Origin of the sequence: Tateyamaria sp. (assembly GCF_039940735.1) — a bacterium.
Taxonomy (GTDB): domain Bacteria; phylum Pseudomonadota; class Alphaproteobacteria; order Rhodobacterales; family Rhodobacteraceae; genus Tateyamaria.
This window is the reverse complement of sequence record NZ_JBDVGB010000093.1, coordinates 1-54,744: the sequence shown is the minus strand read 5'-3', so window position 1 is coordinate 54,744 and position 54,744 is coordinate 1. Positions and strand designations below refer to the sequence as shown.

At 56.2% G+C, this 54,744-nt stretch carries 58 protein-coding genes and 1 pseudogene; 21 read left to right on the top strand and 38 right to left on the bottom strand.

The window, feature by feature from the left end:
- Positions 1-34: 34 nt before the first annotated feature.
- The 4 genes and pseudogenes from ABJF76_RS19840 to mmsB all read left to right on the top strand — a co-directional run bounded on the left by ABJF76_RS19840 (position 35) and on the right by mmsB (position 3,479).
- Complete coding sequence (locus ABJF76_RS19840; protein ID WP_413820662.1) at positions 35-1,177, top strand: acyl-CoA dehydrogenase family protein; 1,143 nt, start codon at positions 35-37, stop codon at positions 1,175-1,177.
- Complete coding sequence (locus tag ABJF76_RS19835) at positions 1,174-1,572, top strand: hypothetical protein (RefSeq protein ID WP_413820663.1); 399 nt, start codon at positions 1,174-1,176, stop codon at positions 1,570-1,572. The genes ABJF76_RS19840 and ABJF76_RS19835 overlap by 4 nt, the downstream gene beginning before the upstream one ends.
- Positions 1,569-2,522: pseudogene (locus ABJF76_RS19830) on the top strand (enoyl-CoA hydratase/isomerase family protein); the annotation flags it as partial. The gene ABJF76_RS19835 and the pseudogene ABJF76_RS19830, both read left to right, overlap by 4 nt.
- An 84-nt stretch (positions 2,523-2,606) precedes the next feature.
- Complete coding sequence (mmsB, locus tag ABJF76_RS19825; protein ID WP_413820759.1) at positions 2,607-3,479, top strand: 3-hydroxyisobutyrate dehydrogenase; 873 nt, start codon at positions 2,607-2,609, stop codon at positions 3,477-3,479.
- A 3-nt stretch (positions 3,480-3,482) separates the two neighbouring features.
- Here the strand turns inward: mmsB and uvrA are convergent, their stop codons facing one another.
- From uvrA to ABJF76_RS19790, 7 genes are all read right to left on the bottom strand, one after another.
- A complete protein-coding gene (gene uvrA / locus ABJF76_RS19820) occupies positions 3,483-6,371 on the bottom strand; it encodes an excinuclease ABC subunit UvrA (protein ID WP_413820664.1) in 2,889 nt (962 codons plus the stop codon).
- Between the two features lie 104 nt (positions 6,372-6,475).
- A complete protein-coding gene (locus tag ABJF76_RS19815) occupies positions 6,476-7,630 on the bottom strand; it encodes an MFS transporter (RefSeq protein WP_413820665.1) in 1,155 nt (384 codons plus the stop codon).
- A gap of 39 nt (positions 7,631-7,669) precedes the next feature.
- The gene (lpdA, locus tag ABJF76_RS19810; RefSeq protein ID WP_413820666.1) at positions 7,670-9,064 is read right to left on the bottom strand and encodes a dihydrolipoyl dehydrogenase; all 1,395 of its coding nucleotides are present in this window, start codon (positions 9,062-9,064) and stop codon (positions 7,670-7,672) included.
- A gap of 114 nt (positions 9,065-9,178) precedes the next feature.
- Positions 9,179-9,754, bottom strand: coding sequence for a DUF924 family protein (locus tag ABJF76_RS19805; RefSeq protein ID WP_413820667.1), 576 nt, complete (start codon positions 9,752-9,754; stop codon positions 9,179-9,181).
- Between the two features lie 91 nt (positions 9,755-9,845).
- The gene (locus ABJF76_RS19800) at positions 9,846-11,102 is read right to left on the bottom strand and encodes an MFS transporter (RefSeq protein WP_413820668.1); all 1,257 of its coding nucleotides are present in this window, start codon (positions 11,100-11,102) and stop codon (positions 9,846-9,848) included.
- A 101-nt stretch (positions 11,103-11,203) separates the two neighbouring features.
- The gene (queA, locus tag ABJF76_RS19795) at positions 11,204-12,250 is read right to left on the bottom strand and encodes a tRNA preQ1(34) S-adenosylmethionine ribosyltransferase-isomerase QueA (protein WP_413820669.1); all 1,047 of its coding nucleotides are present in this window, start codon (positions 12,248-12,250) and stop codon (positions 11,204-11,206) included.
- 21 nt (positions 12,251-12,271) lie between these two features.
- Positions 12,272-15,691, bottom strand: a complete 3,420-nt coding sequence (locus ABJF76_RS19790) for a DUF3971 domain-containing protein (RefSeq protein ID WP_413820670.1) — start codon at positions 15,689-15,691, stop codon at positions 12,272-12,274.
- Between the two features lie 75 nt (positions 15,692-15,766).
- Here ABJF76_RS19790 and ABJF76_RS19785 point away from each other — a divergent pair, with 75 nt between their 5' ends.
- From ABJF76_RS19785 to ABJF76_RS19770, 4 genes are all read left to right on the top strand, one after another.
- Positions 15,767-16,228 (top strand): peroxiredoxin, encoded by a 462-nt coding sequence (locus tag ABJF76_RS19785; protein ID WP_413820671.1) that lies wholly within the window; start codon positions 15,767-15,769, stop codon positions 16,226-16,228.
- A complete protein-coding gene (locus tag ABJF76_RS19780) occupies positions 16,228-17,037 on the top strand; it encodes a ferritin-like domain-containing protein (protein WP_413820672.1) in 810 nt (269 codons plus the stop codon). Before ABJF76_RS19785 ends, ABJF76_RS19780 begins: the two co-directional genes overlap by 1 nt.
- Positions 17,038-17,212: 175 nt before the next feature.
- Entirely contained in the window at positions 17,213-18,544 is a 1,332-nt protein-coding gene (locus ABJF76_RS19775) for a DUF5930 domain-containing protein (RefSeq protein ID WP_413820673.1), read from the top strand.
- Positions 18,534-19,046, top strand: coding sequence for a bactofilin family protein (locus ABJF76_RS19770; RefSeq protein WP_413820674.1), 513 nt, complete (start codon positions 18,534-18,536; stop codon positions 19,044-19,046). Before ABJF76_RS19775 ends, ABJF76_RS19770 begins: the two co-directional genes overlap by 11 nt.
- 85 nt (positions 19,047-19,131) lie before the next feature.
- Here the strand turns inward: ABJF76_RS19770 and ABJF76_RS19765 are convergent, their stop codons facing one another.
- Both ABJF76_RS19765 and ABJF76_RS19760 read right to left on the bottom strand, forming a co-directional pair.
- Positions 19,132-19,686: a peptidylprolyl isomerase gene (locus ABJF76_RS19765; protein WP_413820675.1), complete on the bottom strand. Its 555-nt coding sequence runs from the start codon at positions 19,684-19,686 to the stop codon at positions 19,132-19,134.
- Positions 19,679-20,185 carry a peptidylprolyl isomerase gene (locus ABJF76_RS19760; protein WP_413820760.1) on the bottom strand — a complete coding sequence of 169 codons (507 nt, stop codon included), beginning with the start codon at positions 20,183-20,185 and terminating at the stop codon, positions 19,679-19,681. Before ABJF76_RS19760 ends, ABJF76_RS19765 begins: the two co-directional genes overlap by 8 nt.
- Before the next feature lie 132 nt (positions 20,186-20,317).
- Between ABJF76_RS19760 and ABJF76_RS19755 the strand changes: the two genes are divergently transcribed.
- The 7 genes from ABJF76_RS19755 to ABJF76_RS19725 all read left to right on the top strand — a co-directional run bounded on the left by ABJF76_RS19755 (position 20,318) and on the right by ABJF76_RS19725 (position 26,979).
- Positions 20,318-21,505 (top strand): phosphoglycerate kinase, encoded by a 1,188-nt coding sequence (locus ABJF76_RS19755; RefSeq protein WP_413820676.1) that lies wholly within the window; start codon positions 20,318-20,320, stop codon positions 21,503-21,505.
- A gap of 89 nt (positions 21,506-21,594) precedes the next feature.
- Positions 21,595-22,371, top strand: a complete 777-nt coding sequence (locus ABJF76_RS19750) for an SDR family NAD(P)-dependent oxidoreductase (protein ID WP_413820677.1) — start codon at positions 21,595-21,597, stop codon at positions 22,369-22,371.
- A 91-nt stretch (positions 22,372-22,462) separates the two neighbouring features.
- Positions 22,463-22,762: an FtsB family cell division protein gene (locus ABJF76_RS19745; RefSeq protein ID WP_413820678.1), complete on the top strand. Its 300-nt coding sequence runs from the start codon at positions 22,463-22,465 to the stop codon at positions 22,760-22,762.
- 123 nt (positions 22,763-22,885) lie between these two features.
- Positions 22,886-23,899: a pyruvate dehydrogenase (acetyl-transferring) E1 component subunit alpha gene (pdhA, locus tag ABJF76_RS19740; protein WP_413820679.1), complete on the top strand. Its 1,014-nt coding sequence runs from the start codon at positions 22,886-22,888 to the stop codon at positions 23,897-23,899.
- 13 nt (positions 23,900-23,912) lie between these two features.
- Positions 23,913-25,277: a pyruvate dehydrogenase complex E1 component subunit beta gene (locus ABJF76_RS19735; RefSeq protein WP_413820680.1), complete on the top strand. Its 1,365-nt coding sequence runs from the start codon at positions 23,913-23,915 to the stop codon at positions 25,275-25,277.
- 10 nt (positions 25,278-25,287) lie between these two features.
- Positions 25,288-26,574 carry a pyruvate dehydrogenase complex dihydrolipoamide acetyltransferase gene (locus ABJF76_RS19730; protein WP_413820681.1) on the top strand — a complete coding sequence of 429 codons (1,287 nt, stop codon included), beginning with the start codon at positions 25,288-25,290 and terminating at the stop codon, positions 26,572-26,574.
- A 168-nt stretch (positions 26,575-26,742) separates the two neighbouring features.
- Complete coding sequence (locus ABJF76_RS19725; RefSeq protein ID WP_413820682.1) at positions 26,743-26,979, top strand: hypothetical protein; 237 nt, start codon at positions 26,743-26,745, stop codon at positions 26,977-26,979.
- A gap of 23 nt (positions 26,980-27,002) precedes the next feature.
- On the opposite strand, the gene cysE is transcribed toward ABJF76_RS19725, so the two are convergent.
- From cysE to fabD, 26 genes are all read right to left on the bottom strand, one after another.
- Entirely contained in the window at positions 27,003-27,812 is an 810-nt protein-coding gene (cysE, locus tag ABJF76_RS19720; protein WP_413820683.1) for a serine O-acetyltransferase, read from the bottom strand.
- 189 nt (positions 27,813-28,001) lie between these two features.
- Entirely contained in the window at positions 28,002-31,928 is a 3,927-nt protein-coding gene (locus ABJF76_RS19715; RefSeq protein ID WP_413820684.1) for a baseplate multidomain protein megatron, read from the bottom strand.
- The gene (locus tag ABJF76_RS19710; protein ID WP_413820761.1) at positions 31,928-32,368 is read right to left on the bottom strand and encodes an NlpC/P60 family protein; all 441 of its coding nucleotides are present in this window, start codon (positions 32,366-32,368) and stop codon (positions 31,928-31,930) included. The genes ABJF76_RS19715 and ABJF76_RS19710 overlap by 1 nt, the downstream gene beginning before the upstream one ends.
- A 5-nt stretch (positions 32,369-32,373) precedes the next feature.
- Positions 32,374-33,261, bottom strand: coding sequence for a DUF2163 domain-containing protein (locus ABJF76_RS19705; protein WP_413820685.1), 888 nt, complete (start codon positions 33,259-33,261; stop codon positions 32,374-32,376).
- Positions 33,261-33,893: a TIGR02217 family protein gene (locus tag ABJF76_RS19700; RefSeq protein ID WP_413820686.1), complete on the bottom strand. Its 633-nt coding sequence runs from the start codon at positions 33,891-33,893 to the stop codon at positions 33,261-33,263. Before ABJF76_RS19700 ends, ABJF76_RS19705 begins: the two co-directional genes overlap by 1 nt.
- A 21-nt stretch (positions 33,894-33,914) precedes the next feature.
- Positions 33,915-34,577: a phage tail tape measure protein gene (locus ABJF76_RS19695; protein ID WP_413820687.1), complete on the bottom strand. Its 663-nt coding sequence runs from the start codon at positions 34,575-34,577 to the stop codon at positions 33,915-33,917.
- A 13-nt stretch (positions 34,578-34,590) separates the two neighbouring features.
- A complete protein-coding gene (locus ABJF76_RS19690) occupies positions 34,591-34,794 on the bottom strand; it encodes a rcc01693 family protein (RefSeq protein ID WP_413820688.1) in 204 nt (67 codons plus the stop codon).
- The gene (locus tag ABJF76_RS19685; protein ID WP_413820689.1) at positions 34,791-35,108 is read right to left on the bottom strand and encodes a gene transfer agent family protein; all 318 of its coding nucleotides are present in this window, start codon (positions 35,106-35,108) and stop codon (positions 34,791-34,793) included. Before ABJF76_RS19685 ends, ABJF76_RS19690 begins: the two co-directional genes overlap by 4 nt.
- Positions 35,105-35,530: a phage major tail protein, TP901-1 family gene (locus tag ABJF76_RS19680; protein ID WP_413820690.1), complete on the bottom strand. Its 426-nt coding sequence runs from the start codon at positions 35,528-35,530 to the stop codon at positions 35,105-35,107. The genes ABJF76_RS19685 and ABJF76_RS19680 overlap by 4 nt, the downstream gene beginning before the upstream one ends.
- A gap of 27 nt (positions 35,531-35,557) precedes the next feature.
- Positions 35,558-35,968, bottom strand: a complete 411-nt coding sequence (locus ABJF76_RS19675; protein ID WP_413820691.1) for a DUF3168 domain-containing protein — start codon at positions 35,966-35,968, stop codon at positions 35,558-35,560.
- Entirely contained in the window at positions 35,965-36,303 is a 339-nt protein-coding gene (locus ABJF76_RS19670) for a head-tail adaptor protein (RefSeq protein WP_413820692.1), read from the bottom strand. The genes ABJF76_RS19675 and ABJF76_RS19670 overlap by 4 nt, the downstream gene beginning before the upstream one ends.
- Positions 36,300-36,899: a head-tail connector protein gene (locus ABJF76_RS19665; RefSeq protein ID WP_413820693.1), complete on the bottom strand. Its 600-nt coding sequence runs from the start codon at positions 36,897-36,899 to the stop codon at positions 36,300-36,302. Before ABJF76_RS19665 ends, ABJF76_RS19670 begins: the two co-directional genes overlap by 4 nt.
- A 167-nt stretch (positions 36,900-37,066) precedes the next feature.
- On the bottom strand, positions 37,067-38,245 hold the full coding sequence (locus ABJF76_RS19660; protein WP_413820694.1) for a phage major capsid protein: 1,179 nt from the start codon (positions 38,243-38,245) through the stop codon (positions 37,067-37,069).
- A 40-nt stretch (positions 38,246-38,285) separates the two neighbouring features.
- Positions 38,286-38,849, bottom strand: coding sequence for an HK97 family phage prohead protease (locus tag ABJF76_RS19655; RefSeq protein WP_413820695.1), 564 nt, complete (start codon positions 38,847-38,849; stop codon positions 38,286-38,288).
- Between the two features lie 40 nt (positions 38,850-38,889).
- Positions 38,890-39,114, bottom strand: a complete 225-nt coding sequence (locus ABJF76_RS19650) for a GTA head formation protein, RCAP_rcc01685 family (protein ID WP_413820696.1) — start codon at positions 39,112-39,114, stop codon at positions 38,890-38,892.
- Positions 39,107-40,294 (bottom strand): phage portal protein, encoded by a 1,188-nt coding sequence (locus ABJF76_RS19645; RefSeq protein ID WP_413820697.1) that lies wholly within the window; start codon positions 40,292-40,294, stop codon positions 39,107-39,109. Before ABJF76_RS19645 ends, ABJF76_RS19650 begins: the two co-directional genes overlap by 8 nt.
- A 161-nt stretch (positions 40,295-40,455) precedes the next feature.
- Positions 40,456-41,682, bottom strand: a complete 1,227-nt coding sequence (locus ABJF76_RS19640) for a DNA-packaging protein (RefSeq protein WP_413820698.1) — start codon at positions 41,680-41,682, stop codon at positions 40,456-40,458.
- Positions 41,683-41,734: 52 nt separating this feature from the next.
- The gene (locus tag ABJF76_RS19635; protein ID WP_413820699.1) at positions 41,735-42,079 is read right to left on the bottom strand and encodes a hypothetical protein; all 345 of its coding nucleotides are present in this window, start codon (positions 42,077-42,079) and stop codon (positions 41,735-41,737) included.
- A gap of 340 nt (positions 42,080-42,419) precedes the next feature.
- Positions 42,420-43,586, bottom strand: coding sequence for an endolytic transglycosylase MltG (mltG, locus tag ABJF76_RS19630; RefSeq protein WP_413820700.1), 1,167 nt, complete (start codon positions 43,584-43,586; stop codon positions 42,420-42,422).
- Entirely contained in the window at positions 43,586-44,845 is a 1,260-nt protein-coding gene (gene fabF / locus ABJF76_RS19625) for a beta-ketoacyl-ACP synthase II (RefSeq protein ID WP_413820701.1), read from the bottom strand. The genes mltG and fabF overlap by 1 nt, the downstream gene beginning before the upstream one ends.
- Positions 44,846-45,007: 162 nt before the next feature.
- Complete coding sequence (locus ABJF76_RS19620; RefSeq protein WP_413820702.1) at positions 45,008-45,544, bottom strand: GNAT family N-acetyltransferase; 537 nt, start codon at positions 45,542-45,544, stop codon at positions 45,008-45,010.
- A 159-nt stretch (positions 45,545-45,703) separates the two neighbouring features.
- On the bottom strand, positions 45,704-45,937 hold the full coding sequence (locus tag ABJF76_RS19615; protein WP_108835828.1) for an acyl carrier protein: 234 nt from the start codon (positions 45,935-45,937) through the stop codon (positions 45,704-45,706).
- Positions 45,938-46,135: 198 nt separating this feature from the next.
- The gene (fabG, locus tag ABJF76_RS19610) at positions 46,136-46,873 is read right to left on the bottom strand and encodes a 3-oxoacyl-ACP reductase FabG (RefSeq protein ID WP_413820703.1); all 738 of its coding nucleotides are present in this window, start codon (positions 46,871-46,873) and stop codon (positions 46,136-46,138) included.
- Between the two features lie 65 nt (positions 46,874-46,938).
- Complete coding sequence (locus tag ABJF76_RS19605) at positions 46,939-47,343, bottom strand: hypothetical protein (protein ID WP_413820704.1); 405 nt, start codon at positions 47,341-47,343, stop codon at positions 46,939-46,941.
- A gap of 22 nt (positions 47,344-47,365) precedes the next feature.
- A complete protein-coding gene (locus tag ABJF76_RS19600; protein WP_413820705.1) occupies positions 47,366-47,809 on the bottom strand; it encodes a hypothetical protein in 444 nt (147 codons plus the stop codon).
- Entirely contained in the window at positions 47,802-48,734 is a 933-nt protein-coding gene (gene fabD / locus ABJF76_RS19595; protein WP_413820706.1) for an ACP S-malonyltransferase, read from the bottom strand. Before fabD ends, ABJF76_RS19600 begins: the two co-directional genes overlap by 8 nt.
- A gap of 173 nt (positions 48,735-48,907) precedes the next feature.
- On the opposite strand from fabD, the gene ABJF76_RS19590 reads away from it, so the two are divergent.
- Positions 48,908-50,113: a cytochrome b/b6 domain-containing protein gene (locus tag ABJF76_RS19590; RefSeq protein ID WP_413820707.1), complete on the top strand. Its 1,206-nt coding sequence runs from the start codon at positions 48,908-48,910 to the stop codon at positions 50,111-50,113.
- Positions 50,114-50,295: 182 nt separating this feature from the next.
- Here ABJF76_RS19590 and ABJF76_RS19585 read toward each other — a convergent pair whose 3' ends face one another.
- Both ABJF76_RS19585 and ABJF76_RS19580 read right to left on the bottom strand, forming a co-directional pair.
- Positions 50,296-50,865, bottom strand: coding sequence for a YceI family protein (locus ABJF76_RS19585; RefSeq protein WP_413820708.1), 570 nt, complete (start codon positions 50,863-50,865; stop codon positions 50,296-50,298).
- Positions 50,866-50,999: 134 nt separating this feature from the next.
- Positions 51,000-51,488, bottom strand: a complete 489-nt coding sequence (locus tag ABJF76_RS19580; protein ID WP_413820709.1) for a hypothetical protein — start codon at positions 51,486-51,488, stop codon at positions 51,000-51,002.
- A 280-nt stretch (positions 51,489-51,768) separates the two neighbouring features.
- Between ABJF76_RS19580 and rpsF the strand changes: the two genes are divergently transcribed.
- The 5 genes from rpsF to ABJF76_RS19555 all read left to right on the top strand — a co-directional run bounded on the left by rpsF (position 51,769) and on the right by ABJF76_RS19555 (position 54,483).
- Positions 51,769-52,131 (top strand): 30S ribosomal protein S6, encoded by a 363-nt coding sequence (rpsF, locus tag ABJF76_RS19575; RefSeq protein WP_413820710.1) that lies wholly within the window; start codon positions 51,769-51,771, stop codon positions 52,129-52,131.
- An 18-nt stretch (positions 52,132-52,149) separates the two neighbouring features.
- A complete protein-coding gene (rpsR, locus tag ABJF76_RS19570; RefSeq protein ID WP_025061827.1) occupies positions 52,150-52,377 on the top strand; it encodes a 30S ribosomal protein S18 in 228 nt (75 codons plus the stop codon).
- Positions 52,378-52,387: 10 nt separating this feature from the next.
- Positions 52,388-53,029, top strand: a complete 642-nt coding sequence (rplI, locus tag ABJF76_RS19565) for a 50S ribosomal protein L9 (RefSeq protein WP_413820711.1) — start codon at positions 52,388-52,390, stop codon at positions 53,027-53,029.
- Positions 53,030-53,153: 124 nt separating this feature from the next.
- Positions 53,154-53,705 (top strand): DUF4329 domain-containing protein, encoded by a 552-nt coding sequence (locus ABJF76_RS19560; RefSeq protein ID WP_413820712.1) that lies wholly within the window; start codon positions 53,154-53,156, stop codon positions 53,703-53,705.
- Between the two features lie 166 nt (positions 53,706-53,871).
- Positions 53,872-54,483, top strand: coding sequence for a hypothetical protein (locus ABJF76_RS19555; protein ID WP_413820713.1), 612 nt, complete (start codon positions 53,872-53,874; stop codon positions 54,481-54,483).
- 54 nt (positions 54,484-54,537) lie between these two features.
- Here ABJF76_RS19555 and ABJF76_RS19550 read toward each other — a convergent pair.
- The coding region (locus ABJF76_RS19550; RefSeq protein WP_413822643.1) for a hypothetical protein at positions 54,538-54,744 on the bottom strand (207 nt) is incomplete at its 5' end.

The following is a 54,744-nucleotide window of genomic DNA, read 5'->3' as shown; positions in this document are numbered from 1 at the left end:
CCTCCGGATTGAGCCGAACCAGAACGGAGGCATCATGGACTTTGCCCTAAGCGAAGAACAGACAGCAATTTTCGACATGGCCTATGCCTTTGGTCAGGATCAAATCGCCCCCTATGCCCGCGCATGGGAAGCCGCAGGCACCATCCCCAAAGATCTGTGGCCCAAGGTCGGCGCGCTTGGTTTTGCATCGCTTTATGTATCTGAGGACGCTGGCGGCGCGGGCCTGGGCCGACTGGATGCGACGCTGGTGTTTGAGGCCCTATCGATGGCCTGCCCTTCTGTTGCGGCGTTCCTTTCGATCCACAACATGTGCGCCAAGATGCTGGACAGTTTTGGCGATGACGCGCTGAAGGCCCGCGTAATGCCCGGCGTGCTGAGCATGGGAACCGTGCTGAGCTATTGTCTCACTGAACCCGGCTCCGGATCTGACGCCGCTGCCCTGCGCACCCGCGCCGAACGCACAAACGAAGGTTATGTGCTAAACGGCACCAAGGCGTTTATCTCGGGCGGGGGATATTCCGATGCATACGTGTGCATGGTGCGCACCGGCGATGACGGGCCCAAGGGCGTGTCCACTGTCTATGTAGAAGACGGCGCCGAGGGGCTGAGTTTTGGCGCTCTTGAGGACAAAATGGGCTGGCGCAGCCAACCGACAGCGCAAGTACAGTTTGACAATTGCAACATTTTATCAGGAAATTTGGTTGGAGAAGAAGGCAAAGGTTTCACATATGCGATGAAAGGGCTGGATGGCGGCCGTTTGAACATTGCGGCCTGTTCTTTGGGTGCCGCGCAATCTGCACTGGACGCCACCCTCGCATATATGGGCGAGCGAAAGGCCTTTGGCCAACCCATCGATCAATTTCAGGGGCTGCAATGGCGGCTGGCTGACATGGAGATCGAACTGCAAGCCGCCCGCACCTTTCTGCGCCACGCTGCTTGGAAGCTAGACAACGACGCGCCCGATGCGACCAAGTTCTGCGCCATGGCCAAAAAGTTCGTGACCGATGCAGGCAGTAAGGTTGTTGATCAATGCCTGCAACTGCACGGCGGCTATGGGTATCTGGCGGACTACGGCATCGAAAAGCTGGTGCGCGATTTGCGTGTGCATCAGATTTTGGAAGGCACGAACGAGATCATGCGCGTTATCGTGGCGCGCGATATGTTGAAGAATAGATGATCGGGTATTTTACTTGGTTCCAACAAAGCATGCTGTACGGCCGCTATCTAAAAGTCCGTGCTTGGTCTTGGCGTGTCGCGCCGAAACTATCGATATTCTCAATATTTTTAGTTGTAATACCTTTGATTTTTTGGTGGGTGGTTGTGCCGGGTGCGATCTTTTTTCTCCTGCTATTCGCGACACTCTCGCTTGGAGCACTCCCATCGATAACAGTTACTTATTCGATCTTAGTTTTGTCACTGTTGATGATACTTCCAATCACAGTATCTGTTTTCTTGGATTTCTTTCCCGCCTATTTTGCAGTGATCGCCCTGACATTCGGGCGCTTCGGCCCAGCTGAACGCATGCGCAAAAAAGCAGAATATGAACTCGACGTTTGGAAAAGCACCACATGACTGACATCAATATCCGCATCACCGGGCGCGCGGGCCGGATCACGTTGCAGCGCCCACAGGCGTTGAATGCCCTGTCCTACGAGATGTGTCTGGCCATCGAGGCTGCATTGGACGATTGGCGCAATGACGCGCGCGTTGATGTCGTGGTGCTGGACGCGATCGGCGATCGCGCGTTCTGTTCGGGGGGCGACATTGCGGAACTTTACGACACAGGCTCACGCGGCGATTATGCCTATGGTCAAAAGTTCTGGGCCGACGAATACCGCCTGAACCACAAGATTTTCCAATACCCCAAACCGTTCGTCAGTTTCCTGCAAGGGTTCACCATGGGCGGAGGCGTTGGCATTGGGTGTCACGGCTCGCACCGCGTTGTGGGCGACACATCCCAAATCGCCATGCCGGAATGCGGCATCGGCCTTGTGCCCGATGTCGGTGGCTCGTTGATGTTGGCCCTCGCGCCCGGGCGATTGGGCGAATATCTAGGGACAACAGGGGCGCGGATGAATGCGGCGGATGCGATTTTTTTCGGTTTTGCAGACCTTTACATCCCCGAAGACCAATGGCCGCCCCTGATCGCCACACTTGAGGCCACGGGCAAACCTGCGTGCTTGAAACAAGTCACGCCCCCTGCCCCCGGCCCCATCCAGATCGCGCAACCCGACATTGACCGCCACTTTTATGGCGCGTCTTTAAGTGACATCCTGACCACGCTGCGCGCCGAAGACAGTGAGTTTGCCCGCGACACGCTGAAACGCATGGGCCGCAACAGCCCGTTGTCGATGGCCTGCACCATCGAGGCGTTGCACCGCCTGCGCGGGCCAAGTTTGACGTTGGAAAAGGCGCTGGACCTAGAATATCGCTTTACGGCGCGCGCGATGGAACAAGGAGAATTCCTTGAGGGCATCCGGGCCGCCATCATCGATAAGGATCGCAGCCCCAAATGGCAATTCGAGGGTCAAAACGTGCCCCCAACTGCCGTCAGCAAGATGTTGATGCCACTTGGAAAAATGGCGCTGCAACTGGGAGAAACGGGAATGAAGATCGGATTTATTGGCCTTGGCAACATGGGCGCACCCATGGCTGCAAACCTTGCGGCCGCCGGACATGACGTGGTTGGATTTGACGTCGCCGGCACCACCGCCTTGGGCGTCACGCCCGTTGCTAGCGCCGTTGCGGCAGCCGCGCAGCGCAACATCGTTATCACCATGCTGCCCAATGGCGACATCCTGCGCGCCGTCGCTGGCGACATCATCCCGGCCATGCAATCCGGCGCGACCCTTATCGATTGTTCAACCGTCGATGTGGACAGCGCGCGCGCTGTGGCGGACCAAGCGCAAACTGCGGGCATGTTGGCCGTTGATGCACCCGTTTCTGGTGGGATTGGCGGCGCGGCTGGTGGCACGTTGACGTTCATGGCCGGAGGCAGCACCGAGGCCTTTGCCGTCGCGCAACCCTTGTTCGATATTATGGGCCAAAAGGCCGTGCATTGCGGCGAAGCGGGTGCGGGACAAGCCGCCAAAATCTGCAACAACATGATCCTAGGTGCCACAATGATCGCCACCTGCGAGGCCTTTGCATTGGCAGACAAACTGGGCCTTGAGCGGCAAAAAATGTTTGACGTGGCCAGCACGTCTTCGGGTTATAGCTGGTCAATGAACGCCTATTGCCCCGCCCCCGGCGTCGGCCCGCAAAGTCCGGCGGACAACGGCTATGCCCCCGGATTTGCATCAGAATTGATGCTAAAGGACCTTGGATTAAGCCAGCAAGCGGCAGAAGCCGTGGACGCCGATACACCAATGGGTGCACGCGCGCTTGAGCTTTACCGTCAGTTCGTCGAGGACGAAGGCGGCAAAGGGCGCGACTTTAGCGCGATGCTGCCTCGCTTTGAAACGCGCGGGCGATCCTAACGATTATTCCGCCGCCACATTGCGCGCGTTTAACATCTGCTTAAGGTAGTGACCGGTGTGGCTTTCGCCAACATCGGCCACAGCCTCCGGCGTGCCCGTGGCCACAACTTGCCCGCCACCGTCGCCACCTTCAGGGCCGATATCGATGATCCAGTCGGCTGTTTTCACAACGTCCAGATTGTGTTCAATCACGATGACAGAATTGCCTTGCTCGACCAATTCATGAAGCACTTCCAATAGCTTACGCACATCTTCAAAATGCAAACCCGTCGTCGGCTCATCCAGAATATAAAGCGTACGCCCAGTAGAACGTTTGCTAAGTTCCTTAGACAGTTTCACGCGCTGCGCCTCACCGCCCGATAGCGTTGTCGCCTGCTGACCCACCTTGATATAGCCTAGGCCAACACGCATGAGCGCATCCATCTTTTCGCGAATACTTGGCACGGCTTGGAAGAAACCCTGCGCGTCCTCGACCGTCATGTTCAACACATCAGCGATGGACTTGCCCTTGAACTTGATTTCAAGCGTTTCGCGGTTGTAGCGCGCGCCTTTACAGGTTTCGCATTCCACATAAACGTCGGGAAGAAAGTGCATCTCGATCTTGATGACGCCATCACCTTGGCAGGCCTCGCATCGCCCACCTTTGACGTTAAAGCTAAAGCGACCGGGTTTGTAACCGCGCGCCTTGGATTCCGGCAGGCCCGCAAACCAATCGCGGATCGGGGTAAACGCGCCGGTATAGGTCGCAGGATTCGAACGCGGCGTGCGACCAATGGGGCGTTGGTCGATGTCGATGACTTTATCGAGGTGCTCTAGACCTTTGATCGTCTCACAAGGAGCCGGTGTTTGACGCGCACCATTCAGCCGCATTGAGGCGGTTTTGAACAGTGTTTCAATGGTTAGTGTGGATTTGCCGCCGCCGGACACACCGGTGACGCACACAAACTTGCCCAAAGGAAAGTCGACTGTGACATTGCGTAGGTTGTTGCCCGTCGCTTTGACAACAGTCAGCTTTTTGGCGCCCTTCTTGCCTTTGCGGCGCTTGGTCGGGATTTCGATTTCGCGCACGCCTGTCAGATATTGGCCCGTGACGGATTCGGGGGTGGATGCGACCTCTTCGGGCGTGCCGTGTGCCACGACTTGCCCGCCATGCACCCCAGCGCCAGGCCCGATGTCAAAGACATAGTCGGCCTCGCGGATCGCTTCTTCGTCGTGTTCGACAACAATCACGGTGTTGCCCTGATCGCGCAAGTTTTTCAAAGTGTCGAGAAGGCGATCATTATCACGTTGGTGTAGGCCGATAGATGGCTCATCTAAGACGTACAAAACACCCGTCAAACCTGACCCGATTTGGCTGGCTAAACGGATGCGCTGGCTTTCGCCTCCACTTAAAGTTCCACTTGAGCGTGATAGCGTAAGATATTCTAATCCAACGTTATTTAAAAAACCAAGACGCTCGCGAATTTCCTTAAGGATGGCGCGCGCGATCTCGTTCTTTTGTACTGTTAGATGCTCTGGCACGGCCGCGCACCACGCGTACGCTTCGCGGATCGACATCTGCACCACTTGGCCCGCATGTAGGCGATCTTCGGCGGCACCATCGACTGGCCCGATTTTCACAGCCAATGCTTCGGCGCGTAAGCGATAGCCACCGCAATCGCCGCAAGGGCGGTTGTTTTGATAGCGTTCGAATTCTTCGCGAATCCAGTTGCTGTCTGTCTCACGATAGCGGCGTTCCATGTTGGGGATCACGCCTTCGAACACACGAGTGACCTGATAGACGCGGCCGCCTTCGTCATAACGGAACGGGATTTCCTCGTCGCCGGATCCGTATAGAAACACCTGTTTTACAAAGGCAGGCAGGTCTTTCCATTTGGTCTGTTGGTCAAATTCGTAATGTGCCGCAATCGCTTCGATTGTCTGCAGGAAATACGGCGATTTTCCCTTGCGCCATGGCGCCAGTGCTCCGTCATAGATTTTCAGGTTCTGATCTGGCACCACGAGGCGTTCGTCAAAAAACAGCTCTTGCCCCAGCCCGTCGCACGACGGGCACGCCCCAAAAGGTGCGTTAAAGGAAAACAGACGCGGTTCGATCTCGGCGATCGTGAACCCACTGTCGGGGCAGGCAAATTTTTCCGAAAACGTCATGCGATCAGGGTCGCCCTCGGTCGGGGCCGTTTCGAAAATGGCGATGCCGTCGGCAAGGTCAAGCGCGGTGCGCAGGCTGTCAGCAAGCCGCGTTTCCAGCCCTTCCTTGACCACAATCCGGTCTACAACCACGTCGATGTCGTGGCGGAACTTCTTGTCGAGCGTGGGCGGCTCATCGAGTTCATAGAACGTGCCGTCGACCTTGACCCGCTGAAAACCCTGCTTGCGTAACTCGATGAATTCTTTGCGGTATTCGCCTTTGCGATCACGAATGATCGGGGCAAGCAGATAGGCGCGTGTACCGCTTTCTAGCCCCATGATCCGGTCGACCATGTCTTGCACTTGCTGTGCCTCGATGGGTTTGCCGGTCGTTGGCGAATAGGGCGTTCCGACACGTGCGAACAGTAGGCGCATGTAATCGTAAATCTCGGTCACGGTGCCGACGGTTGAACGGGGGTTCTTTGATGTGGTCTTTTGTTCGATCGAAATCGCGGGGCTGAGGCCCGAAATGTGATCCACATCCGGCTTTTGCATCATATCAAGGAACTGACGCGCATAAGCGGACAACGATTCCACATAGCGCCGCTGCCCTTCGGCATAGATCGTATCAAAGGCGAGGCTGGACTTGCCCGACCCGGAAAGCCCTGTAATTACAACCAGTTGATCGCGCGGAATGTCCACATCGATAGATTTGAGGTTGTGTTCGCGCGCACCGCGCACCTCGATGTTCTTTTGCTCGGCCATGTTTAGCCCCCCGGGTTAACAATTCGTACATAGCCCGATGGGGCCGGAGCGCCAATGAAAAAGAGAGAACACATCAAGAACATGCATTCTGATGACACAAGTTGTCAGTGGCCGCGGCGTTTCGCCATCCAAGCATGCACCGCAAAGCCACCTGCAAGCACAATGATCGATGTCCAGATCAGGCCCGAATAGCCCGCAATGCTGAGAATCACGAGCAGCGCTGGTGTGCCGATGGTGTTCCCCAAGTTGCCGGTTTGCGCCAACGCGCCGTAGGCTTGGGATTGTGTCGTTGCGGTTTCATTAAGTTGCGGGATTGCTGCAAACGTCGCACCTTGCACCAGTCCCAATGCGGCAGCGAGCAACAAACACGCGACGGGTAATCCGGGTGCGGCCAGCAGCCATACAAGCGCGGCGACCGAACCCGCGAACCCGATTTGTACCAACATCACAGCACTGATGAACCGCAATGCAAAAACGCCCAACGTCATCGACACGGCGATAGATACCAACGGCATCGCCCCCATCACCCAAGCCCGCCATTCCGGCGCGATGTAAGGCGGCAGCACCGTCAGGATCGCCAAAAAGCAGAAGGTGTAAAACAGCCACCCCGCCCCCGGTGCGGCGATGCTGGGCGAACGGTAGATGGTCAGGTGATCCTTCAGAATGCCGCGCAGCGACAAAAGCCCCTCTTGTGCTGTTTCGAGCGGGCGCAGGAACACTGTCAGTACAAGGGCAAACGCTGCCATCCAGATGCTGTGTGCGATGAACAGAGCTGGTAGCCCGCGTGCTTCGACCAATGGCAGCCCTAAAGCCACCAGTAGCGTGAAGGCGACGCCGAAAAACGTGCTCCACAAGGTGAGCGTCAGGCCGCGGTGGCGGTCTTCGCTGAATTGCGCGATCAATGTGGGGGCGGCAATCACGATAGCAAGGTGCGAAACGCCCTCGATCACCCGGCTGGCCAGCATCAATGGCAGGCTTGGCAGCAAGGCCTGAAACAGCGACACCCCGGCCCCGGCCCACAGCGCCCACAACATCGCGCGGCGATAGCGGATGCGCGCAACGACTAGGCCTGCGACGACGCCCAAAAGGATACCGACAAAACCAACCAGCGACACAATAAAGCCCAAGGCCGTGCCCGCATTCGGGTAAACGGCCCCAAGTTGATCAAAAATAACGCTAATTTTGGCATATTGCCCAGCCGCACCCAATCCCGCGCCCCAAAGGCACAGGATTAGGGGGAAGGAAGTGCGCGTTGCCATACGTCCGGGCCTAAGCCCGAACGCCGCACGCTGCAAGCACTACATATGGATGACGCGGTCGTAGGCATCCAGCACGGATTCGTGCATCATTTCCGACAGCGTGGGATGCGGGAAGACAGTGTGCATCAAGTCTTCTTCTGTGGTTTCAAGGGCTTGGCCCACCACATACCCTTGGATCAGCTCGGTCACTTCGGCACCGATCATGTGCGCACCAAGCAGTTCACCCGTCTTTTCATCAAAGACGGTTTTGATCATGCCCTCGGGTTCGCCCAATGCAATCGCCTTGCCGTTGCCGATGAAGGGGAAGCGGCCGACTTTGACTTTGTATCCCGCCTCTTTGGCTTTGGCTTCGGTCAGACCGACGCTGGCGACTTGCGGGTGGCAATAGGTGCAGCCCGCGATCGAGTTTGGCTTGATCGGGTGGGCCTTTTTGCCTGCGATCAGCTCGGCCACCATGGTCCCTTCGTGGCTGGCTTTGTGGGCAAGCCATGGCGCGCCTGCGATGTCGCCGATGGCATAAAGCCCATCCACACCTGTGCGGCAATATTCGTCTGTGACAACGTGCGTGCGGTCAAGTTTGACGCCGACCTTTTCAAGCCCAAGGTTTTCAACGTTGCCGACGATGCCCACAGCAGAAATTACGGTGTCAAAGTCGTGTTTTTCAACTTTGCCGCCCACTTCGATATGAGCCGTGACTTTGCCTTTAGAACGGTCAAGCTTTTTGACCATCGCCTTTTGCATGATCTTCATGCCCTGCTTTTCAAAGCTCTTCTTGGCGAAGGCCGAAATTTCAGCATCTTCTACTGGCAACACGCGGTCCATAACTTCGACCACAGTCGTGTCAGCACCCAATGTGTTGTAAAAGCTGGCAAATTCGATGCCGATTGCGCCCGATCCAATGACGAGCAACTTTTTCGGCATGCGTTTTGGTGTCAACGCCGCTTTGTAAGTCCAGACCAGATCGCCGTCAGCCTCAAGGCCCGGCAATTCGCGTGCGCGCGCGCCAGTGGCAAGGATGATGTTCTTGGCCGTGATCTCTTCGACGCCTTTGTCAGTTTTGACGGACACTTTGCCTTTGGCGGGGATTGTCCCCTCGCCCATGATTACGGTCACTTTGTTTTTCTTAAGCAAATGGCCAATACCGCCGGACAACTGACCAGCAACTTGACGCGAGCGTTTGACAACGGCGTCCAGATCATAGCCAACGTTGTCAGCCTTCAGGCCAAATTCTTTGGCGCGGTGCATCAGGTGAAACACTTCGGAACTGCGCAACATCGCTTTCGTCGGGATACACCCCCAGTTCAGGCAAATGCCGCCCAAGTGTTCGCGTTCGACCACACATGTGGACAGCCCCAATTGTGCAGTACGAATGGCAGCCACATAGCCTCCGGGACCAGAGCCTATCACTACTACATCAAAGGATTTCGTCGCCATATCAATGTCCTCACCAGGCTTGCGTCAGAAATTAGTTTACCGTTAAACTAATTTTGCCTGCACCTCAACGGACCATCTGCGCGACAAATCGACTAAACCTTAGGCGGCGGCACTTTAGGCGGCGTTTCGTTGCAGTCCGCGCAGCACTGCACCATATCCGCCCGCATCCAAATAGGCCTGCTCTGAGGCGGTGGATGTGCGGTTCATCACAACATTGCGATGCGGGAAGCGACCAAACAATCGGATCACTTCACGGTGCGCCTGTGCATGCAACAAAAAGCTGTCATCCTGCATCCGCTCGCAGGTCAGCCGCACCACCCGATCCTGATCACTTAGGTTTTCTGAATGTTCGAGCGGCATGTACATGAATTGACGTGCAGGGGGATCAATGCGCATGTCCCACCCCTTTGCGATGGCAGATTTCGCAACCGCAAGTGCAGCACGATCTGTCGAAAAGGCCGCACCAGAGTCGCGGAACATATTGCGTGGAAACTGGTCGGTCAAAATGATGTAAGCCAACGCCCCGTTTGGATAGGTCAACCACAGCGCGTATTCGCCTTTGGTGGCAGCAACCCAGGTTTCTAGAAATCGATCCCGTATAATTTGATCGAACTCATCGTCCTGAACAAACCACTGTTTTGGACTGCATTCATCCAGCCAGAAGCGCAAAATTTCGTCGGGGCCAACCATAACTAAATACCTCGGTTTACACGTTTACTAAAAAATCGTTACACAGGTTTTCGAATTCGCCCAATCACGATTTATAACACGTTGCAGTGTTCTAGGCGTCTTCGTCCTCAAGGTCCGCCAGAATGGCGTATTCTTGCGCAATCTCCAGTCTTACGGGTGTGACGGACCCTTGGCTCATGGCGACATACGCACCAGTATCGTCTGCCCCAATGGATGCCCGTTTGGTCGCGCGATAGGATGCATAACCAACGAGGATCAAGAACAGCACTGCTGTGTACAGGTAGAACCCGCCTGATCCAAAATTCTCCATCATTGCGCCCACAATCAAAGGGCCAAAGATAGCGCCCAATCCGTGGATAAAGATCAATCCCCCGGATGCGGCGGCCATATCGTCGTGTTCTAGAAAGTCGTTGGTATGCGCGAGCAACAGCGAATAAAGCGGGTTCGACATGCCCCCGACAATGAATGCGGCGACCAGCAGCATCTTAAAGTCAGGTCCAAACGTCAGTCCCACAAATGCCCCAAACGCGCCTATAGCTGAGACAAAGATAATCAACACACGGCGATCCATGCGGTCCGAAACCAAACCAATCGGGTATTGCAGCAAAACAGAACCGACAAAAAACGTCGCCACAAAGGTCGAGATTTGTCCGACACTTAGCCCCACTTGCGCGCCGTATACTGACGACATGCCAAATTGCGCTGCAAAGACGCCCCCGAGTATGAACATTCCGAAACAACCCAAGGGCGAAAACGTCGCTAACGCGCGCAGCGTCATCGGCTTGGTTGTATCAAAGGCCGGCGTTGGGCTGATCGACAGCAAAACAGGTGTGATGGCCAAAGATACCAGCACGGATGGGATGACAAACAGCACAAAACCCGACGGATCAGCCGTCAACAACAGCGCCTGACTGGCGACAATGCCCAACGTCTGGACAATCATATAAAGCGACAGTGCTTTACCGCGGTTCGAATTGTCGGCCGCGTCATTCAGCCAGCTTTCGGCCGTCACATAAACGGCCGAAAACCCAAAGCCGATTAAGATCCGTCCAATCGACCAGACCCAGGGATTGGCAAATGTCGGATAAAGTAAAATAACAGCAGAAATCAGTGAGGCCAAAGCGGCAAACACCCGCACATGCCCAACGCGTTTGATCATGACGGGCGCCAGACGACTGCCGCCAAGAAAGCCTGCGAAATAGGCCGACATGACAATTGACATCTGAAAGGTCGAAAACCCTTCAATCTCGCCTCGGATCCCCAAAAGCGTGCCTTGCATGCCGTTTCCGACCATCAAAAGGCACATACCAAGCAGCAGCGCCCACGAGCTGATAAATACTTGTTTCACGGCCGATTCCTTTACACGTTATTCGCGCCCGGCCTCGCACGGCTAGGATGAGTCTGTCGGGCCTTAATACGACCAATACGTGTCGGTTTTGTCTTGCTAGTTCACGGCAACAGTAAAGAAGCATCCCCATAGGAAAAAAAGCGGTATCCGGTGCCAACCGCATGATCATAAATTCGCCGCACGCGGTCCTGTCCCACCAAAGCAGAAACCAGCATCATCAGCGTCGACTTGGGCAAGTGAAAATTGGTCATCAGCCCATCTGTCACACCAAAGGTAAATCCGGGGTAAATGAAAATATCTGTTTCGCCTTCCCAAGGCGCGATCCCAACGTCCCGCGCCATGGTCTCGATAAGTCGAAGCGCAGTCGTGCCGACCGGAATCACGCGGGCTTTGCGTGCTTTGGCAGCTGCGATGTCGGCGGCGGCCGCCGCGCTAACCTGTCCCCATTCTGCATGCATTTTATGGGTGGTGACGTCGTCGACCTTGACGGGCAGGAAGGTTCCGGCCCCCACATGCAACGTCACATGCGTGGTCAGAACACCGCGCGCCGTCAGCGCGTCGATCAATGCATCGTCAAAATGCAAAGACGCGGTCGGAGCGGCAACAGCGCCGCTTTTGGCAGCCCAGATGGTTTGGTAATCCACCTTATCTTGCGCATCCGCCGCGCGTTTGGCGGCAATATAGGGCGGCAAAGGCATCGCTCCCGCCTGTGCAAGTGCTGCGTCAAAGTCGTCCCCTACGAGGTTAAACAACAGGTGGCCTTGTCCGTCGCTGGTCCCTTCCAAGGTGGCAGAAAGCGCATCAGAAAACTGCACGACCTCGCCTTGCTTTACTTTCTTCAGCGGCTTCACCAATGCAGACCATGTGCCGTCTGCGCGCGGTTCCAACAGGGTGACTTCGATCTTTGCCGTGGTGTCGCCTTGGGCCGACGTCCGCGCCCGCGTGCCAAAAAGGCGCGCCGGGATGACCTTTGTGTCATTGAGCACCAACAAATCGCCGGGGCGCAGCCAGTTCACCAAATCAGTCACGCGCTGGTCATGGATCGTGTCGCCATCGGCAACAAGCAGGCGCGCAGACGATCGCGGCACGGCGGGGCGCGTCGCGATCAGGTTTTCGGGAAGTTCAAAATCAAAGTCACTGAGTTTCATGCCCGCCACGTATCCAAGGTCTTAGCGGCGATCAACCGCTTCCTGTTGTTCGCGCCGCCGCCGCTCTGAATTCGTTTCCTGCCGTTCTGTGGCAGCAAAACTTTTGCTTACGGAATTTGGTGCGGATGGCAGCACGCCTTCGACTTTCGGAGCTTTCGGCGGCGGACGGCGGAAAAGTTCGCGAAACAGTCCCGGTGTAAGTGCGGACAACGGGTTCACTTGCACCCGTGGATTAGAGGCAGCACCACTGAGGCTGTAGTTAAAACCGATCAGCCCCTCTCCCTTGCGGGTAAAAATGCTGCCGATACCATTGACAAGAAACAGAGGTGAAATCACCCCCTTCATGTCTAAAATCGAACGCGTAACATCATAGGTTCCGAACATCGACAGCCCCATAGACGGCCCAACCGCGCTGGCTTGCGTCAATGTCATCGTCGAGGGCGTCAAACGAAAGGCGGCTTCGACTTGCTGAAAATGTATCCCTGCACCGTCCAACTGTTCCAATAGGCCAACGATGCTTAAGGCATTTAGTAGTGCCGCAATGGCAGGTGCGTCCTGAATGCGGGTATCATCGATGGTCAATGTGCCGTCAAAACTGGCCGAGCCCACAGGCCGAAGCGTCAACGACAATGCGCCACCCCGCGCCTGTTTCAGGATCCCCGCAGAGGCCGCGACGCGGCCCGCATCCTGTGCTGTCACACGGATGGCGCTGCGCCCATCTTGCGGCAACATTTGCCCTTTGATGTCTGCTCCGTCGTTGATTTTTGCCGTGAAATCGCCTTCTAAGCCGCGAGCAAGGTTAAACTGCCCGCTCATGCCGGTCAGTGCAATCGCATCGGTGACCTGCAAGCGATCCAACGCCAGCGACAATGGACCGCCGCCTTGCGCGCGGCCATTGCCGGAACTTGAGCCGCCAAAATCGGCCCGCCGCAAATCCAAAGACCCGCCGCGCACATCGACGCGCGGTGCCCTATTTGCGCCGCGCCCAATCAAATCCACCGGCGCATCAAGCCATTGCCCAACGCGCACACGATCAAACCGCGCCCGTTCAAGCCCGCCGCCAGGCGTCAGCGTAACAGAGCCAGTCGCGCGCAAACCGGCCGCATCGATATTCAACCGCTCCACGCTGGGACGCGCGCCCAAACGGCCCGCAATCGACAAGGTGCCCGTTTGGTTTGCGCCCTTGTTCCACCCCAATGGCGGCGAAGACAGACGCAAACCGCGCAGATTTGTATCCAGCGTAAACGTGGGCGCAGCCCCCCCCAACGGTAGGCCAACCACAAATTCACCGCTGCCCTGCCCACGCACCATGCCCGCAGGCAAACCAATGCGGAACGCATCAATCGTGCGCTCGGACAATTCGATTTTGCCTGCCACGCGACTTGGTTGCGGCCCTTGCCCGATGACTTGCGTCCATGTGGCATCAAACGGCACGCCATCCAACGTGCCCGGGCCACCCACGCGCACTTGTTCATTGGTCGCCGTCACGTTCAGCGCGCTTGCTGTCAGCCTGCGCCCTGTCAGCAAGGTCGTGCTGACAACGTCGCGCGCAATGCCCGTCGCGTCAAAGACCAGATCAGTAAGTTTCAGTCCCCGACGCAAAGGCAAAGACAGCGTGCCCGACACGCTTAGGCGGCCATCGGCCAAGTTGGGGGCAAGGTTTGCCTTATCCATCACCGTGAGCGGCGGTTGATTGAGGATCGATAAACCAGCCGTGATCGAGCTTTGTGTTTCGAGACGCACAACGGCAGGCACGCCGCCTTTGATTGTGACATCTGGAATGGCAAAAGACGAACCCGCTACGGTGACCTGTCCCCCCTCTGCGGCTGTGACGATGCCGTCATTGATGAACGCCACAAAGCGGTTGTCGAGAAGGCTGGCCGTGCCGCTTGCCCCTGTGATGTTGGGCAGTGTTTTGACGTAACGCACTTCGGCGTCTTCAAAGCCAAAGCCGACATAGACGGTCGGCCGCGCGTTAGGCTGCCCCCGCAACACCAAATCAACATCGTGCAAGCGGCCCGCCACTACGTTTTCTGAAATCCACTTGCGTGTTTTAGACACCAACCGCACGGGCCAAAGTTCCATCAAGCGTTCCGGCGACATTCCATCAAGGCGACCGTCCACAGAATAGGTCCAGCCTTCGGGTGCGGCTTCGAGCATACCGCGAACTTGAAACAGCTGCCCTTGGTCGCGCAGCAAAGCTTGCCCCACATCCAGTCGGAACGGATTGAGCGCCATGCGAAAATCCATTTCAGCGGCATCAAGGCTGACCGGTTCAGGGTAGAAACCATCGGGATTGGCACTGAGCCCATTTAAGCTGAACTGACCGACGATGTCCTCAAGCCGCCCATCCGCGCCCACGCCAATCACCGTTTGACCTTCGAGCCGGCCTTTGACCCACGCGCTGTCAACGGACAGCTCATCAAAGGTCAGCACCCGCTGCTTTGGATCATAGGTGAAATAGCTGCTGGCACTGTTGAACGGCACAGGACGCGTGGCATCATTGGGTTGGATCACCCCTTGGCCGATGCTGAGGGTGGCATTGAGCGGCGCAACACTGCCGTCCTCGTGCACGCCGCCGCGCAACGCCCCTGAAATGGGTGCGCGCAGCACTTCAAGCCATGCGAAAGGTGGGGCCAAAGTGGCAATATCGCCCGCGGCGACATCATCGACGATCACGCCAAACGTCGCGGCCGGAGACCCAATGTTGCTGTCGTAACTGGCTTGAAGCGTGGCAACCCCCTGCCCGCCGCTTAACAAAGCAACATCAGCCGTGATGCCAAGGGCATCATCCACGCGTGTCAGATGCACCCGCCCGCCATCAATTGTCCAAACCCGGTCTGAACGCCGATCCTCAACGCGCAGGTTCAGGGATTGGATATCCACATCCTGCAAGCTGGCCAGAGCCGGGCGTTCGAACACCGCATCGATGCGTTCGATCAGTTGCGCAAATGAATCTGCCCGCTGCGAGGGCGCGGAGAAATCGACGCCGCCAGACAGCGAAAATGAACCATCCTGATCGCGCAATAGTTTGGCAAAGATACCATCAAGGTTGATTTGACTGACCCGAACTTCGCCCTTCAACAATTGAGGCAACGACACACCCGCCCGCAACATTCCAAACGCGGCAATTTCGGCGCCAGTATCAGCGTAGAGCCGCACATCCGTCATTCGCACGCTTGGAGTCTGGCCTTCGGCCATAACGACATCTAGCTTGTCGAATTGCACAGTCGCCGCACCCAAGGCTTCGGCGGCGCGCACCTCGACTTCGGTGCGTAGCCAATCTGGTACCGACACCGGCCGCCCGATACCGACATAGATCGCAAGCCCCAGCAGAGCTGTCAGGATCAACGTGATGAACACACTGATCCCACGACCCAAAACTCGAAGGGTCGCGCGCACTTTGCTTGGTGCTGAAAGTGTCGGTTCTACGTTGCTCATCTCTTTATTCTTGTCTGCTGCGACCTATCATGCCAATCACATCTTTCTTAACCGTGATCAAAAAGGCGATTTTTCATGCTTGATATAGCCACACCAGCCCCTGATTTCACCTTACCCGCGGGAGATGGCAGTAATGTGACCTTGTCCGCGTTGAAAGCGGGACCGGTTGTATTGTTCTTTTATCCACGCGATGACACGCCCGGTTGCACCACGGAATCCATCGCTTTTTCGGCGCATCTTGATGCGTTTCGGGCTGCGGGTGCGCATGTGTTCGGTGTCTCCAAAGATTCAGTGGCAAGCCACGTAAAGTTCGCCACCAAAAAAGACCTGAGCGTGCCGTTGTTGTCGGACGAGCATGGCACGGTCTGCGAGGATTATGGTGTTTGGAAAGAAAAGAACATGTACGGCAAAAAATTCATGGGAATTGAACGCACAACGTATCTTATTGACGCAAATGGCGAAGTGGCGATGGCCTGGCCCAAGGTCAAAGTGGATGGCCACGTCGATGCGGTTTTGGCTGCGGTGCAGGCGTTGTGATGCTGCCCCTTGCGCAAATGGCCGAGGCTGTATTGCGCACCGCTGATGGGCGCGAAAAAACTGCATTGTCGCGCAAACTGGCGGCAGAATGGAAAGCGGCGCGAGCGGATGGCGCGCTCCCTGAGATCGGCCCTGCTGACCCGCCCATGCACCCCGCCCGCCCTGCGCAGCCCGAATTGCTAAGCCCGCGTGATGTGCCACGCCGCCGTCCCGGCAGCCCGGAAGGTCGGATCGCGTTGCTACATGCCGTTGCACATATCGAACTGAATGCGGTGGATTTGCATTGGGATATCATTGCACGCTTTACCGACGTACCCATGCCGATGGGTTTTTATGATGATTGGGTAAAGGCTGCAGACGAAGAATCTAAACATTTCAATCTGATGTGCGATTGTCTTGAAGCACTTGGCAGCCATTACGGCGCTTTACCAGCCCATGCTGGCATGTGGCGCGCAGCTGAAGACACTGCGACTGATTTCATGGGCCGGTTGGCCGTCGTGCCAATGGTGCTTGAAGCACGCGGATTGGATGTAACCCCCGGCATGATCAAGATTTTTCAGAACGCAAAGGCGGATCAGGCCGTTGCTGCACTTGAACTCATCTACTCCGAAGAAGTCGCTCATGTGGCTTATGGATCGAAGTGGTTTCACTTTCTGTGTGGCCGTCACGAGATGGATCCTAAGGAAGCGTTTCACACATTGGTGCAGCGTTACTTCCACAGCCCTCTCAAACCACCCTTCAACGAAGAGAAGCGCGCCGACGCCGGTCTTCCGCCCGATTTCTATTGGCCTTTGGCTGTAGCCGACTGATCCATAAGGTTTTTGTGCGCGGATTTCCGCCAATTTGTCACAGTTTAGATGCAGTATTTTGCCAAGTTGGGGATGAGGCTTGCCGCGCGCGGACCACACCCTTATGCACGAGCGGCAGGGCAACGCGTTGGGGGATGCGCCTGCTAGAATTGGGACGGGACAAGGAACGAGCGCAGTGCGAACACGCCTCGGCATTAAAATTCACGGACTTTTGGAATATTATTTTCCAGAACGTCGGGTCTTTCTGAAATCAGACAACGATACGCGCTTTATTCGATTGCGCCCTGCAACGCAGCTTGCTGCTTTTGCAGGAAGTTCGTTTGTCGTGGCATGGGCGATTGTCGCCACAGCCATTTTGCTCATGGACAGTATTGGTGCGGGAAACTTCCGCGAACAGGCCAAACGAGATCAAAGCACCTACCAAGCGCGTTTGAACGACTTGTCGGGCCAACGCGATGCGCGGGCCGAAGAAGCGCTCGCTGCGCAAGCCCGATTTAACGCAGCACTTGACCAAATTTCGGTGATGCAAAGCGAATTACTTGCCTCTGAAACCCGTCGCCGCGAATTGGAAACGGGTATCGAAGTCATTCAAGCCACCCTGCGTGGCACCATGCAGGCCCGCGAAGAAGCGCGTGGCAAAGTGGCCGAATTGGAAGGTCAGATAGAAACTGGCGGCACCGCTGCTGCGTTGGCATCCTCTGGCGCCAACGCTCCGATGGATTTCGTTGCTGAAGCGCTGGCCAAAACTGCCGCAGAGCGTGATCAAGTTGTCCAAGATGCAGAGGTGGCGCTGCTTGCCGCAGATGCCATGGCGTCGGAAATCGAAGTCATGAAAGAACAAAACGACCAAATCTTCCGCCAACTGGAAGAAGCAATGACCGTATCTGTTGCGCCTTTGGACAAGATGTTCCGCGCCGCGGGCATGCCCACGGACCGCATTATCGAACAGGTGCGTCGGGGATATTCTGGCCAAGGTGGCCCACTGACCCCTCTTTCTTTCTCCACCAGTGGCGAAGAACCAAGCGTTGACGCTTTGCGTGCCAACCGTCTGTTGAACCAGATGGATCGGTTGAACTTGTACCGCATCGCAGCCCAAAAAGCGCCTTTTGCGTCACCTGTGAAATCAGCCTTCCGCTTTACATCATCCTTTGGCTTCCGCCGCGACCCAAAGACCGGTGGACGCCGCATGCACAACGGTGTCGACTTTGCCGCCAGCAATGGCACCCCACTTTATGCGACGGCAGACGGTGTTGTCACCTATTCGGGCTGGCAGTCCGGCTACGGGCGCCTTGTGAAGATACAACACGAGTTTGGCATCGAAACCCGCTATGCCCACTTGTCACGACTTAACGTTAAAGTTGGTCAAAGGGTCTCGCGCGGCGATCGTATTGGTGATATGGGAGCTTCTGGACGGGTGACTGGCGTACATCTCCACTACGAAGTGCGCGTTGGTGGTAAAGCCGTAAACCCGATGATCTATATCAAGGCAGCGAACGATGTTTTCTAAGAGCAAAATCAACGAACCCGGCCCCAGTGCAGATGCACCAAAGCCAGCAACCCCCGAGACGTCTGCAACACCTGCGGCAGCTCCAAAGCAAAGCGAATTCAAGGCCAGCGCTCCTAAGCCCAAGCCGCCCGCTTCGCTTTTGTCGGCTGATCTACACATCACGGGCAACATGAAGACAACTGGCGACATCAATGTTGAAGGCACAGTCGAGGGTGACATCCGCGCCCACCTGCTGACCATTGGTGAAAGCGCGACAATCAAAGGCGAAGTGATTGCCGATGATGTTGTCGTCAACGGCCGCATTGTTGGCCGCGTGCGTGGTTTGAAAGTGCGTTTAACTTCGACCGCTCGGGTCGAAGGCGACATCATCCACAAGACAATCGCGATCGAAAGCGGTGCGCATTTTGAAGGTTCCGTCCAACGTCAGGACGATCCCTTGAATGTTGGCAACAAGCCTGCGCGTCCAGCTGGTCAGCCATCACCTGCTGCGAAACCAGAATAAGTCTAAACACCTTTTAGGCATGAAAAAACGGGCGCTGCACATTCAAGTGCAGCGCCCGTTTTGTATGCTATTGGTCCTTGGGACCTTATTCAGTCACTGTGACCGACGACATCACATCCGGCGTGCCTTCGACTGCGCCCGAACGCGGGTGGCCCCGTTTGATGGCATCCAGCACTTCAAGCCCAGACGTCACCTCCCCCACAACGGTATACTGACCGTTCAGGAAAGGTGCTTCGTCGAAGGTGATGAAAAACTGACTGTTGGCGCTGTTTGGGCTTTGCGAACGGGCCATCCCCACAACGCCGCGCTTGTAAGGCGCGTCCGAGAATTCCGCAGGCAGGTCATCAAAGGATGATTTCCCCCGTCCCGCGCTTGTCGCGCTATAGCCATCCGTGGTGTCGCCAAACTGCACGTCGCCAGTTTGCGCCATGAAGCCATCAATCACGCGGTGAAAGGCGACACCGTTGTATTCGCCCGTCTCGGCCAACTGTTTGATGCGGGCCACGTGCTGAGGGGCAACATCGTCAAACAACTCGATCGAGATCACGCCGTTTGCCTCGCCCTCGACAGTGATGTCGAGGCCGCTGGCCAAAGCAGGTGTCGCGCCCAACAGCGCCAGAAGTGTCAGTGTCTTACGCATCGGCAGCCACCTTCACGCTGATCATGCGGTCAGGTTCGGCCGGTGGCTCGCCCTTTACGATCGCATCAACATGATCCATGCCTTCAATGACTTGACCGTAGACAGTGTACTGACCGTTCAGGAAATCATTGTCTTTAAAGTTGATGAAGAACTGGCTGTTGGCACTGTCTGGGTTGGCCGAACGCGCCGCACCAAGGGATCCGCGTGCGTGCGGGATTTTTGAAAATTCAGCGGGAACATCAGGTTTATCCGAACCGCCGGTGCCAGCCATGCGGATGTTAAAGCCGTCTTCCATATCGCCGTGCTGTACGTCGCCCGTTTGCGCCATAAAGCCATCAATCACGCGGTGAAAGGCGACGTTGTCATATTCGCCGGCACGCGCCAGTTCTTTCATCCGCTCAACATGTTTGGGCGCTACATCGGGCAACAGCGCGATGGTAACGGTCCCACCCTTGAGTTCCATGAGGATGGTGTTTTCGGGGTCTTTGATCTCGGCCATTTTGAGTGCCTTTCCTTTGGTCATTTGCGCACTTACCTATGCGCACGCGCAAGCCGGGACAAGTCGCGCATTGACCAATGCGCCAATTCTCGCGATGCAAGGCACACAGATGAAACGAAGAAGGAGCGGACGATGGGTTGGAAAACACTGGATAATATGGATTTGAATGGCAAACGCGTGCTGACACGCGTCGACATTAACGTTCCCATGGAAGATGGCCGCGTCACAGATGCCACCCGAATCGAACGCATCGTCCCAACCATCGCCGACATCCGCAAGCAAGGTGGCAGCCCGGTCTTGTTGGCGCACTTTGGCCGACCCAAAGGTCAATTCGTGCCCGAGATGTCGCTGGCCCCCCTGGTCCCTGCCCTTGAGGCCGCCTTTGGTTGCACCGTCACATTTGTTGAACGCCCAAGCCGCGAATGGATCGACGCCCAGCCCAAAGACGCCGTTATCTTGGTGGAAAACACCCGCTTCACCCCGATGGAGGAAGCCAATGATCCAGCTATGGCAGGATTTCTGGCCACGCTTGGGGATGTATATTGCAACGATGCGTTTTCCGCCGCGCACCGTGCCCATGCGTCAACCGCCGGTGTCGCGCATCTGCTGCCGTCCTGTGCCGGTCGCTTGATGCAAGCCGAGTTGAGCGCACTGGAAGCGGCCCTATCGAGCCCCAAGCGCCCTGTTGGCGCCGTTGTGGGCGGTGCAAAAGTGTCAAGCAAGCTGGACTTGTTGATGAACCTTGTCGAAAAGATCGACGTTTTGATCATCGGCGGCGGCATGGCCAACACCTTTATCGCGGCGCAAGGCGGCGACCTTGGGGCTTCGTTACAAGAGGCCGATCTGCACGATACCGCGCGCGACATTATGGACAAGGCGGCCTCGGCTGGCTGTCGGATTGTGCTGCCTGTTGACGGGCGCGTGTCACGGGAGTTCAAAGCCGGAGCGGCATCTGAAATGGTGGCACTGAACGCACATACCAAACTGGCCAGCGATCAGATGGTTCTGGATGCAGGCGATGAGGCGATTGAGGCTGTCGAAGCCGAGTTTGCCGTTTTGAAAACGTTGATTTGGAACGGTCCCTTTGGTGCATTTGAAATCGCACCGTTTGACACAGCCACTGTTGCTGCGGCCAAAGCAGCCGCGGCGCGCACAAATGCTGGGCAGTTGATCACCGTAGCAGGCGGTGGTGATACGGTTGCCGCCCTTAACCAAGCAGGCGTGGCGGATGATTTCACCTATATCTCGACTGCTGGGGGTGCGTTTTTGGAATGGATGGAGGGCAAGGAACTGCCCGGCGTTGCAGCCTTGATGCAATAATCTGCTCTTCTTTGTGCGTTGTGCCTTTTTAAACAGGCCACGCGCCACAATATAATGGGCAACGCACAACGCACTTAAGGACACATGGCATGGCAACTTGGACACTGATCACGGGCGCATCCGAAGGGTTGGGCGTTGAATTCGCCCTTCTCGCCGCCAAGGAAAAACGCAATGTGATCCTTGCTGCGCGGTCCAAGGACAAGTTGAACGCCGTCGCTGAACAGGTGCGTGCCCTTGGGGGCGAGGCATTGGTGATCCCCGCCGACCTGTCGGACATGACCGAAGTTGAACGGTTGTGGGCTGAGGCCACGGATGGCCGTGAGATCGATGTATTGGTGAACAATGCAGGGCTTGGCTCGAACGGGGATTTTGCGACGGGCCAGAATTGGGAACGTGAACTAAGTTCGATCAACGTGAACATGCTGGCGCTGACACGGCTGATGAAACTGGCGATTGTTCACATGCAAGCCCTTGAAAAGGGGCATATTTTAAACGTCGCTTCTGTTGCTGGTTTCACGCCGGGACCGAACATGGCGGTGTATCACGCCACCAAAGCCTATGTTTTGTCGTTGTCCGAAGCCGTCGCCGAAGAAATGCGCGGTTCTAACGTGACGATTTCCGCGCTATGCCCCGGCGCAACGCAGACAAACTTCTTCAATGAGGCCGATATGCACAATGTGCGCCTGTTGAAGGTCGCCAAGCCGATGGACGCAGCCGCCGTGGCCAAACAGGGTTGGCAAGGCGCGCTGATCGGCAAACGGATCATTGTTCCGGGTTTGATGAACAAGGCATTTGCGTTCCTACCTCGCATTACGCCGCGTGCGCTGACGACGCGGGTCACAGCCCTAATTATGGGAAAACACTAAGAATAAACGAAAAAGAGGATTCACAGCACGAATCACCTGTGCCATACTGCTCGCAGATCGCCCACAAGAGGCGACAATTACAGGCAGATCCATGAAACGCACCGCACGGCCCGCTTTGGGCACGATCCTCTTTTTTGCAATTGCCTTTGCTTTGGGCATCTATTTCACCTTCGCTGCTGTGCAAGGTGACTATGGCCTGTTTCGCCGTGCCGAAATCGATGCTGAGGCTAAGGATTTAGGCATCCGCCTTGCAGCCGTTCAGGCTCAAGTTGCCGAAATGGAGAACCTGACGCGTCGCTTGTCTGATGACTATCTCGATCTGGATTTGTTGGACGAACAGACGCGTTCTGTTTTGGGCATGTTGCGCAGCGACGAAATCGTGATCCGCTAAACTCTTCGTTAACAACATGTTAGCCCCGATTTTACATTGTAGCACATTGGCACTCGCTCCTTCCGCGCGAATCCTGTACATAATAGTTTAACGCTAAACTATATCGTCTCGAGGAGTGCCCATATGGCCGCGCGCAAAGCCAAGTCAAAACCGAATGTTTCAGCGGAGGAGCTGAAAGGCTACTACCGTGACATGCTATTGATACGCCGTTTTGAGGAAAAGGCGGGTCAGCTTTATGGCATGGGTTTGATTGGCGGCTTTTGCCACCTGTATATCGGGCAAGAAGCGGTGGTTGTTGGCCTAGAAGCCGCGGCCAAAGACGGCGACAAACGCATCACATCATATCGCGACCACGGTCACATGCTTGCATGTGGCATGGACCCCAACGGAGTGATGGCTGAGCTGACGGGCCGCGAGGGCGGTTATTCCAAAGGCAAAGGCGGCTCAATGCACATGTTCTCCAAGGAGAAGCATTTCTATGGCGGCCACGGCATCGTTGCCGCGCAGGTGCCCTTGGGTGCGGGCCTTGCTTTTTCCGACATGTACAAGGGTAATGACAACGTAACATTCACCTACTTTGGTGATGGCGCAGCGAACCAAGGTCAGGTCTATGAGGCCTACAACATGGCTGAGCTGTGGATGCTGCCAGTGGTTTTTGTCATTGAAAACAACCAGTACGCTATGGGGACATCGACCAAACGTTCGACCAAGTCCTCTAGCTACTGGGAACGTGGCGCTGCCTATGGCATTGCGGGCGAAGAAGTGGACGGCATGGACGTGATGGCCGTCAAAGCGGCGGGCACAAAAGCCGTGGAACACTGTCGTGCGGGCAAAGGCCCCTACATTCTGGAAATCAAAACCTATCGCTATCGCGGCCACTCGATGTCGGATCCGGCCAAGTACCGCACTCGCGAAGAGGTGCAAAAAATGCGTGACGAACGCGACCCGATCGAACAAGTTCGTTCGCTTTTGCTGACAGGTAAACACGCCACCGAAGAAGACCTCAAAGCCATCGATAAAGAAATCAAAGAGGTCGTGAACGCCTCTGCTGAATTCGCCAAAGAAAGCCCCGAGCCCGCCCTAGAAGAGCTTTGGACAGATATTTACGCGGACGACACCGCCTCGCAGACTGCGTAAGGGAGAGATACAAATGGCAACCGAAATCCTCATGCCCGCCCTCTCCCCAACGATGGAAGAAGGCACATTGGCCAAATGGCTCGTCAAGGAAGGCGACACAGTGTCGTCCGGCGATATCATGGCCGAAATCGAAACAGACAAAGCGACTATGGAATTCGAAGCCGTCGATGAAGGGGTCATCGGTAAGATCCTGATCGACGAAGGCAGTGAAGGCGTCAAAGTCAACACAGCCATCGCAATTCTGCTGGAAGACGGCGAAAGCATGGACGACGTGAAAGCGGCCCCTGCCCCGGCAGCGCAAGCAGCACCCGAAGCAGCAACACCCGCCGCCGCCGTCTCAGAAGCGCCCGCCGCACCACAGATCGACACCAGCCCAGACTGGCCCGATGGCACCGCGATGAAACAACAAACCGTGCGCGAAGCGTTGCGCGATGGTATGTCCGAAGAAATGCGCAGCGACGACACTGTCTTCTTGATGGGCGAAGAAGTCGCCGAATATCAAGGCGCGTACAAAATCTCGCAAGGGATGTTGGATGAATTCGGACCAAAACGCGTTATCGATACACCAATCACAGAACACGGCTTTGCCGGGATCGGTGTCGGCGCAGCCTTTGGCGGATTGAAACCCATCGTTGAATTCATGACATTCAACTTCGCCATGCAAGCGATTGACCACATCATCAACTCCGCTGCCAAAACGCTTTATATGTCGGGTGGCCAAATGGGCGCACCCATGGTGTTCCGCGGTCCCAACGGCGCGGCGGCCCGCGTCGGTGCTCAGCACAGCCAAGATTATGCAGCGTGGTATATGCAAATCCCAGGTCTCAAAGTCGCCATGCCTTATTCGGCGTCAGACTACAAAGGCCTGATGAAAACTGCTATCCGCGACCCGAACCCAGTTATCTTCTTGGAAAATGAAATCCTTTATGGACGTACTTTCGACGTACCGGATATGGATGACTATACGGTTCCGTTCGGAAAGGCTCGCATCTGGCGTGAAGGCGATGATTGTACGATCGTCTCCTTTGGAATCGGCATGCAATACGCGCTGGCCGCGGCTGAAAAACTGGCCGAAGAAGGTATCAATTGCGACGTGATTGACCTGCGCACCCTGCGCCCGATGGACACGCCTGCAATTCTGAATTCTGTTATGAAAACAAACCGTTGCGTGACAGTCGAAGAAGGGTGGCCGCAAGGTTCCGTCGGCAACTACATCACGTCCGTCATCATGCAAGAAGCGTTTGACCACCTTGATGCGCCTGTCATCAATTGCACTGGCAAGGACGTCCCGATGCCCTACGCCGCCAACCTTGAAAAACACGCGCTGCTGACCACCGATGAGGTCATCGCCGCTGTCAAACAAGTCACTTACCGCTGAGGAGCCCGAGATGCCGATAGAAATTCTCATGCCCGCCCTGTCGCCCACGATGGAAGAAGGCACGCTCGCCAAATGGTTGGTGAAAGAAGGCGATACAGTCGCGTCGGGTGACGTGATGTGCGAGATTGAAACCGACAAGGCCACGATGGAATTCGAGGCCGTAGATGAAGGTACGATCGGCAAAATTCTGGTCGAAGAAGGCACTGAAGGCGTCAAAGTGAACGCCGCCATCGCCGTGCTGTTAGAAGATGGGGAAAGCGCCAGCGACATCGGCGCAACGCCTGCCTCTAAGCCAGAACCTGCAGCCAAGGAAGAAGCAGCACCTGCTCCGGCAAGCGCACCCGCCGCTGCGGCTGCTGCTCCGGCAGCACCGAAATCCAATGACGGAACGCGCGTCTTTGCAACACCTCTCGCGCGTCGCATCGCAGCCCAAAAAGGTCTGGATTTATCTGCGATCAATGGCTCCGGTCCTCATGGCCGGATCATCAAATCCGACGTCGAAAATGCTCAAGCAACTCCGGCGACGGCAGATACACCCAAGGCCGCCGCACCTTCGGCACCTGCAGGCCCATCCAGTGATGCCATCGCAAAAATGTACGAAGGCCGCGACTACGAAGAAGTCAAACTCGACGGCATGCGCAAAATTATCGCAGCACGCCTTACGGAAGCCAAACAGACAGTCCCGCACTTCTACTTGCGCCGCGACATCAAGCTCGACGCGCTGTTGGAATTTCGCAGTACGCTGAACGGCCAATTGGCTGATCGCAAAATTAAGTTGTCGGTCAACGATTTCATCATCAAAGCCTGCGCACTCGCGTTGCAACAGGTTCCGGATGCCAATGCCGTTTGGGCAGGTGACCGCATCTTGAAACTGACGCCCTCAGACGTCGCTGTTGCTGTAGCAATCGAAGGCGGCCTATTCACACCGGTTCTACAAGACTCTCACCAAAAGTCGCTTTCGGCCCTCTCAGCCGAGATGAAAGATCTCGCCACCCGTGCCCGCGACCGCAAACTCGCGCCACACGAATATCAGGGCGGCAGCTTTGCGATTTCGAATCTCGGCATGTTTGGCATCGACAACTTCGACGCCGTAATCAACCCACCTCATGGTGCCATTTTGGCAGTTGGTGCCGGTGCTAAGAAACCTGTGGTTGGCAAAGATGGTGAACTCGCCATTGCGACCGTTATGTCTGTCACACTGTCTGTGGATCACCGTGTGATCGACGGCGCGCTTGGTGCTGAATTGCTCAACGCGATTGTCGCCAATCTTGAGAACCCTCTCGCGATGCTCGCCTAAAAACTGAGTAAATTCTAAATAATGGCCTCGCATGCAAATGCGGGGCCATTTTTATATCTGACCGTCCCATTCATACGTTTCGTGAAGCGTCGTGAGTGGCCATTCTCTGTACGATCGACACAAGGCGCACTACCTATTCAGTAAGACACACCCAAAGGGAGGCGTAAAATGAAAAGTAGCCGTTTAATCACCGCAAGCATTGCTCTGGGCGTTGCCCTCTCCGTGACAGCTCCCAATGCGAATGCCAAACCCAACGTACTCCCCGGAGAATTTACCGCGCAAAATACCCATGGCAGCAAATCAAATGCGCAACTAAAGGCAGAACGGAAAAAGCGGATTGAACTGCGCGCGAAACGCCGCGAAGAACGACGCCTAAAACGAGACGCGATACGCAACAAACCTTGATCGACCAGTTTAAAAGACGGTCTTTATTGGTCTTTGCCTAACATGTGGTTCATCGACACAGCCGGTTGGTCACATCCCGCCTCGCCCACGATCCGCGCTGGAATACCTGCAACGGTTTTGCAAGGCGGAACCTCTTCAAGCACAACCGATCCCGCCGCAATACGGCTACAATCGCCGACCCGAATGTTGCCCAAAACTTTCGCGCCAGCCCCAATCAAAACACCATTACCGATCTTTGGGTGACGGTCTTCTTCTTCTTTACCGGTCCCGCCAAGGGTCACAGAATGCAACATCGACACATTGTTGCCCACGACAGCAGTCTCACCGATCACAATAGAATGCGCGTGATCGATCATGATGCCCTGACCAATGACAGCGGCCGGGTGAACATCGACGCCAAAAATCTCTGACACACGCATCTGAAAGAAATACGCAAGGTCGACGTGCCCCTCAGTCCACAGGAAGTGACCAACACGGTACGCCTGAATGGCTTGATATCCTTTGAAAAAAAGGATCGGCTGCACCAACCTGTGACAGGCCGGGTCACGTTCGTACACTGCCGCCAAATCTGAACGCGCCGCCTTCACCAACTCTGGCGATTTCTGATACGCTTCCTCGACGATTTCTCTGACCACCACCATCGACATCTCGTTCGAAGCCAACTTGGCCGCGATGCGATAAGACAATGCCTTTTCGATGGACTTGTGGTGCAAAATGCATGCGTGGACAAAGCCACCTATCAGCGGCTCATCAACAACGGCTTGCTTCGCCTCTTCGTTGATCTGCTCCCACATTGGGTCAATCGACGTGATGTTCGTTCTTAGATCAGCCATGGCATGTCCTTTCGACCTGTCCATACCTTACATAACGTCGAATTTCCAAATGCAAACCTGTGATGCGTAATATCGCGTAGCCCGATCAATCAGATGTGATCCTTTCCGTAAGGATGCCCGAGAATTGCACCGTTAAATAGGCGATCAAACCACCTATTGTAGCGTTCTATGCCCCATCGAACGAAGAGGTCACACCGAAACCGAAATCGATTTGAAGGGCCCGACCCCGTAACGCACAGAATTCTGAGCAACAGCAATGTCATACAACCCCACCAACCCATCCGCGGTGCGCGCAACAGCACTATATGTCCACGCTTGGGTACCAACGACAACTTCGCGCACAACCCGATTATGCTGCAAAACACGCACTGTATAACTTTCGTTTTCCTCAGCCAAAGGCACCTCAACCAGCTCCCATTCATCCCCATCCAATCTGGTACGCCTGATCCAACTGACATCCAAATCATCATTGTTTTCAATGGCTTTCATGTGGACGGGACGATAGGGCCGTAAACCATTGCCATCAAAAGCAAGCGAAAACTCCTCATAAGACGGGTCATCATACCCCCGCTGCGCCGGACCAATACGAAACGTTTGCGACACGCGGCGCAAAGTGCGGGCCAGTTCGATCTGAGACGGGATGCCATTCATCGCAACAACCCACGACCCAACAGGCCAAATATCCGGCCCCACTGCGTCACTTCCTAATTGATCCCGTAAACGGTGGCTCAGCAAATACCGCCCCGGAGCAATCAACTCCGCATCGCGAAATTGAAACAGCTCCCAATTGTTCGGCGAGCCATCGCCGATGGCAACAAGGTTCGCACCATTCAACAATGCCGCATCCGTTGTGGATTCAAGCGTGCCATGCACCATTTCAACTTCCAATGCATCGCCACGATCGATCAACCCAGCACACGCACGTGACATCGATGATTTGGTGAACCCGATACTAGATCTCGCCGCGACAATGGAATTTAAAACGAACCCTGAGTCCGAAGGCGACTGATAGATGGCAACACTTCCAGGCCAAGGTGTGCCGGTGATCGCCGTATAAGGCGCATGTTCGACCTCATCCCCGGTCAACAAAGGCAAATCCAAAAACACCGAGGTTAAAGGAACCGGCGGTACAAACTCCCGCACCCCAGCAAGCTCGTCAGACAACTCTGAAGGCACATAAATGTCAGGTTCGATCCGAACGGCCTCAAGCAATTGCATCTCGCCATGTTCCACCCGGTCGACCCGATAAAGACCCGGACCTTCCGACTGATCCGCGCTCACCTCAATAATGTCCCCAGCCCCGACGCCAATCATCGAAGGAGGCAAAGCTAGACGCACCGATTCACGCGCGATCCGCGCCTCACTTAACCACCGTTCGGTGACCTGACGCCCCTCAGGGCGGGTCAATGCCATCGGTATGTCCGAGGTCGACACCGCATGTGTCGCATCATCCGCCAAGATGGCCTCTTCCGACAAAATGTCAAAATTGCCGTCCGTCTGCACAAACCGCAACCGCACCCGCCCGGCCAAATCCGCCTCTGAATCGCGTGACTGCTCTAAACGGCCATCCAGATCCGCACTGATGGCCAAGCCGTCGGACGACAAAGGCGTCGCATCTAACCCCGTTCGCATCATGAACTTCAAAACACCATCGCGCTCGGTCGCATCAAAAGCATAACGCAACATCAAAGGCTGCAACGCGCTGCGTGCCGAAGCCACATCCTCAACCAGATAGCCACGGACATAGCCATACAGGCCAGAAGTGTCATAATCACTCAGCCCAGCGCGATCACAAATCTCTCCGACAACCGACGCCAACGAACGCGCCGACGTGCGCCCGCTGATCCAGTGACCGCGTGGGTAGTTTTCTCCATCCGACCACGTCTCAACCGAGTTGGGAAAAAACGGATAAGGCCGCGTATCCCATGCCCAAACAAAGGCACGGGTCATATCAACCATCGCACCATCGTACTCGGAAGACGTTGGGTTGTTGGCCTCATCCCCCCAATACGAATGCATCGCGCGCAAATACTGTTTTTGAATCAGATCGTCCCGCGCGCCATTTGAATACTTGGGCAAACTGCTTTCCGAGGACTTCTGGTCCAAAAATTTGTTCGGCTCATTTGTCCCTTTATCAACGGCAGCGCATCCAAGTTCAGTAAACCAAATTGGCTTTGACCAAGGTTCCCACGCCGTCGGACCAGCCGCGCGTACACCATTGACCCGCTCATAGTGCACATTAGACCACCAATTACGAATATCCTTATAACGCCACACCCATGGCTCATCATATTCGCCATCCGTGATCTCGGTGCGAATTTGCGCCGCCGCCGCATCAGGCGAATGGTAAAACCAATCATACCCCTCACCGCCCGCAATGTTTGCGCGCAGATAATCGAGGTCGTAAATGCTACCCCACTCCGCATCCACATGGTCCTGTCCGTCACGCCAATCAGACAAGGGCATGTAATTGTCGATGCCGATAAAATCGATGTTCGCATCGGCCCAAAGCGGATCTAAATGAAAATAACGATCCCCACTGCCATCCTGAGGCTGATAACCAAAATACTCAGTCCAATCAGCCGCATACGAAATTTTGGTGTCCGGTCCCAGAATAGCCCGCACCTCGGCGGCCAAACTGCGCAGTTTTTGCACCGTAACAAACGCATTCCCAGCACCACGTATCTGGGTCAGGCCACGAAATTCTGACCCAATACAGAATGCATCAACGCCACCCGCTTCAACGCACAAAGCCGCGTAGTGCAGAATGAACCGCGACAAGGTCCACTCCTGTGGCCCCCTGTAGCGCGCAGTTCCCAAAGCAAAATCACTCGCTGTCGCCGTGCCAAAAAACGCGTCAACCTCGGCATCCGCAGCAGCTGTGCCATCGGGCGATCCATCCACACCCGGTGCGACAGACAACGTTATCCGCCCGCGCCACGGCAAATGCGGTTGCGTGCCGCTCGGGTCATAGGGGTTCGGCAACGTGTTGCCTTCCAACTGATCCATCAAAACGAACGGGTAAAACATCACAGCCTTGCCCGCGCTGTTCATCGCCTTGATCGCTTCGACCACAGATGCGTCAGATGGAGTCCCACCGTAAACCGGGCGGTCATCAACAGTTTCAATCTGATCCGCCGCGGCGCGATTGATGCCGGACACTGTCCAACGCATCTTCTCACCCTCAATATCCTTACGCTCAACCTTGGGCTTTAACTCACATGACCCACAGCGCAGATCATTCCCAAACCAAGACACAATCAACGAAGCGGCCTCGCAATTGGGCAACTCATCCCCAAGGCTGTCCATTGAGACGGTAAAATCTGTCTGACCAGCGGGCGTGTTGACGTTCGCACTCCAACGCCCCCGGTTCGCGTCCACATAGTTCACCGGCGTAGTTGCCAAAGCATATTCGCCAGTTCCCGGCATAAGTGCCACAGCGCGCACGGCACGCGTCATCTCGTCCTGCGCACCCGCCTGTTCCGGTTGCTCCGGGCGGACCACCTCAAAGGAAAACTGCGGAACACGATTGCCAAAGTTACCAAGGGCCAGGTTTTCAATCACCACATAGGCCGTGCCGCGATAGGCAGGCACCACCCCCTGACCTTCAATCGCTTCCATCAAAGGGTCCGGCAACTGATCAGACGCGCCCGTATAAACGCGCATGTTCAAATCGTTGATGGCAATCTCTTCGCCGTCTGCCCAAACACGACCGATACGGGTGATCTCACCTTCGCAAACAGCCAGCGCAAGACTGATCGTATAGCTGTACGTATTCGTCGTCGGGCCACTCGGTGTGCCTTTGCCACTGCCGCCACTGGTCGTGGTGGTCACCGTCTCTAGAAAGTCTGAGGCCCAAATGGCCTGCCCACCTAAACGCATGCGCCCATAAAGCTGCGAAATAGCCGATCCCTCGCCCGAACTGGTCAAGCGAAAGCGATCCACCTGCCCCTGCCCAACAACATCAGATCCCTGCCCCATAAGGCGCTGATCAATAACCTTGCCCAAAGTCGCGCCAACAGCGCGCCCAATCGCAACAGATGACAGTCCTAAAACCGTCCCGCCAAGCGAACCACCAACGGCAGCACCCGCGGCTGAAAGTACAACGGTTGCCATCAGCAGACCTCCTTGTTCGGAAATTCAAATCGCGCCACAATGCGCCGCGCCCATGGTGCACTCATGGGGCTTTCGACCACCCCATGGCCGCTATAGGCATGCACAAAGGCCGCCTGCGCGCCCACTTGCGTCTGAATGCCAAGATGTTTGGCAACAGACCCCGCTCGCATGCGAAACAACACCACATCACCCACCTCTGGCGCATCCAGCGGCTTGGCGCGCAAGTGACGCAACGCCGCGTCCCACAACCGCTCTTCGCCCTGCGGTTCAGACCAATCCATAGAATAGGCAGGCGGGCATTCAGGCTCAGAACCGTACACCCCCCGCCAAACACCGCGCACAAGTCCCAAACAATCGCATCCCGCCGTCTTGGCAGCTTGCTGATGGACATAAGGCGTACCAATCCAAGCGCGCGCCTCAGCCACAATCTCGTTGACCATCACACTCATCGCAGGCTCCCCCCGGAATTGGTGCCGCCATTGCTCGGATAAGCCATGACCCAATCATCGCCAGGCAAGTCGGGGAAACCTTGGAAATTCAGCAGGTTGTTGAACTTCAGTCGACATGTTTCAAATCGCTTGTCGCAACCCGCCGTCAAGCGCAGCTCATCCCCCGCCTCCAAAGCCCCACGAATAGGTTCCCACAACTCAATGCGGCGCACACCAGCCTCAAACACGTCGCGCTTGATCATGCCCCACAACCCAGCAGAGAGCCCATCGACAATGTCCAAACGTCCGCGCTGAAACCACGCAGGCTCAAAGCCGTTCAAATCATCCCACTCAAACACACGCCCATCGATGACGCGAACAATGGGCCCTTCAAACTGATACCCGGGTTGGGTCACATCAAACGTGCAATTCCCGTCGCCCAAAACCGCCGTGCAAGGCTTTTGATAAATCCGCCCCAAAGGACGGTTCAAAGCCTCAGTCAAACCACGCAACTCTGCATGAAACGCACCACCCGCACGGCGCAGCTCGCCAATGGTGCCACGAAACTGCAACCAACGGGTGTCAGGGTCGGCCCAATTCACCAACCATGCGCGCACCTCAGCACCATCAAAACGACCCGCTTCAATGTCATCCTCACGCACGGCGGCGTCAGTCAACGCGCCCAGCGCCTCGGTATTGTCGACGCTCAACCCCGTCGATTGTGCCAAAGCAGAGGCCGTCAACCCAGTCTCTGCCTTGAAGGTCACCCCCTCAAAGGACAAAGGCCGATCATGATCCGTAAACCCAAACGACACACCATCCGCACGGGTAATGGCCCAAGCCCGGCATAACGTTGTTAACCCCGTGGCCGCATGGGCCAGAAACTCTTCGCTTTGACCAGCCATTACACACGCACCTCAATGATGGGCACATTTGGCACTGACCCTGCCTGAAAACTGGCCACAGACGTCTGGATTTGATCCGTGTCAAAGCGCACAGGCACGTCAAATTCAAAGCCTGCCGTGATCTCAACATCGCGATCAGGCGGATGCTGAAACGTTATAATTCCTGTGTTCAGATCGACCTCGTAATCAATACCTTCCTTCATCTCATCTCGGCCAAGACCGATACGGACCGTGCCAGAAACAGGCTTCGTGATGGGGCGCGCATAGCTGCTTGGCCCGGAAAGGTAGGTCTTGATCAACGGAAACGCGATCTGCACCTCATCGCCCTTGGCAATCAGCTGATCCTCAAAAGCAGGCGCACCGCTTGCCGCCGAAGACTTGAAGTCCGACCAATCCTTCCAGCGAAACCCAAACATCTGGCCCATGCGAGCTTCGAAAAAGGCGATCAACAACTCAATATCATCCAGCGACCGCAACCCCAGCCCCGCATCATAACGACGACGCGAATGCGCCCACGGCGTGTTGCGCTCTTCAAACCCATTGGCCAAGGTCACAACTTCTGTGCGACGCTCAGGCCCCCCGACCGAACCAAAGCTCAAGGACGCGGGAAAGCGGATCTCGTGAAATTCCATTATACTGGCTCCCCTAGTGGTTTAACGATTGCGATTGGCACGCCCAAGGGCGCGGCTCATCTGTGCTGCAATCTGATTTTGTGAACGGGCAAAGCCCTGTACGTCAGGCGTAGTGATGTTCATCACGACATTGGCCGATGACCCACCACCGCCGCGGACACCCAATTTGCCATCCGGACCACGCGCTAGCGGCATAATAGCCTCTGGCCCCGCCTCGCCCATAACGCCCATGCCCCCACGCATGCCAAACGGAGTCGCAGAACTGACAATGCCGCCAGACGCAAACGGCATGACCCGACCTTGCGAAAACGGCGCACCATCCGCAAAAGGCAAAATGCCCTGCACCAAACTGCCCACACCAGAGGTCAGCAAACCACCAACGTGATCCGTGACAGGCTTGATCGCCGCATTATAAGTCGCGTTCATCATCGACGTGCCAACAGCCTGCAATGCCTCCGACAGGCTCAATCCATCAAACACCAACCCGTCAAAGGCCTTGCGCAATCCACGCGACAGCCCTTTTTCCAGGGTGGCCACATCCTTGCCCGTCGCACTCAGGCTCTCGCGCATCCGGCGCAATTCGCTGTCAAAACTCGTGACCATGACGGACGTGGCATCCAACGTCTGGCGCAAACCATCCGTGTTCTCCTCAAGCCCCTCGATCTCATCTCTGTAGTCGCTCATGTCAAAGCTCCCTCTAAGGTGTTGTGTCAGGTGGACCGTCAGGCCAAGCCGCCATCAACGCCTCAAGCCCATCGCTCAGCAGCGGGGCACTTTGCCCCGGATCGCCCAACATCACTTGCAATTCCGCGGGGGTCAGCGCCCAGAATGCATCCGGTGTCAGGCGCAGCCCTTGCATTCCGGCCCGCATCAACGCGGGCCAGTCCAATCCGTCTTTCATGAGGCAGGCACCACAAACGCACGGGCAATCAACTCAGCCGCCGCACGCGCCGCCCCCATTGGACCACCTTCAATGTCTGCATGATCCAACGCCTCAGGGGCGACAGGACATCCGCCGCCCTGCAGACCCGCCTTTAACAACGCCAACACATCAGTGCTTGAAAACCGACCCTGCTCAAAGCGTTCAACCAATGCGACTAAGGACGGTTCCGCCAAGGCAGCCTCAAGCCCAGCCAAAGCGCCAAGGGTCAGGCGCATCACGCAAACCTGCCCATTAACGACAAGGTTCACCTCTCCCCTCCAGGGATTGCTCATTCGTCAGCAATCAGCGCTGTAAAGATCAACGCACCGGCCGAGGCCAAAGACACCTCATACGTCGCCTCACCATTGTGATTGCCACTGTATTCCAGCGCTGTGACCTGAAACGGGCCCTCGATGATGCCAAAATCGGGCACAATCACCTGAAAATTCGGCGTCTCACCGTCAAAAAAGATCTGACGCGCACGCTCATCCGTGCCCTCATCCTTGAAGACACCCGACCCCGAGATATTGGCCGACCGCACACCAGCGCCAGACAACAGCTCGCGCCAACCGCCTTGGCTTTCGAGACTGGTCACATCCACCGCTTCGGCGTTGAAACTAACACGCGTGGCACGCAGACCCGCAATGGTCTCAAACTGGCCATCCGAAGTCATATCAACCTTGATCAGCAGGTCTTTTCCGTTTTGAGCACCCATAGGTTTTCTCCGTTTATTTTGAATGATTTAGTTGTCTTCAACACGTGCGCGAAAGGTCAGGTCAATCTGACGACCAGCGCCTTTATCAATCTTGAAAGCCCGCGCACGTCGAAACTGTAAGGACACCAATCGACCCCGTGTCAGGGTCAGGTCCGCATCTTCAAGGACGTCACAGACAGTGCCTGCAACTTCCTTAGCGACGCGAAAACCCGGCACATCCGTCACCACCGAAACGACGAACTGATGCGCGGTTCCGGCCCCGGTCTTGTCGCCTTGCTCGCGCACGACCTCAGACCCAAGGCTGATGTAAAGGCTTGGCAAAACCCCACTGGGAATAGCGTCATAAACCGCGTCCCCAACAGCAGCCACAACATCAACATCAGAACTGATGGTGGCAAAAACTGCGCTCTGAAGCGCCGCAGAAACAGCATAACTCATCGCACCACCTCCTCGTCCGCCATACAGACCAAAAACCGCCCCTCACGGTCAGCCTCAGCCACAGAACGGATGTGAAATACCCGTCCGCCATCGCGAAAACGTTGCGCAGGAACAGGGCGCTCGGGATGCCCCACGGGGGCACCACGCACGACAACCGTCCAAGGCACCGACGACAAAGCCGCCCCCGCCACTTGCGTCTCACGCCCCGCACGAGCCGTCAGCTCGGCCCAAAGCACACCCAATGCAGTCCACGTTTGTTCAAAACCACCGGCGCCATCAGACACCCGCGCAGGGCTTTCCAAAGTCAGGCGCCGGTTCAGACGCGGCGCACTCACCGCGCACCCCCACCGCCCAAACGCATCACACGATAGCGCTCAATCAGGCTGGTCACACCAAAGGGCATGCAGCCCTCGCTTAACGTGGTTTCGTGACGGAATTCATAGTAGTGGGACGCCAACAACATCACCGCCTGCGCCAGATCGGCAGGCAAAGCCTCCCAACCCGTGCCAAACCCGGCACGGAACGCAACTTCGCCCGTGCCCGCCTCAGACACGACCGGCAAAGCCGACCCGACCGAACGAACACGCGGGCGCTGACTGTCGCGCTCCAACCAATACACATCCGGCGCCACTTCACTGCGCACGCCAGCGCGGTCAATACGCGCCATGCCGGTCACAACCGTCACAGGAGCCACAGGCAGGTTTTGAACATCAGCGCCACACCAACCATTGACCGACAAGGTAAAGTCCCGCTCAATCAAAACCTTAGAGGTACGCGCCTCAATGGCAGCCACAGCCGCCCGCAGAAAGCCGACCAACACAGCATCTTGCAAACTGTCTGCGCCAAACCCGCTGCCTAGACGCAAATGCGTCTTGAATTCTTCGACCGGCAGTGCGGCATCAGGCACCGTGGTCTCTTCGATCAACATCATGGAACGTCTCCAAGAAAAATCTTCTCCCTCAGCTCCAAAAATCCGGGTGCGTACCAGTCCACGTTGCTCGGACGGAGGGGAGCAGCTAGACAACGCGGCGCACTTCCAGCACGCACCCAGAGACCGAGGTCAGGCTTGCGCCCTCCCCCAGCCATCCACTTCAGCCGTTAGGCCGTTGCGAATTTCAGCAATTTGATCGCAGCAAAATCGCTCACGTCGCCGCCAACACGCTTGGTGGCATAGAACAACACGTGTGGTTTCGCGCTAAAGGGGTCGCGCAAAATGCGCAGATCAGGGCGTTCTGCCACGGTGTAACCGGCGGCAAAATCACCAAAGGCAATCGCATCCGCACCAGACGCCGCATCAGGCATGTCTTCGGCCACCAAAACGGGATAACCCATCAAAACCGCAGGCTGACCAGCCGTCAAACCATCGCTCCACAAGAAACGGCCGTCGTTGTCTTTTAGCTTGCGCACCAGACCAGCGGTTTTGGAATTCATGACAAAAGACGCATTGGCGCGGTACGTCGCGCCCAGTGCATAGACCAGCTCGATGATCGCATCTGCCGTAACAGCGCCATCCACACCCGTCGGGACATAACCCAGATTGCCCCACGCCCAGACATCATTGTCGACAGATGTGTGCGCCAAGAACCCCTTGGGTTTGTCCACACCGTCGCCATTAATAAACGACGCGGCCTCGGCACGGGCAAACTTGTCCGCAATGCGACCCGCCAGCCAACCCTCAATATCAAACGCGGCATCGTCCAACAGACGCTGCGACGCTTTGGGCAATGCCGAAAGCTCATGCAGCGAAATGGTAATGCGATCGATGGATGGCGTGTCAGTCTCCGTCAGGTTCGACGTCTCAGTCGCCCAACCAGATCCGATGTCACCGTGATCGACCAACACATCATAAGATGTCGCCTCTACATTCACGACGGACGCAATCGAACGGATTGACGCCGTGGAATTCAAAACCGATTGCACAGTTTCGGATGTGGCTGGATCAACAAGATAACCACCATCCGAATTCACAGCCGTAGACAGCGACTTACCGTCCAACTCAAGGCCGCGCAGGCCATCATCATCACCCGAACGCACATAGGCATTGAACGCCTTCTGATGAGGCGCACCGTGGTCAACGCCACCGGCCAAAGGTGTACGTGCAGCAGTCATATTTTTACGATCCAGCATGGTCAGTCGCTCTTCTGTTTGTTGAAATTTGGTCTGAAGTTCGGCTTGGAAGCCTTTGAATTCCGTGACAAAGCCTTGCATTGCTTCAGCCACGTCCTGGGCGGGAGACAAACCTTCCCCGGCCCGAACCTTTTCTTCGGTCTTGCTCATGAGCACGTCCTTCGAATTGTTTTGAAATTGGCGAGACGCGTCAGCGCTGCGCCAGGCTCGCGCGAACGCCCCGTAAGGTCGCCGCCATTTTGCGCAAGGTTGCATCCTCATCCGAGGTCATTTCCTCAGATTTGGCTGCCACCCGCGCACTGGGAAGCATTGGAAAGGTCACAAGCGACACCTCCCAAAGCTCCAGTTCATTCAAGAGCCGCTGGCCCTTGTCATTCTTTGTCGCCTTAACGGTGCGATACCCGATCGAAAGCCCATCAATGGCCCCCGCCACGATCAATTCAATTGCTTCGCGGCCCTTGGCGACGTCCGGCAACAGTCGGCCCTTCACCCAAAGGCCCTTGCCATCCTCACGGACCTCGTCCCACACGCCAATGGGTTGGGCCGGGTCGTGCTGCCACAGCATCTTAACGCTGCGGCCCTGCGCGGTCAGGGCCTTCAGGGACGCAGTATAAGCCCCCTTGCCCACCACATCGCCGCCCTGATCACAGGCACCAAACAGGCTGGCATAGCCTTCGATCACATGATCGCCTTGCACCGTGATACCTTCGCCAAAGCGGGCGAATTTTGTCTCCAGACCGGTCTCAACCTGCATCTCGGATCTCCTTTATTCAACTGTTTGAAAAACGGGCGGCCTAGTGGGGAATGGCGGCCATAATCGATTGAAACCCAGTCGCCAAAACGATCGCGACCACGCCATAAACCGTCAGCCACAAGCGCTTTTCTAACCGCTCCATCAGCTCTTCGATCCGACACAAACGCCGCTCAAGGTGTTCAAAATGAACCGTAGTCAACCGCTCATGCGCCTCAAGACGCAAGCCCGGAGCACAGGCGAACCGTTCAAAAATAGTTTCATCCATCCGAACCCTCCACGCTCAAGGCAGGAAGGCCCAAAAGACGGCGCTTTTCGACCTCAGTCAGGAAATCAGCTCCCGCCACACGCGCCCATTGCGCATCGCGCTCGGCAGATAAGGCTGGCACCTGATCCAAATCGGGGGCCAACACGACGTCGTCGCCCGTATACCCGCCAAGCCACTCCGCCAAAGCCGCTGCCACCCGCGTCGCCAAAGGCAAAACAGTCAGACGATAAAACGCCCGATTGGCCTCTTGGTAATTGGCATAGGTCGCATCACCCTGAATGCCCAGAAGCATCGGCGGCACCCCAAAAGCCAAAGCAATGTCACGCGCCGCGGCATCCTTGGTCTTCTGAAACTCCATATCAGACGGAGAGAACCCCATAGGCTTCCAATCCAAACCGCCCTCCAACAACATCGGACGCCCCGCATTGCGCGCACCAGAATGGTTGCTCTCGATCTCGCTCACAAGACGATCATATTGGTCCGGATTCAGCTGGCTCTGGCCATCCTGCCCACGATATACAATCGCACCCGACGGACGCGCCGCGTTATCCAACAGCGATTTCGACCACCGCGTTGCCGCCGTGTGCACGTCCAACGCCATGGCAGCAGCCTGCATCGGGCTAAACCCGTAATGATCATCTTGCGGATGAAACGACTTAATATGACAAATCGGGCTGACAGAACCGCTGGCATCAAAACGATGCACCTTGCCACCCACCTTGTACTCATAGGCCACAGGCCACCCATCAGTCCCCGGCACCACCGACATCCGATCCGAACGCAACACATGCAACTCAAGCGGCGCGCCACTCTCCCCCGCTACAGCCTCCACATAAGCGTTTCCAGACAGCAAAAGCTGCGCATAAAGCGCCTCCAACAACTCGGCCCGCCCCTGCCCCATGTTGGGTCGACGCATCAACGCCAACAGCGGATGCACCTCAAATCGCTGTGCTGCATCCTGCAACACCAAAGGCAACGCCGCCGCCGCCTCCGCTATCAACTTGACGGATCGAAACCCAACCGGGTTTCCGGAAAAACCAGACTTGGTCAAAGACACTGCATCGCGCGGGCTCCAGGCCACACGCCCCCCCGTCTGCCATGCCACAACCTTGCCAGTCGCACTGGCCTTCTGTTCAGGCACATCAGCTGCCGCCCGTCCCCGAAAGAAATCAAACACCATGATGGGTCTCCTATCCGTTGCCCCAGGCCAAACGCCCGCCAATTTCCAAAGAAAAAGGGCGCCCACCAAGCCGGTGCCGCCCTCACAAACCGGGGACATCCCCCGCTTCATCTTGCCAAATAAACTCTCCCCGAAGGGCCGCTCTCAAACGTTTTCCAACATCAAAGGGCGCGCACCCCGGGCCTGCGATATTCTCGCGCAGGCTCAACCATCAACTCATGCAATGCCCACACAAGCGCATCGACACGGTCCGGTGACCCCTCCCCAACATACCCACGACGCGTCATCAAAACCATCTGATCCTCAAGTGGTCCCAAATCAGGCGCATGGCTGATACGTCCCTGCTCATAAAGCGACGCAATGGGTTCCGCCCGAACCGCCTTCCCCCGAGACGCATGCACCCCCTTAAAAGGCACCATCGGATCAATCTGACGCACAACCTCATGCACCATCTGACCACCTTGGTTGACCTCTGCCACCAATCGATCCGCCTGAAACGTCTCAACCGCTGCAACAGCCGCCGCCGCCCACTCTGACGGGCGCGCACCCTGCACAGAAGCGTCACAAATCACATGCGCCCGCCAATCCTGCGGCGGGCCCTGCATCACAGCACCAACAACCACAATCCCACACTCATCCGAAGACTTCCCGGACGTGATCGCCGGATCCACCCCAACAATCACCCGATCAAACTCAACCGTCTCTTTCTTATGGCAAGCTTCCAACATCTCGCTGGTCCAAAGCGCACCCTCAGCATCACTCAGCAAAACACCATCCAATTCCTGACGCCCAAGGCGCGTTCCGGCATAACGCTCCCGCACCTCTTCCAAAAACGAACCCGCCAAATTCGCGGCATTGGCCTCCGTCGGGGCGTGGGTCAGAACTGTAGATGGTAAATCCAATAACCCCTTCAAAACACCCACATTGCGTGGCGTCGTGGTGACACAGACCTGCGGGCGCTCACCCAATCGCAACGCAAACTGCAACATATCCCACGTCTCGCGCGCCTTCTTCCACTTAGCCATCTCATCGACCCAAGCGGCATCAAACTGCGGCCCCCGTAACCCTTCGGGATCATGGGCCGTATGCACTGACGCCTCCGCACCATTGGGCCAAACAAGACGCTTGCGGCTCGCCTGCCAAGTGGGGCGGCGATCGGGGGGCGAACAAGCCAAAATACCGCTATCGCCAAAAATCATCACTTCACGCACCTGATCCTGCGTCTCTCCGACCAACGCCACACGGCGCGCCTGCCCCTCATCCAAGGGCGTTGAACCCTCAACCATGGATCGCACCCATTCAGCACCGGCGCGGGTCTTACCCGCACCGCGCCCGCCCATAATGACCCAAGTGCGCCAATCCCCCTCGGGGGGCAACTGATGCTCCATGGCCCAAAACTCGAATAAAAAAGGGAGGGCGCACAAGGCGCCCTCTCCCAACTCATCCAGAAACGTCTCTTGGACCCGCACAGGTGCGGAGGCGACCAAGCGCGCACCGCACCTCAACTCTGGCAGCATCAAGATCGAGGGCGTAACCCCCTTGCGCGATGCGACTGCGTTTTTGTCTAACTTCTGCAAGCGTCGTCTCCAACTTTTGGCAATTCACCAGCACTGAATTTAAATCCGTAGCCTTGGATTTCACTTCAGCATTCTTGACGTCCTCCCCCGCTTCGACCCTTTCTTTGAAGGCCCTAAACTCACGGCGCAAATCGCGAAGTGAGTTGTGCACGTCGAGCAAAAGCTCATCCGTGCGCGCTTCTTCAAGCCCCGGGGTGATAAGTGTCATATGTGCAAAACCTCTCATGCGTTGGGGTTCCCCCGCACGAGCAAAATGAAAAAGCGACCTCAGATTTCTCTGATGCCGCTGACCCACTTTTCCTAGCTTGACACAAGTTATACGTGTGGTCGTTCGCAGAGTCAAGCGAATTGCACAACTTAAACGCGCACCCACCGTGCGCACGAGTTAACAAAACCTTTATTTTTCAATAAGATGAAGCGCGAAGATTACGCAGCGCGCTGAAATCTATACACAATCCAAAGTTGCAAACCGTAAGGTGCACATTCATCGTGCACCATGATCCCACGTTCAACCCGTTGCAGCAAAGTGCGCGCGATAAACCCGCACGCTACCCATCATCGCCTGCAGCAGCACGTTCCGCTTCGATCTCGCGCCAGCGCGCCACATTGCTGTTGTGCTCGTCCAATGTCTCGGCAAACGCATGCCCACCGGTGCCATCAGCCACAAAGAACACAAACGGCGTCTCTTCAGGTTGCGCCGCCGCCATCAAACTCGCACGGCCCGGGTTTGCAATCGGTGTGGGCGGCAACCCTTCGATCACATAGGTGTTCCAAGGCGTCGCCGCACGCAATTCGGAACGTCGCAGACCACGACCCAAAACGCCCTGCCCTTTGGTGATACCATAAATGACCGTTGGATCGGTCTGCAAACGCATGCCGCGGTTCAAACGGTTCACAAAAACCGACGCCACCTGCCCGCGCTCTTGCGCAACACCGGTTTCCTTTTCGATAATAGACGCAAGGGTCAACAATTCCTCAGGGCTGTTCAAAGGCAAATCAGCATCACGCGCTTCCCAAGCCGCCGCGACCCACAATTCCTGCTGCTCCTGCATCTGCGCCAAGACGTCACCGCGTTCGTCACCCGGACGCACCTCATAGCTATTCGGTGCCAACGCCCCCTCAGGGGGGATGTCAGGCACAGAACCGCTCAACACATCCATGCCCCGCAAAGCCGTCACAATCTGCCAACTGGTCACACCTTCCGCCAAAGCAATGCGAAAGCGCGTGTCCTGCCCCTCTTTGATCTCAGTATAAACCGCAGGCGTTTCTTCAACACCGGGCTGAAATTCGACCAATTCGACAAAACGGTTCGTGGTCGGGTCCAACTCGCGGACCTGCGCGCTCAACCGGTTGACCCCGATACGATAGACAACCTCAGTGCCGCACGTGCTGGCACCACCTTGGGTGACCAACTCGACAATCTCTTCCATGGTCGCGCCCGGCTCAACCAGAAAGCTGCCCGCCTTCAGCTGGCTCGACTTGTCGGCATAATCCGCGCCAATCCGAAACAGCGACGCACTGCTCACAGCACCTTGTTTTTCCAGATCAACACTCACCCGGCGAAAATTCGACCCACGGTCCACCTGCAAACAAATCGCTTGGTCCAGCGGCCCGGCACTTTCGTATTGCCCACGTCCCCACAGGATCACCCCGCCAAGGACAAAAAGCGCCACAATCAGAAACGTCATCGCGTTAGACGCGATCGAGCGCCACATCAGCCGACTTTCCCAAAGATCACACTGGCATTGGTGCCGCCAAAGCCAAAGCTGTTGGACAACGCATAGTCCACCTTGCGCTCGCGCTTGGCATTGGGCGCAAGATCAATCGGCGTCTCAACTGCCGGATTGTCCAGATTGATAGTCGGCGGGCAAACCTGATCGCGGATCGCCAAAATAGAAAAGATCGCCTCAATCGCGCCCGCAGCACCCAACAAGTGCCCGGTCGCAGATTTGGTCGACGACATTGTCACATTGCCCGCATGATCGCCCAGCATCCGCTGCACTGCACCTAATTCAATGGTGTCCGCCATGGTCGATGTGCCGTGGGCGTTGATGTAATCCAACGCCTCAGGCTCCAGCCCCGCATTTCGTAAAGCCGCACGCATAGAACGCTCGGCCCCATCACCATCTTCTGAAGGTGCCGTGATGTGATAAGCATCACCCGACAGACCATAGCCGCAAACTTCGGCGTAAATTTTTGCACCGCGCGCGACAGCGTGCTCATATTCCTCAAGCACGACAATGCCGGCACCCTCGCCCATGACAAACCCATCGCGGTCGTCATCATAAGGGCGGCTTGCCGCCTTGGGATCATCCGCACGTTTGGTAGATAGCGCCTTGCAAGCATTGAAACCCGCAATACCGATTTTACAAATGGCAGCCTCAGCCCCGCCAGCAACCATCACGTCGGCATCCCCCAACATGATCAAACGCGCTGCATCACCAATGGCGTGGGCACCCGTCGAACATGCCGTCACAACCGAATGGTTGGGGCCCTTAAATTTATAGCGAATGCTGACCTGACCCGAGATCAAGTTGATCAATGCTCCGGGCACAAAGAACGGGCTGACGCGGCGCGGCCCCTTTTCTTCCATCATGACTGCCGTGTTGGCGATGGAATTCAAACCACCGATGCCAGAGCCGATCAAAACGCCAGTGCGCTCGCGGCCCTCGTCATCTTCGGGCATCCAACCCGAATCCTCGACCGCTTGCTGTGCTGCGGCCAAGCCAAACAAGATAAAGGTGTCGACCTTGCGCTGCTCTTTGGGCGCCATATAGGCGTTCGCATCGAACGTGCCGTCGGTCCCATCACCCAATGGCACCTCGCAGGCATAGGTGGTGGCAAGACCCGTGGTGTCAAAGCCGGTAATCGGCCCCGCCCCGGATTGCCCATCCAGAATACGGCTCCACGAGGCCTCAACCCCATCCGCCAAAGGCGTCACCAGCCCCAATCCCGTCACGACTACTCTGCGCATCTGCTCATGCCCTCTTAATTCTCTTGTCGCCTCATACCGCGCCGCATGGCCCCTGTTCAAGCCCTGAGGCTTGCGTCGCTTGGTTACGCATACAGCATCCTTCGTACTAAATCACAAAGCGACCAGTGTTCATGCGTTCTTTTCTAATCACCCACAGCCCTGTCAAACCTGCGGCGGCGACTTGCGAAACATCAATACATAATCGCGCCCGTCGGAAACGGTTTTGCGCAGATGGGCATACCCCAGCTTTTCGGCCAGCTTATGGGATCGAGTATTGCCCTCCGCGACGCGACAGACCAGCGGGCCGGTTACAACCCTGTCAAACCAGTCGTGTGCTGCCAATGCTGCCTCTTTCGCTAAACCGCTGCCGGAAAATGCGGGGTCAAGAAACCACGCCGCCTCAGGATAGGTGTCGTAGTCTTCACCCAAGCCCCGCGCACCATAGAAAAAACCAACCTGACCGACCATGGCCTTGCTAGCGTGATCCTCGATCGCCCACTGACCAAAGCCCGTGACCTGCCAATGCCCCGCATTGCGCAAAAATCCATTCCACGACTCGCCGCGGCTTTGCGGGCACGCGCCGACAAAGCGCACGACCTCGGGCATCGCCCAAATCTGGGCGTAGCGGTCAAAGTCGTCCGGCCGCATCGCGCGCAACGTGGCACGGGCGGTGTTGATTGTCGGTATCGTTCTGCTCATGGATGGCGTCCTGCCCCATCTCTTTTGTTGATTGCGCCAACCTTGCGGACGCAGGGGGCAAAAGGCAAGCCACTCAGGCGGCAGGTACAAAAAAACGGCGCCCTTCCGCACAGGAAGAGCGCCGTCTTGCTCATGACCCGAAGGTCATAGGCTAAAAGCTTAGGACGCTTTGGAGATGAAGCCTACGGCGTCGCCAAATGTCTGAATGGTTTCAGCGGCGTCATCAGGGATTTCGATGCCGAATTCCTCTTCGAATGCCATCACCAGTTCCACGGTGTCCAGGCTGTCTGCGCCCAGGTCGTCGATGAAGCTGGCGTTTTCGGACACTTTGTCCTCTTCCACGCCAAGGTGTTCTACAACGATCTTCTTCACACGATCTGCGATGTCGCTCATATGACTGTCCTCATTCTGCCGGAGACCCAAAAGTGCCTCCAAATGGTGTCCCCCACATTTTTAGGGGCTCTGGTCTTTGCCCCCAGTGAGGAGCGGTGAAACATTGTAGCGTGCCTGCATTGCAAACCCGCCCAAAGTCGAAATCTGCGCCCCATTTAGCACAAACCAAAAAGATGGCAAGGCTTGAGGTGCGCGCGCCTACAACATGGCCATGCCGCCATTCACGTGCAAGGTGGTACCGGTAACATAAGATGCCTCAGGGCTCGAAAGATACAGGACAGCCGATGCGATCTCTTGTGCGTCGCCCATACGGCCAGCTGGAATTTGCCCCATGATTGCAGCCTTTTGGTCGTCTGTCAGCTTTTCTGTCATGGCCGTGGCAATAAAACCGGGCGCAACGGCATTTACGGTAATGCCGCGGCTTGCCACCTCGTAGGCAAGGCTTTTTGACATCCCGATCATACCCGCCTTTGAGGCCGCATAGTTCGCCTGACCAGGGTTCCCCGTCGCACCAACGATCGAACTGATATTCACGATCCGGCCCCAACGCGCCTTCATCATGCCGCGCATCACACCTTTGCACAGCTTAAAGGTCGACGTAAGGTTGACGTTCAACACCGACTGCCATTCGTCATCTGACATGCGCATAAACAGGTTGTCACGTGTGATACCGGCGTTGTTGACCAGAATATCAACGGCCCCCATGGCCGCGGTAGCCTCCTTAGGCAACGCATCAACTGCGGCTGCATCGCTTAGGTTGCACGGCAGCACATGGGCGCGTTCGCCCAGATCAGCGGCCAAGGCTTCCAGCGGTTCCACCCGCGTACCACTTAGACCAACAGTGGCCCCTGCTGCGTGCAATGTGCGCGCAATGTCGGCACCGATGCCGCCAGACGCGCCAGTTACAAGCGCGCATTTCCCTGTCAGATCAAACATGATGGTTCCTTCGTATTCAGTATCGATTTGTCCCAGCCCTGCCACGGGTCACGCGGCTGTGCAAGTCACGCAGGCAGTTCAAAGGCCGCCCGCTCCCCCAAGATCCAGCGCAAAACGTCCACAATATCAAAGGCCAACGAAATGCTAAGGATCGTCACAATCACCCAAATCACCCGGCGCGGCCAAACTCGCGTGGTGGGGCGGCGCGCCAGTACAACAAGGTAGACCACCAAAGGGCCCCACATCAAAATATGCGGCAAACCCAACAACTTGACGTAGCCCAGCTTGGCAAACAGCCACTGCACGCCAAACATGTTCACAACATTACCCAGAACGGCAAACAGCGCAGTCAATCGCGTTTCGCGCCATATAAACAACGCCAATGGCAACACAAAACCGCCCGCGAACAAAACTTTCAACCAAATGCCAATCCAAGCAGGTTGTGCGGCGATTGCTTCTGCAAAACTCATTTCGAAGTTCCCATATATTATTTCAGTGTACGCGATCCGTGATGTCTATGCTGACATCCGTCACATTCATAGCGGTATCACGCGCAATGAACCTGTAGGTTTCGCGGGCCCAAACACCGCGCGTCATGCCCCGCGCGTTGATCTCATCTGTAATGGCGCGGTAGGTGGCTGGCAGATCATCCAAAGGCCCTAACACACGTTCGCACAACCCCTGACCCGCCGGGGCTTCAAACATCTCGAACCCTTCGATGGGCCGAAACAGAGGGACGCCGACACGGACCTCCATTTCTTCGCCATGGATGCGATAAAGCGCGGTTTGAGGTCCGGCATAAAACACATTCGCCCGGTCCAATGCCTCATCGAGACGCACAAACAAGCCCGGAATCATCTGCATACGTGCAATCATCGGCACGCGATCAATGATGCCACCCATCTGAGTTGCCTCAAACGACACCAGTTCAGGCATCGCGCACAGCAATCACGTCGTCGGGTGTACCGACGGCACGCGTGGCAATCGAACGGTCAATGCGGCGGACCATACCACACAGTGCTTTGCCAGCCCCGATTTCCCACATTTCGGTCACGCCTTGGCCAGCCATCCACGCCACGCTTTCACGCCAGCGCACAGATCCGGTAACCTGATCGACCAGCAACCCACGCAGCACATCGGCGTCATCGCAGCCTTGCGCGCGCACGTTTGGCACCACCGTCACGCTTGGTGCATTTAAATGCACCTTACCCAAGGCCTCGGCCATCACGTCCGCCGCAGGCGCCATCAATGCGCAATGAAACGGAGCAGAGACCGGCAATAGCATCGCGCGTTTAGCCCCTTTGGCTTTGGCGATTTCGCAGGCACGTTCCACCGCGGCTTTGTGGCCTGAAACCACAACTTGACCCGGGTCATTGTCGTTGGCCGCCTGACACACCTCGCCTTGCGCGGCTTTCTCGGCGACAGCCGTCACTGCGGCAAAGTCCAACCCCAAAATTGCGGCCATTGCCCCGATCCCCACAGGCACGGCTTCTTGCATGGCCTGCCCACGTGTGCGCAGCAGACGTGCTGCATCCGCCACCGACAACGCACCCGCCGCGCATAGCGCCGCGTATTCGCCTAGGCTGTGGCCGGCCACAAAGCTTGCGCGGTCCATGCCAATGCCTTCGGCCTCTAATGCCCGCAGTGCCGCCATAGACGTCGCCATCAACGCGGGCTGCGCATTTTGCGTGAGGGTCAGCGCGTCTTGATCACCTTCCCAGATCAGCTGGCTGAGTGGCTCGCCCAAAGCATCATCCACCTCATCAAAAACCGCACGCGCCGCGGGGTACGCGTCTGCCAATGCGCGCCCCATACCAATAGTCTGTGCGCCCTGTCCGGGAAATACAAATGCGATGCTCATGGTCTGCCTCTTAAGATTGCTTTGCCCCATTGTGTAATGGTCTGTCTCGGTCCAGACAAGCACCCGCTGCCAGCCTATTGCGGCGGAAATAACGGTTGAACCTGCACGTCATCGCATAGAATTAGAACATGACGTGTTCTTACAAAGAGCACCCTTGCGCAGAAAGAGACACAATGGCGATCGCCAACAGCATTGACCGGTTCGGCTCCGTTTCCAAAACCTTCCACTGGTTGACCGCCTTGTTGATCCTTTCGCTGTTTCCGCTTGGGTTGATCGCCAATGCAATGGCCTACGACACGTCAGAACAGCTTGCGCAAAAGGCGTGGTTATTTTCCCTGCATAAAACGCTTGGTGTGACGGTGTTCTTTGTCGCCATCGCACGGATTACGTGGGCCATCAGTCAACCCAAGCCAGGACTGCTGAACGCGGATCGGCGCATAGAAAGCCTTGCGGCGGAAACCGTGCATTGGCTGCTTTATGGCTCGCTTGTCGCAGTGCCACTGTCGGGCTGGATTCACCACGCCGCGACATCCGGCTTTGCGCCCATTTGGTGGCCCCTAGGTCAAAACTTGCCGATGGTGCCCAAATCCGAAGGCATCGCGGCCCTATTCGGCGGCGCGCACTGGGTGCTGACCAAAGTGCTTGCCCTGTCATTGCTGCTGCATATCGCAGGCGCTCTCAAACACCATGTGATCGACAAAGACGCCACCCTACGGCGCATGTGGTTCGGCACATCGGATGCAACCGCATCGCGCCATACGCAAACGCATGTCATCCCTATTATTCTTGCCCTCACCCTTTGGGCTACGGCCCTTTCGGTCGGGGCCGTTCTTGGCGCTTACACCCCACACAGCGACGGCCCACGCGCTGCAGCGTTGGAACAAGTGCAATCAGACTGGACCGTGCAAAGTGGAACGCTCAGCCTCACGGTCACACAATTCGGAACCGAGGTCACAGGAACGTTCGAAGACTGGACGGCCGCCATCAGCTTTGACGAAACCATCCGCAACGAAACAGCAGGCACAGTCGACGTCACCATTGCCATTGGCTCACTCAAGCTTGGATCAGTCACGGATCAAGCCATGGGGCCAGACTTTTTCGACACTACCCTCTTTCCGACGGCGACGTTTACCGCTGACATCAATCCCGTGGTGGACGGGTACGAAGCAGTCGGCACCTTGACCATGAAAGGTCAAAGCATACCGGTCACCCTGCCCTTTGGGCTGTCCACTTCGGGCGACACAGCCAATATGACAGGCAACACCACACTAGATCGGCGCAGCTTTGGGATCGGTGACAATATGGCCGACGAAAGCAGCCTGAAATTCCACGTAACAGTCAAAGTCGAACTCGAAGCGACGCGTGCGAACACAGATTAACCACAGCACTTTGGAGGGTCACCCTCGATACCACGAAATCCAAGAGACGCCTGAAAAGGCGGCTCTGAATAAAATCAAACCGCGCGGTAGCGCGACATGTTTGAAACAACTCCGGCCCGGCAAAACGCAAAAAGGCCGCGCAATCCCCGCGCGGCCTTAACAATCGCTGTACTGAACGGCGTTTACTTGGCTTTTGCCGCCTCAATCGAAATCTGCACCTGAACTTCGTCTCCGACCGCTGGCCTAAAAGCGCCAAGTCCAAAGTCAGAACGCAGCAACGTTGTGGTCGCGTCAAATCCAGCCCATTCATCGCCAGAAAATGGATGCGGGCCGACTTGGTTCAGAACTGCGTCAAGCACAACCGACTTGGTCACATCGTTCATCGTCAAATCACCAGTGATCAGGGCCGTGTCATCACCCGTCACCTCAATCGATGTCGACGTAAAAGTAATCAGATCCTCATCCGTGGCTCCGAAAAACTCCTCGGACATGAAGTACCCTTTGCGCGCTTCCCAGCCCGTGAACAACGACTTGGTCGCTATCGAAACCGTCACGCTGGAATTGGCGGGACTGTCTTTGTCCCAAATGATGTCGCCTTCAAATCCGGAAAACATCCCGAACGTGGTCGAAAACCCGAGATGGTCATAGGAAAAAAGAACTTGGCTATGGCTCGCATCCAGCGTGTAAGACTCTGCCGCAGCAGCAATTGACGCAGTCGCCGTCAGGGCAGCAGCAATAAAAAGAGACTTCATTTCGGGTAAACTCCATACAGTTCAAAGTATGGAAAACAAATGAGCGCGCTATTGAAATTGAGCAACTGCACAGACTTCAACATATGGTGCGCGTTTTTAAACGATTAAAGCTGCGCCTAACCCCGATTGCCTACCTATTTCAGCTTTCCTTCATCACGCAGGACCGCCATTAAACCGCTGCGCACAGCCGGGTCGCTCAACGCCACTTCGGCCAACAATCCGCCCTCTGCATCCCACAGGCGGACCATCATGCCATCCATTTCAGCCTTTTCTAAGTCGCGCACCATTGTGCGGCTGACCAATTCATGTGCTTGCCCCGCGCCACGGACCAAACGGATTTCGCGGCGCACTGTGTCGATCTCAACCCGCACAGGGGTAACTACGTGTTCGCCGCTCAAGACCGCCAACCCAGCAAAACCGACAAACATCGACAGGCCCAATTTGATCAAAACAAGATCCGGATCCGAAGATGCACCCGGCGCAACCCACAAACCAACAGCCGTCAAAACCAGCACTGCACCGATCATGCGGCGCGACACCCGGGCCATCATGCGGTGACCGCTTACCATACGGGGAACTTCGCCGATCGATGCTGGCGGGGTGACGTCTGCAAGTGCGGTCATGTGAAGTATCCTCCGAAATTGGTTAACGGCATCTATCATTGCAATTTTGGCGAAAATGCGACGGTAGGTTGAAAATTCGAAGGAACCAGTTCATTTTGATCCGCGCATCGTGATGCAGGCGCGCGTGCCGTTCAGGTTTGGTCTTGCTTTGCCATCCGCGCACTTCTATATGGCGCAGACCCTGCACTACCTTTTTTGCCGCGCAGTCTCTCGTGACCATCCCGTGGGGTTCATTTGGATCGGTCTATGAAATGCGCCTTGATAGAAGTGGAACACGTCCATGCCTCTTTATGAGCATGTGATGATCGCCCGTCAGGATCTGAGCAACACTCAGGCCGAAGGGCTCATCGAACATTTTGGTACCGTCCTTTCGGACAATGGTGGCGCACTCGTTGAACACGAGTACTGGGGCGTCAAAACCATGGCCTATAAGATCAACAAGAACCGTAAGGGTCACTATGCGTTTTTGCGCACAGATGCCCCCGCAACAGCGATCCAAGAAATGGAACGCCTGATGCGCCTGCATGACGATGTCATGCGCGTTCTGACGATCAAGGTCGACGAGCACCAGTCCGGTCCGTCCGTCCAGATGCAAAAGCGCGACGAGCGCCCAGATCGTGGCGAACGCCGCGAGCGCCGCTGAGAGAGAGGGAGTTAAACCATGGCTACCAAACCATTTTTCCGTCGCCGCAAAGTCTGCCCCTTCTCGGGCGATAACGCACCAGCGATCGACTATAAAGACACGCGTCTGCTGCAACGCTACATCTCTGAGCGTGGCAAAATCGTGCCTTCCCGTATCACCGCAGTCTCTGCGAAAAAGCAACGCGAACTGGCCCGTGCCATCAAACGCGCCCGCTTCCTCGCCTTGCTGCCCTATGCTGTGAAATAAGGAGAAAGACATGCAAGTTATCCTTCTCCAACGTGTCGCAAAACTGGGCCAAATGGGCGACGTCGTCGACGTCAAATCCGGTTACGCACGCAACTTTTTGCTGCCACAGAAAAAAGCGCTGACGGCCTCCAAAGCCAACATCGCACATTTCGAAGTGCAAAAAGCGCAGCTTGAGGCCAACAACCTTGAGACCAAAGCCGAAGCCGAAACACTGGGCGCAAAATTGAACGGCCAACAGTTCATCGTGATTCGTCAGGCCTCTGACGGCGGCAACCTTTATGGCTCTGTCACCACGCGTGACGTGTCCGAAGTCGCCACAGCCGAAGGCTTTACCGTCGATCGCAAACAAGTCGTCATTCCCCGTCCGATCAAGGAACTGGGTCTGCACGATGCGGTTGTTGTTCTGCACCCCGAAGTCGAAGCCGTCGTTCAGATGAACGTTGCGCGCTCGGCCGAAGAAGCAGAATTGCAAGCGGCCGGTAAATCGATCCAGGAACTGGCAGCCGAAGAAGAGGCCGCCGCTGAATTCGAAATCCAGGAATTGTTTGACGATATCGGCGCCGCCGCATCCGAAGACGACGATCTGGCCGAATCCGCTGGTATCGAAACGGAAGCAAAAGCCGACGATGCGGACGAAGAGCCCAAGTCCTAAGCCACAGCGCTTGAAACACAATAATCAGCCGCTCCCCAACATTGGGGTGCGGCTTTTTCTTTGCATATGGATCATAGTCGGCACGCGGATTGACTTGGCCGACAGCGCCCGGCACAACGCGCATATGCGTACCCTACCCTTTTACCTTGCCTTACTGCTTAGCGCGTGCGCCCAACAAGACGTCAGCTCGATACAAATGGCCCCGCGCGCCCTACCCCAGACCCAAGCCGAGGTCGCCTTTGTCAGTGCGTTGTTCAACGATATCCAACCCGTATCCATCGCGCAGGATCGGGAATATTGCGGATTGATTGGCTTGGACGGGAATGGGGACTACATCGCCACACAACCCCGGCGGGGCCGCGAAGCAACATGCTTGCCTCCTGACCCAGCATTTGCCGACTTTACCGTGCTCGCTTCGTATCACACCCACGGCTCTTCCAACTTGGAATATTTCACCGAAATCCCGTCCTTTGATGACATCCGTACTGACATTGAAGACGGCACAGACGGCTATATCGCCACGCCGGGTGGACGATTTTGGTATGTAAACGCACGCCAGCAACGCGCCAGCCAGATTTGCGGGCTAAATTGTTTGGTCGCAGACCCCAAACACACAGACAGCGCGGACTTCCCGGTTTTTCAGTCCTACACGTTGGACGATCTGCGCGGCTTTTGAAGCACTTCAACGACTTGATCGATAAAACCTATACTTTTGGATATTCGCATAACCTTTTGCGTTACGGTTCCCACCTATTGGGCAATGGAAAACTCTCAACTTATAATCAATATTAATCACATCTTCGTGGTTATCTCGAAACAAGTTCCTCCGATCTGGTGGATCGATGCCCTACGAAGCGTGTTTGGAAAGAGTGCCGGAGGAACAACGAATGTATGTAAGTAAAGTAACAAGCTTCAATGTTAAACACCGTGAAAAAGTTGGGGCGCAATTTGCCGCGCCAGCTTTGCAACACGCACGCCCCACAAGGCGGTTTTACGAAAAATTTGGGATCAGCGGTTGCTCTTTGCTCTATACCAGACGTGGTCAGGTTGCAGTAAAAGACCTGTTGCCCAACGATGAGCTGATCTCTTTTGCCTCTGGTTTTGTGAAACCCAAAACCGTGCTGCGCCCATATGTAGGCGAAAGTGAAAAAAATAATCCCACGAGCTTGACAATAAAATCAGGTTCGTACCGCTCGAACACCCCCCAAATCGATGTTATCGTTGGCAAAAATGCGGCAGTCAAAATGTCTTATTCCCCCAGCAAGAATAACTGTCATCGCTTGATAACGCCGGAGCTTCATGCGTTCAAACATCTGTTGCGAAACCTGTGTGGCAATCATGCGCAGCTATACATTCCAGTATGTGAAGAGCGGACAGCCATTCAGATCGGCGGAGTTTACGTTGTTTGCCCCGGAAAAAATGATCTGGATATGGAACTGGGCAGCACACTTTAAAGACAGTTAAGGCGGTGCGGGAAGCGTCCCTCCAAAGCATACAACCGCACTGCCCTAAGCTGTCTTTTGTAAAGCAACAACCAGCAGGAGATATGCAAACGAACCACTCACGGTGCAATCTCGCAGTGAGGGATGCATAAAGCAAACCGTCTTCTCCCCAGTTGGAAAAATCTCCTTTTCCTCATCGCTTTGCGATTTTGCATCCTTCATCTGCACTTCACAAAAAAGGGGCCGCGTCATCGACGCGTCCCCTTTTTCAAT

Excerpts from the sequence above, each read along its gene's own strand:
- ABJF76_RS19735 (WP_413820680.1), top strand. The coding sequence starts at position 23,913 with ATGGCAACCGAAATCCTCATGCCCGCCCTCTCCCCAACGATGGAAGAA.
- ABJF76_RS19840 (WP_413820662.1), top strand. The coding sequence starts at position 35 with ATGGACTTTGCCCTAAGCGAAGAACAGACAGCAATTTTCGACATGGCC.
- ABJF76_RS19635 (WP_413820699.1), bottom strand. The coding sequence starts at position 42,079 with ATGACACTTATCACCCCGGGGCTTGAAGAAGCGCGCACGGATGAGCTT.
- ABJF76_RS19760 (WP_413820760.1), bottom strand. The coding sequence starts at position 20,185 with ATGGCCGAGATCAAAGACCCCGAAAACACCATCCTCATGGAACTCAAG.
- lpdA (WP_413820666.1), bottom strand. The coding sequence starts at position 9,064 with ATGGCGACGAAATCCTTTGATGTAGTAGTGATAGGCTCTGGTCCCGGA.
- fabD (WP_413820706.1), bottom strand. The coding sequence starts at position 48,734 with ATGAGCATCGCATTTGTATTTCCCGGACAGGGCGCACAGACTATTGGT.
- ABJF76_RS19805 (WP_413820667.1), bottom strand. The coding sequence starts at position 9,754 with ATGGTTGGCCCCGACGAAATTTTGCGCTTCTGGCTGGATGAATGCAGT.
- rpsR (WP_025061827.1), top strand. The coding sequence starts at position 52,150 with ATGGCTACCAAACCATTTTTCCGTCGCCGCAAAGTCTGCCCCTTCTCG.
- ABJF76_RS19750 (WP_413820677.1), top strand. The coding sequence starts at position 21,595 with ATGGCAACTTGGACACTGATCACGGGCGCATCCGAAGGGTTGGGCGTT.
- ABJF76_RS19790 (WP_413820670.1), bottom strand. The coding sequence starts at position 15,691 with ATGAGCAACGTAGAACCGACACTTTCAGCACCAAGCAAAGTGCGCGCG.
- ABJF76_RS19665 (WP_413820693.1), bottom strand. The coding sequence starts at position 36,899 with ATGATGTTGATCGAAGAGACCACGGTGCCTGATGCCGCACTGCCGGTC.
- ABJF76_RS19615 (WP_108835828.1), bottom strand. The coding sequence starts at position 45,937 with ATGAGCGACATCGCAGATCGTGTGAAGAAGATCGTTGTAGAACACCTT.
- fabF (WP_413820701.1), bottom strand. The coding sequence starts at position 44,845 with ATGCGCAGAGTAGTCGTGACGGGATTGGGGCTGGTGACGCCTTTGGCG.
- ABJF76_RS19590 (WP_413820707.1), top strand. The coding sequence starts at position 48,908 with ATGGCGATCGCCAACAGCATTGACCGGTTCGGCTCCGTTTCCAAAACC.
- ABJF76_RS19600 (WP_413820705.1), bottom strand. The coding sequence starts at position 47,809 with ATGCCTGAACTGGTGTCGTTTGAGGCAACTCAGATGGGTGGCATCATT.
- ABJF76_RS19770 (WP_413820674.1), top strand. The coding sequence starts at position 18,534 with ATGTTTTCTAAGAGCAAAATCAACGAACCCGGCCCCAGTGCAGATGCA.
- ABJF76_RS19730 (WP_413820681.1), top strand. The coding sequence starts at position 25,288 with ATGCCGATAGAAATTCTCATGCCCGCCCTGTCGCCCACGATGGAAGAA.
- mltG (WP_413820700.1), bottom strand. The coding sequence starts at position 43,586 with ATGTGGCGCTCGATCGCGTCTAACGCGATGACGTTTCTGATTGTGGCG.
- ABJF76_RS19655 (WP_413820695.1), bottom strand. The coding sequence starts at position 38,849 with ATGCAGGTTGAGACCGGTCTGGAGACAAAATTCGCCCGCTTTGGCGAA.
- ABJF76_RS19660 (WP_413820694.1), bottom strand. The coding sequence starts at position 38,245 with ATGAGCAAGACCGAAGAAAAGGTTCGGGCCGGGGAAGGTTTGTCTCCC.
- ABJF76_RS19620 (WP_413820702.1), bottom strand. The coding sequence starts at position 45,544 with ATGAGCAGAACGATACCGACAATCAACACCGCCCGTGCCACGTTGCGC.
- ABJF76_RS19695 (WP_413820687.1), bottom strand. The coding sequence starts at position 34,577 with ATGAGCGACTACAGAGATGAGATCGAGGGGCTTGAGGAGAACACGGAT.
- uvrA (WP_413820664.1), bottom strand. The coding sequence starts at position 6,371 with ATGGCCGAGCAAAAGAACATCGAGGTGCGCGGTGCGCGCGAACACAAC.
- ABJF76_RS19745 (WP_413820678.1), top strand. The coding sequence starts at position 22,463 with ATGAAACGCACCGCACGGCCCGCTTTGGGCACGATCCTCTTTTTTGCA.
- ABJF76_RS19555 (WP_413820713.1), top strand. The coding sequence starts at position 53,872 with ATGCCCTACGAAGCGTGTTTGGAAAGAGTGCCGGAGGAACAACGAATG.
- ABJF76_RS19705 (WP_413820685.1), bottom strand. The coding sequence starts at position 33,261 with ATGGCTGGTCAAAGCGAAGAGTTTCTGGCCCATGCGGCCACGGGGTTA.
- ABJF76_RS19785 (WP_413820671.1), top strand. The coding sequence starts at position 15,767 with ATGCTTGATATAGCCACACCAGCCCCTGATTTCACCTTACCCGCGGGA.
- ABJF76_RS19765 (WP_413820675.1), bottom strand. The coding sequence starts at position 19,686 with ATGCGTAAGACACTGACACTTCTGGCGCTGTTGGGCGCGACACCTGCT.
- ABJF76_RS19650 (WP_413820696.1), bottom strand. The coding sequence starts at position 39,114 with ATGGATGAAACTATTTTTGAACGGTTCGCCTGTGCTCCGGGCTTGCGT.
- ABJF76_RS19605 (WP_413820704.1), bottom strand. The coding sequence starts at position 47,343 with ATGAGTTTTGCAGAAGCAATCGCCGCACAACCTGCTTGGATTGGCATT.
- ABJF76_RS19710 (WP_413820761.1), bottom strand. The coding sequence starts at position 32,368 with ATGGTCAACGAGATTGTGGCTGAGGCGCGCGCTTGGATTGGTACGCCT.
- ABJF76_RS19675 (WP_413820691.1), bottom strand. The coding sequence starts at position 35,968 with ATGAGTTATGCTGTTTCTGCGGCGCTTCAGAGCGCAGTTTTTGCCACC.
- cysE (WP_413820683.1), bottom strand. The coding sequence starts at position 27,812 with ATGGCTGATCTAAGAACGAACATCACGTCGATTGACCCAATGTGGGAG.
- ABJF76_RS19585 (WP_413820708.1), bottom strand. The coding sequence starts at position 50,865 with ATGAAGTCTCTTTTTATTGCTGCTGCCCTGACGGCGACTGCGTCAATT.
- ABJF76_RS19580 (WP_413820709.1), bottom strand. The coding sequence starts at position 51,488 with ATGACCGCACTTGCAGACGTCACCCCGCCAGCATCGATCGGCGAAGTT.
- mmsB (WP_413820759.1), top strand. The coding sequence starts at position 2,607 with ATGAAGATCGGATTTATTGGCCTTGGCAACATGGGCGCACCCATGGCT.
- rplI (WP_413820711.1), top strand. The coding sequence starts at position 52,388 with ATGCAAGTTATCCTTCTCCAACGTGTCGCAAAACTGGGCCAAATGGGC.
- ABJF76_RS19755 (WP_413820676.1), top strand. The coding sequence starts at position 20,318 with ATGGGTTGGAAAACACTGGATAATATGGATTTGAATGGCAAACGCGTG.
- ABJF76_RS19645 (WP_413820697.1), bottom strand. The coding sequence starts at position 40,294 with ATGGTGTTTGATTTCTTTCGGGGACGGGCGGCAGCTGATGTGCCTGAA.
- rpsF (WP_413820710.1), top strand. The coding sequence starts at position 51,769 with ATGCCTCTTTATGAGCATGTGATGATCGCCCGTCAGGATCTGAGCAAC.
- queA (WP_413820669.1), bottom strand. The coding sequence starts at position 12,250 with ATGAAACTCAGTGACTTTGATTTTGAACTTCCCGAAAACCTGATCGCG.
- ABJF76_RS19685 (WP_413820689.1), bottom strand. The coding sequence starts at position 35,108 with ATGAGCAATCCCTGGAGGGGAGAGGTGAACCTTGTCGTTAATGGGCAG.
- ABJF76_RS19640 (WP_413820698.1), bottom strand. The coding sequence starts at position 41,682 with ATGGAGCATCAGTTGCCCCCCGAGGGGGATTGGCGCACTTGGGTCATT.
- fabG (WP_413820703.1), bottom strand. The coding sequence starts at position 46,873 with ATGTTTGATCTGACAGGGAAATGCGCGCTTGTAACTGGCGCGTCTGGC.
- ABJF76_RS19815 (WP_413820665.1), bottom strand. The coding sequence starts at position 7,630 with ATGGCAACGCGCACTTCCTTCCCCCTAATCCTGTGCCTTTGGGGCGCG.
- ABJF76_RS19715 (WP_413820684.1), bottom strand. The coding sequence starts at position 31,928 with ATGGCAACCGTTGTACTTTCAGCCGCGGGTGCTGCCGTTGGTGGTTCG.
- pdhA (WP_413820679.1), top strand. The coding sequence starts at position 22,886 with ATGGCCGCGCGCAAAGCCAAGTCAAAACCGAATGTTTCAGCGGAGGAG.
- ABJF76_RS19700 (WP_413820686.1), bottom strand. The coding sequence starts at position 33,893 with ATGGAATTTCACGAGATCCGCTTTCCCGCGTCCTTGAGCTTTGGTTCG.
- ABJF76_RS19780 (WP_413820672.1), top strand. The coding sequence starts at position 16,228 with ATGCTGCCCCTTGCGCAAATGGCCGAGGCTGTATTGCGCACCGCTGAT.
- ABJF76_RS19835 (WP_413820663.1), top strand. The coding sequence starts at position 1,174 with ATGATCGGGTATTTTACTTGGTTCCAACAAAGCATGCTGTACGGCCGC.
- ABJF76_RS19560 (WP_413820712.1), top strand. The coding sequence starts at position 53,154 with ATGCGTACCCTACCCTTTTACCTTGCCTTACTGCTTAGCGCGTGCGCC.
- ABJF76_RS19690 (WP_413820688.1), bottom strand. The coding sequence starts at position 34,794 with ATGAAAGACGGATTGGACTGGCCCGCGTTGATGCGGGCCGGAATGCAA.
- ABJF76_RS19680 (WP_413820690.1), bottom strand. The coding sequence starts at position 35,530 with ATGGGTGCTCAAAACGGAAAAGACCTGCTGATCAAGGTTGATATGACT.
- ABJF76_RS19725 (WP_413820682.1), top strand. The coding sequence starts at position 26,743 with ATGAAAAGTAGCCGTTTAATCACCGCAAGCATTGCTCTGGGCGTTGCC.